The sequence below is a fragment of the Ensifer sp. R1-3 genome, from assembly GCF_056739175.1.
The window spans coordinates 911,997-969,131 of record NZ_CP096516.1 but is presented as its reverse complement, the minus strand read 5'-3'; the positions used below and the strand labels follow the sequence as shown (position 1 = coordinate 969,131).

The window sequence follows — 57,135 nt, the reverse complement described above, 5'->3', positions numbered from 1 at the left end:
GCCGCCGGCGAACGTCACGGCTTGTCTCTGAAGCCAGCCCCGCGAGCCCGTAACGCCCAGGACGGCGGCAAGCAACGTCAGGCCAAAAACAATCCATGCGACGCGCTCTACTTTCCAGAAAGACTCCTGAAAAGCGCGATGCTCTTCGATCTGCAATCCGTCCGGTCGAACTGGTGGTTGATCCAAAGCTTAGACCTCGCCCTTGAGCTTTGTAGAATGGCTGAACGGGCGGAAATGTTCCGTGGAACCACCCTAGACGACAGCCCGCTTCCTCGCCTCGGCGCATTCCGCCGCCAGGAAATCAAGCAGTGTCCGCACTGAAGGCAGCAGCCCGCGGCGCGAAGGGAAAACGGCATGGACGATGCCGGCGGGCGGACGCCAGTCCGGCAGGACGTGAACGAGTTGGCCCGCTTCGACCTGACGCCAAACCATCATCGTCGGCAGCGACACTACCCCCACCCCGGCAAGCGCCGCGTCGCAGAGCGCGGCCATGTCGTCACTGACCAGCCGCGGGACATGCGGGACAGTCGCAGTCTGGCCGTCGGCATGTTCGAGCTGCCATTGATAATCCCGTCGCGGCGGCCCGCGGGTCACGCTGGGTAGATCGTGCAGATCGGCGGGCGAAGTTATGGATCGACCTGCAACGAAGGCGGGGCTGGCGACAAGGCATTGGGTGCTGGAGTCGAGCCTGCGCATGACCAGATCGGTCGGCTCGAGCGGCGGGAAGCGGACGCGGATGGCGATGTCGAAACCTTCGGCGATCACGTCGACGCGCCGGTTGGTGCTTTCCAGATGGATTTCCACAGCGGGATAGGCAGTAAGAAAACGTGCGAACAGCTCCCCGAACTGGAAGTTGATCAGCGCCACCGGGCAACTCACGCGGACGATGCCGCGCGGCTCGGAGCGGACTTGCGCGATCACCTGGTCGGCCGCCTCGGCCTCGACCAGCATGGCGACACAGCGATCATAATATTCGCGTCCGATCTCGGTCACGGAAAAGCGGCGGAAGACCGGTTCAACAGTCGCACACCCAGGCGTTCCTCCAATTGCTGGAGGCGTCGGCTGAGCTTCGACTTCTGAATGTCGTTGGCGCGCGCGGCAGCGGCGTAGCCGCCGTGGTCGACCACCTGGACGAAGTAATAGAGATCGTTCAAGTCTTTCATCGTTCTATTGTTAGGACGCTACGTTGGAGATCGCAAAGCTTTTGCGGGCAATGTTGCGATGATACCTTCAATGGCATGGCATGGCCCTTTTCGGAGCCGGGACGGTTTACACGCCCGCACCGTCTCTACCTCGCGGAGAGGGGAACTTCCGCACCGGACGGGGCGACCGCAAACAGAAAGGATGAACTCATGGTCAGCGAAACCATTCGCGATCCCAAATCGGATCAGCTGCTGACACCGCGGAATGCAGCTTTCGTCATCATCGACTACCAGCCGGTTCAGGTGAACTCGATCGCTTCGATGGACCGCCAAGTTGCTGCTGAACAACATTATCGGCTGAGCCAAGGCGGCCGTCGCCTACGGCTTGCCGATCGTTCATTCCACGGTCAACGTGCAGACCGGGCTCAACAAGCCGCCCGTTCCGCATATTCGCAAAGCGCTGGACGGCTACCCGACTTATGATCGCACCAGCATCAACAGCTGGGAGGATGTCGAATTCCGCAAGGCGGTCGAGGACACCGGCCGCAAGAAGCTGATCATGACGGCGCTCTGGACCGAGGCATGCCTGACCTTCCCGGCGCTCGATGCGCTGGCGGAAGGCTATGAAGTCTATGTGCCGGTGGATGCGGTCGGCGGCACGTCGGTTGCCGCGCACGAGGCCGCGTTGCGTCGCGTCGAGCAGGCCGGCGCCAAGCTGATTTCGACCGTCCAGCTCTTTTGCGAGCTGCAGAGGGATTGGAAGCGCAGTGAAACCGTTCCCGCTTTCATGAGCCTGTTCATCGAAACGGGCGGCACGCCTGGGATCCAGTTCTCCTACGACCGCAGCGAATAAGAATGATACAGGCGGCAACCGCAAATCGGCTGGTTGCCGCCTGGACGACAGGGCCTCTTAGATGTGCTTCGTCCTGTGCCTCGTCACGGACGGCGTGGTAGCGCCGTCCTCAGCCTCGGGGTCCATGCCGACCCGATGATGATAGACGAGCTCCCCGCCTTTCCAGCCGGTGTAGAGAAGCAGCAGGACGGTGACGAGAGACAGCAGAAAGCCCCAGGGCCAGACGGCCTCAACGGAACCGTTCTCGTAACGCAGCCAGAAACCGGCGATCGCGAAGAGTACGACGACAATGTTTCCGATCATGTGCTTCCAGGCATCGTTGATCGCTCGAATACGGGCATTCCCGAGGAAATCCGTCAGTCCGGCGAGAGCAGCGAGGGCTGCCATCACGATGGCTGCACCCAGCGACCACATAGATACGTCTGCCCAGAATGAATTTCCGTTCGCGAGATAAACGATGTCACATATGAACGTTGCGACAAGAAGCGCGATCGGAAAGGGAACGAGCATCGGATGGATCGGATGCCCGCCGATCTTCGCGCTGGCCGCCAGACCCAAGAGGTCACGATCTGCCATGGCATAATCCTCCAGCACCGCAAGTCCCGGTCTTCCTGAAATGCGTAAGAAGCGGCGATTGTTCCTTGGCGATGCGAACCGGCGCATGCTGTGGCTGATCAGTCGGCCGCCTTGCCGATGGTGTCGGCGACGTGAGCACCGCGCTCGCCCAACGGGAGCGGCTTGCCCGTCGTCGAATCGACCGCCGTCTGGTGTTCGAGTTCGGCATTGATGAGTGCGCCGATGATGAGAATCATCACCGAGATCCACACCCATGTCATGAGACCGGCGAGCGCGCCGAGAGCGCCGTATGTCGCGTTGTAGTTGGCGAAATGTTCTAGATAATAGGAAAAGAGCCATGAGGCGGCCAACCAAAACAAGGTGCTGAACACCGCGCCCCAGTTCAGCCACCGCAGTTTCGCCCGCTCGCGGCTCGGCCCGAAACGATAGATGAGGATGGTGCCGAAGGTGACGAGGAGCAGTACCGCGGGCCATCTCGCCGCTCGGGTCACGAGCTCGACCCAACGGTCGACCCACACATAGGCCAGTACGGCCGGCACGACGCCGATCGCCGCGATCAGCGCGACCGCGAAGAGGAGTGCCGCGAAGGTGAACGCGAGGCACAGGAGGGTTCTCGACAGAAAGCCTCTCTTTTCCCTTTCTCCATAGGCCACGTTCATCGCATCGAAGAGGGCGGCGATGCCGTTGGCTGCCAACCACAGGGAGATCGACAGGCTCACGAAGAAACCGATGCCGAGAGTGGACGGCTTCTGCGTCGTCAGGGTTTCCAACTGGTCCATGATCAGCCCGTAGGAGTCTGCCGGCAGAAGCGCCTGCAGGATACCGACATGGGTGCCGATTTCGGATGGGTCCGCGACGAGCCCGTAGATCGAGACGAGGGCACCCAGCGCAGGAAAGAGCGACAGCAGAAGATAGAAGCTTACACCCGCGGCTATCAGCATGACCCGCTCTTCGCCTATTTCGGAAAACACCCGCCAGAAGACGTCCCGCATCCCCTTGGCGGGGATATCAGCGGGCGTATCGGCTGCACGCCCCCTGCCCGGCTCCGCGGCCTCCAGCTTCTCGGCAAGTTCGATTTCGTTCGCACCCATGAATCAACGCCCGCCCGGTGACGGAAACCGGCCTCCGCCTCGCTGCATGCATATCCAACGCCGCGGAAAATAGCTTGTTCCGGGACACGACGGCTCAGACGCGGTGCGCCTGCCCGCTTTCCGAAGCGCCGAGAATCGCATCAATGAGCCGGTGGACCTTCAGTGCCTCGCGCCCGTTGACGCGCGGTTCGCCGTTACTTTCGACGGCATCGAGAAAGTCGGCAAGGACCGCACGGTGATGGTGATGCGGGAATGCCATCGGATCGGCGCCGGCACCACCCGCGGCCTCGTCCTCGACTGAGAGTTCCGTTCCGTCGTGGAAGGAAACGGCAAGAAGCCGGCCGCCCAGACGCGCCATGCCGCGTGTTCCGATTATGTCTATCTCGTCCGGATAGCCGGGATAAGCGCAGGTGGTCGCGCTCACGGTCCCGATCGCGCCGCCGGAGAAGCGGATCGCTGCCATCGCGAGGTCTTCGGTTTCCATGCGGTGGATCCCGCTCGTCGCCGCATAGGCCCTGGCCTCTTCCGGCAGGCCAGCGAGCCAAACGAGAAGGTCGAGCGTGTGTATGGCCTGGGTGAGAAGCACGCCGCCGCCGTCGCGAGCCCGTGTACCCCGGCCCGGTTGATCGTAATAGCTTTGCGGCCGCCAGTTGTGCAGCCGGGCCGAAGCACTGACGATTTGGCCGAGGCGGCCTTCATCGATGAGCCTCGCAAGTTCCTGGCTGACCGTGCGAAAGCGATGCTGAAGCACGATGCCGAGTTTTATCCCGGCGCGCTCTGCCACCGTCACCAGGGCTTCCGATCGCTCCGGCGTGATCTCCAGCGGCTTTTCGAGAAGCACATGCTTGCCCGCTTCGGCAGCCTGCCGCACCAGATCGAGATGGGTGCTCGGCGGCGTCAATATCATGACGGCCGTGATCGACGGATCATGGAAGATCGTCTCGGCGAAGTCGCAAGTCGTGAAACCATAGGACTCGGAAAAGGCATTCCGCCTCGCGGCCGTGGGACTGAAGGCGGCAGCGACCTCAACTCTCTCCTTGAGGTCCAGCAGGCTTTTGGCATGCGGCGCAGCCGCCATGCCGAGCCCGATCACGCCGATGCGCGTCTTTTTCATTCCATCACCCCCTCAGCCAAAGTTCCCCCGGATCTCGATCTACACCCTGCATCGATGCGCGGCAAGAAAGTCATCATACAACTTCATGAAGTTTGTATGTTGACAATATATTTTACAAGCCGTAGCCATAGAGTACCTGTTGGAGGAGCGGGAGAGTAATGAGGGGACTGATCGATCCAGATCTGTTGTTTCCGGCCGAAGAGCGCACGCGTGCGCTGGCGCGGAGGCTATATGCCGAAGTAAGCGGTCTGCCGATCGTCAGCCCGCATGGGCATACGGAGCCGCGCTGGTATGCGCTGGACGAAGCTTTCCCAGACCCCGCCCAACTTCTCATCGTGCCCGACCATTATGTGTTCCGCATGCTGTTCAGCCAGGGCATCAGGCTGGAAGAGCTCGGCGTTCCGGCGCTCGACGGTTCGCCGGTCGAGACGGATGGCCGCGCGATCTGGCGGCGTTTCTGCGAGAACTACCATCTCTTTCGCGGCACGCCGACGCGGCTTTGGTTCGACTATACGCTGTCCGAGCTGTTCGGCATCGACGAACTGCCCTCCGCAGCCAGTTCGGACCGACTTTACGACCACGTCGCCGAATGCCTGACGCGCCCGGATTATCGCCCGCGCGCGCTCTACGAGCGGTTCAATATCGAGGTGATCTCCACGACCGACAGCGCCCTGGACGATCTGGGATGGCACGCGAAGATCCTGGAAAGCGGCTGGAAAGGACGGGTCGTCCCCGCCTACCGTCCCGACGCGGTGGTCGATCCGGATTTCCAGGGTTTCCCGACCAATCTCGATAAGCTCGGCGATATCACCGGCGCCGACACCGGAACGTGGTCGGGCTATCTGGACGCCCACCGCACACGCCGCGCCTATTTCAAGGATTTCGGCGCGACCTCGACGGATCACGGCCATGCGACCGCAGACACGGCCAACCTTCCGCAAGCCGAGGCCGCGGCACTCTTCGACAAGGTGCGGCTGGGCAAGGCGAATGCCGACGAGCGGCGCCTGTTCCGGGCGCAGATGCTGACCGAGATGGCGAAGATGAGTCTGGACGATGGGCTCGTAATGCAGATTCATCCGGGCTCGTTCCGCAACCACTCGCCCGCGATTCTGGCAAAGTTCGGCCGCGACAAGGGCTTCGATATTCCGACCCGCACGGACTATGTGACCGCGCTCAAACCGTTGCTCGACGCGGTCGGGCTCGAGCGCGATCTGACTGTCATTCTCTTCACGCTGGACGAGACGAGCTATGCGCGCGAGCTTGCGCCGCTTGCCGGGGTGTATCCGGCGCTGAAGCTCGGACCCGCATGGTGGTTCCACGACAGTGCGGAGGGTATGCGACGCTTCCGTGAGATGACCACCGAGACGGCGGGCTTCTACAACACCGTCGGTTTCAACGACGACACAAGGGCGTTTCCGTCCATTCCCGCGCGCCACGACATCGCGCGCCGGGTCGACTGCGCATTTCTCGCGCGTCTGGTCGCGGAACATCGCCTGCGGGAGGATGAGGCGTACGAGCTTGCGCGGGACCTTGCCTATGGTCTCGCGAAGGAGGCGTACCGGCTCTGAGAATTCACATCATGCAACGGGAGGAAAAGCATGAAAATCCTGGTCAAACTGGCGGCGGGTCTATTGGTCGCCGCGTCATTCATGGGCAATGCAGCCAATGCTCAGACGGTGCTGCGCTCGTCCGACACGCATCCGGACGGCTATCCGACGGTCGAAGGTGTCAAGTATTTCGGCGAACTGGTCAAGGAGCGCACGGCCGGCCGCTACTCCGTCGAGGTCTATCACTCCGCGCAGCTCGGAGAGGAAAAGGACACGATCGAGCAGGTGCGCTCCGGTGTTATCGAACTGAACCGCGTATCGATGGCGCCCTTCAACGGAACGGTGAAGGAATCGATCGTTCCGGCGTTGCCCTACCTCTTCCGTTCGGAAGAGCACATGCACAAGGTGATGGACGGCGCGATTGGCGACCAGATCAAGAAGGCCTTCGAAGGCGCCGGAGTGGTGGTGCTTGCCTTCTATGACGCGGGCGCGCGTTCCTTCTACAACAAGCAGAAGCCGATCAATACGGTTGAGGACATGAAGGGCCTGAAGTTCCGCGTCATCCAGTCGGACATCTTCGTCGACATGGTGGCAGCACTCGGGGCGAACGCTACCCCGATGCCCTACGGCGAAGTCTATTCGGGAATCGAAACGGGCGTCATCGACGGCGCGGAAAACAATTTTCCAAGCTACGACACCGCCAAGCATTTCGAAGTAGCCAAGAACTATTCGCTCGACGAACACACCATCCTTCCGGAGGTATTCGTCATGAACAAGGCCGCCTTCGACAAGCTCACGCCGGAAGACCAGGAGATCTTCAAACAGGCTGCGAAGGACAGTGTTGCCAAGCAGCGTGAGCTCTGGGCCGCCAAGGTGAAGGAGTCGCGTGCGAAGGTCGAAGCGGCCGGCGCGAAGATCACCACGCCCGAAAAGCAGGGTTTCATCGATGCGATGAAGCCGGTCTACGAGAAGCACGTCACCGATGAGGTCCTGAAGAAGATGGTCGAGGACGTACGCGCAGTACAGTGACGAGTCAGACGGGCAGGCCCGCTGTGGCCATGCGCCTTAGCGCACAGGCCGCTGCAGCAGCCTGCCCGTCCCTTTCGATAGGAATGAAACCTTGTCTAACGGATTGGCAAAATTGGGCCGGGGCCTCTCCTGGCTGGGAACTCTCTCGCTCTGGATGGCGGGTGTGGGCCTCGTCGCGATGACGCTCATCGTAGCGTGGCAGGTGTTCTGCCGCTACGTGTTGAACGACTCGCCGAGCTGGACCGAACCCGGCGCCGTCATGCTGATGAGCTGGTTCATCTTTCTCGGTGCCGCCGTCGGCGTGCGCGAAAACTATCATCTCGGCTTCGACGTGCTGCTCTATGTGGTGCCGAAGGGCGGCAAGATCTGGCTGCGCATGATCTCCGATATCGTCGCGCTCGCCTTCGGCATCGGCATGATCTGGTATGGCGGGCAGCTCGTCGCTCTCACCTGGAACACCATCCTGCCTTCGCTGCAGATTTCCGGCGGCTGGAGCTACGTGCCGCTCGTCGCGGGCGGCGTCCTCATTTGCCTGTTCGCGCTGGAGCGCATCGTCCTCCGCCTTGCCGGGGAACCGATCGACGACCTTCTCGACGAAATGCCGCCGGCGGAGGTTGCTGCCGAACTCGAAACTGCTGAAGTAAGGGCCTGACGCGATGGACATGATGATCCTCTTCGGCGTGTTCACGCTGCTGATGTTGATCGGCACGCCGATCGCCTTCTGCCTCGGCGTCGCGTCCTTCGCGACGGTTCTTTATCTGGGGCTGCCGCCGCTGGTGATCTTTCAGCGGCTCAATTCCGGCATGAGCGTGTTTTCGCTGCTTGCCATTCCCTTCTTCATCTATGCCGGCGATCTGATGGTGCGTGGCGGGATCGCCCAGAAGATCGTCGCCTTCGCGGCTTCACTGGTCGGGCACATCCGGGGCGGGCTCGGTCAGGTCAACATCGTCACCGCAACGCTGTTCGGCGGCATTTCCGGCTCGGCCGTGGCGGAAGCGGCCGCTGTAGGCGGGCTCATGATCCCGCAGATGAAACAGCGCGGTTACGGCGCGGACTACGCCGTCAACGTTACCTCGATGGCGGCCTTGATCGCGCTGATGCTGCCGCCTTCGCACAACATGATCATCTACTCGATCTCGGCAGGCGGAAAGATCTCGATCGCAGATCTCTTCACCGCCGGCATCCTTCCCGGCCTCCTTTACGCTGCCGCACTGATGGCCACCGCCTATTTCGTTGCGCGCCGGCGCGGCTATCCGACCGAGGTCTTCCCCGGGTTCGCCAGGGTCGGGCGCTACCTGCTGATTTCGACGCCCGGCCTCCTGCTCATCGGCATCATCTTCGGGGGCGTACGTTCGGGTGTGTTCACCGCGACCGAGAGTTCCTGCATCGCCGTTCTCTATGCGCTTGCGGTGACCGTCTTCGTCTATCGGCAGATGACCTGGCAGGACTTCGTCCAGGCAACCTTCGCGGCCGTGCGCACGACGGCCATGGTCCTGCTCATCATCGGCATGGCGGCCGCCTTCTCCTGGTTGATGGCGTTCCTGAGAGTGCCCGCAGCGCTGATCGACTGGATGAACACGATCTCGGAAAATCCGATCATCATACTCCTATTGCTCAACGTTCTGATGTTGTTCCTCGGCACCTTCATGGACATGGGCCCGACCATCATCATCTGCACCCCGATCTTCCTGCCGGTCGCCATGGCCTACGGCGTCGACCCGGTCCATTTCGGCGTCATCATGATCCTAAACTTCGGCATCGGACTCAACACGCCGCCTGTGGGCGCCGTGCAGTTCGTCGCCTGTGCAGTCGGGAAGATCTCCGTCTGGGAGGCGATGCGCAGCATATGGCCGTTCTACCTGGCCGGGTTGATCGTTCTCGGGCTCGTCACCTATGTTCCGGCCCTTTCTCTATGGCTGCCGGCCGTCTTCAAAGGGTGACACACCGCATGGATCTTCTGACCGAACGCAAACCGAAGCTTTCCGAGCGCGTCGCGAACGCAATCAGGGAGCAGGTTCTGAAGGGCGAAATACAACCCGGCCAGAAGCTGCCGACGGAGAGCCGGATGAGCGAGTTCTTCGGCGTCAGCCGCACCGTGGTGCGCGAGGCGATTGCAACCCTTGCCGCGGACGGCCTCGTGGAGCCGCGGCAGGGTGCCGGCGTCTTCGTCATGGACCACCCGACGCTTGCCTTCGGCTCGATCAGCCTCGACGTCGGCAACAAGATCTCCCATGCGCTCAACGTCATCGAGGTGCGCATGGGGCTCGAGATCGAGAGCGCGGGTCTTGCTGCGCTTCGGCGCAATAGCGCCCAGGAGGCCCAGATCCAGGAGGCCTTCTTCGAATTCGATCGCCTGCTCGAGCGCGGCGAGGCAACCGGAAAGAGCGACTTTGCCTTCCACCGGGCGATCGCGGCTGCGACCAACAATCCCTATTACGTCGAGGTTCTCGATGCACTGGGCCTGCGGGCTATCCCTTGCGACGTGGCCTCACCCTGGGGCACCGAAAGCGTGCTTTCTCGGGAATATCAGGAAAGCCTCCAGCGCGAGCATCTGGCCATCCTGAAGGCGATTTCCGAAAGTGATCCGGAAGCGGCGCGCGCCGCCATGCGCGCCCATCTGGCCGCGAGCCAGGAACGCTACCGTGTCCGGCTGAGCGGACAGCAGGCTGCCTGGGGCGCCGCCAAGCGCAGCGTCTGATTGCCCACCCCTAGAGCGTTTTCGCTGCCTATCGAAGCAGCGGAACGTTCCAACACTTGAAACTACGCACTCCTGGACGGAAACCGTTACATACTTTTCCTGGAAGTGCCCTAATCCAAGGACCGTGAGCCGATGACCGCAAGCCATATCGACTACACCATTCGTTACGCCGTCGACCCGGCAGCAGCAGCCCGCATGGACACCGATGCCTTGCGTGCGAATTTTCACATTGGCGATCTGTTCCGGCAGGGGCGGATCTCGCTCACCTATAGCCACTACGACCGCATGATCGTCGGCGGTGCGATGCCGGTCGACAAGCCCTTGGCTCTCGAGACCATCCGTCCGACGGGTACGGCGCGCTTTCTCGAGCGGCGCGAGCTCATCGCCGTCAACATCGGCGGCCCCGGCCGTATCGAGATGAATCGCGAAAGCTTCCGCCTCGAGCCGCGCGACATGGCCTATGCCGGCATGGGCGAGGACGTCACCTTCTCGTCCGAGGACCCGGCCGTGCCCGCCAAATTCTACCTGCTCAGTGCGCCTGCTCACCAGGCGCTGCCAAGGCGCCATATCCGCATCGGGGACGCCAAACGGCTCGACCTCGGCAGTGCGGCCACATCGAACGAACGTTCGATCTTCCAGTTCATCCACCCCGAAGGCGTGAAGACCTGCCAGTTGGTCGTCGGCATGACTCAGCTTGCCCCGGGGTCGGTTTGGAACACCATGCCGTGCCACGTGCACGACCGGCGAATGGAGGCCTATCTCTATTTCGACCTCGATGACAGCGCCCGCGTCCTGCACCTCATGGGCGAACCGAGCGAAACCCGGCACATCGTAATGGCCAGGGAGGAGGCCGTGCTTTCTCCGCCCTGGTCGATCCATTCGGGCTGCGGAACCGCAAACTACGCTTTCATCTGGGCGATGGCCGGCGACAATATCGACTATACCGATGTGGAGATGGTGCCGATGGAGACGCTGCGATGAGCGTACCGTCGCGCTTCAGCCTTGCGGGCCGCCGTGTCGTCGTCACCGGTGCCAATACAGGGATCGGACAGGGTATCGCGGTGTCGATCGCCAGGGCGGGCGGCACGGTCATCGGTGTAGGCCGTTCCGCCATGGACGAGACCGAAAAGAAGGTCACCGACGCCGGTGGAACTTTCATCCCGGCCCATGCCGATCTTGCCGATCGCGAAGCCACACGTTCCCTCATCGACGGGTTGTGGAACGCGCATGGCCCGCTGCAGGGCCTGGTCAACAATGCGGGAATCATCCGTCGCGCCGACGCGGTGGATTTCACCGAAGCCGACTGGGATGATGTCATCGACGTCAATCTGCGTTCGCTGTTCTTCCTCAGTCAGGCTTTCGGGCGCCGGATCATTGCCGAGGAAAGCCGCGGCAAGATCGTCAACATCGCTTCGCTGCTGTCATTTCAGGGCGGCATCCGCGTCGCTTCCTATACCGCATCCAAACACGGAGCTCTCGGCATCACCCGATTGCTGGCATGCGAATGGGCTGCCAAGGGCATCAATGTGAATGCTGTGGCCCCCGGCTACGTCGTCACCAACAACACGGAAGCACTGCGCGCCGACGAAAAACGCAGCGCCTCCATTCTGGAACGTATCCCCGCCGGGCGCTGGGGCACGCCGGACGACATCGGCGATGCGGCGGTCTTCCTGCTCGCACCGGCCTCCGACTACATGCATGGCGCCGTCGTTCCGGTCGACGGCGGCTGGCTCGCCAGATAGGAGAAGAAGATGATGGACACGAAACTTTTTGCCCGTGGCGATGAAGGCGAATGGGTAGACCTTGGACAGGGCAATCGGCGTCGGGTGATCCTGCATACCGACGAGTTGATGCTGGTCGAATTCGCCTTCGAGAAAGGCGGAATCGGCGCACTCCACTCACACCCTCATGTGCAGGGGAGCTATATCGCAGAGGGCAAGTTCGAAGTCACCGTCGGCGAGCGCACGCAGGTTCTTTCCACCGGCGACAGTTTCATTGCTCCATCGGGCGTGGTCCATGGCGTAAAGGCGCTGGAGGCCGGCCGGCTGATCGACAGCTTCACGCCGCACCGCGCCGATTTCCTGAAATAGACCACTTCCAGGAAAAGCGTTTAGCGGCTTTCCGTCCGAAAGTGCGTAGCCTCAACCCACTTCGACGCCGCCTCACCCCTCGCGCAAGGCAAGAGCACGTCCAGCCATCCTCTCGGGGATGGCTGCCGTCGTTCCCCGTTCTACCAGAGGGCCATCCACCTTGATCGTCATCGGGCGCGGGTTCTTTCCGTGTATCGCCATGTCGATCAGCATTTCCGCCGCCTTCTGGCCCATTTCGTAGTTCGGCAGCACCAGCGTCGAAAGCGGCGGATGCGTGTAGCGGGCGAGTTCCTGGTCGTCGTAACCCATTACCGAAAGGTCATGCGGCACGCGAAGCCCGCGCTCCGAAGCTGCTTCGAGCGCCCCGATCGCCATCAGGTCGTTGCCGCAGAAGATGGCGGTCGGCGGATTGTCGATGGCAAGCAGCTCGAGCGCAGCCTCGTAGCCGCGCAAGGGAAGCCAGTCGCCATTGCGCACCAGCGATTCGTCATAGGCGATATCGGCGGTGGCCAGCGCCTGCTTGTAGCCTTTGAGCCGATCGATTGCCGCATCCATCCAAGGTTCGCCGTTGATGAAGCCGATGCGCCGGTGTCCGAGGGAAGTCAGATGCGCCGTCGCCGCGAAGCCTCCGGCGACCTCTCCGGGTACGATCGCCATGTGCTGGCGCGGCTCGGCATAGCAGTTCAGCAGGATGGTGGGGACGCTTGCCAGTTCGCGCGGCACGCTCACCTTTCGTGTGAAGATCGTCGCATAAATCACTCCAGCGATTGCCGGATCGCGCAATACGGCGCGCAGCACGGCGCTCTCCAGGTCGGGGTTGGAACGGGTCGCGTGAGCGGAAACGAGCAGGCCCTGTTCGAAGGCGTAGTCGCGAATTCCGTCGAGGCTGACCACCGGGTGCGGACTGGTCGATATCTCGTCTACGATGAAGGCTATCGTATCCTTTTCGATCGCCGGAGCGCGGGCGAGATCCTGACGGGTATTCGGCAGCCTGTACCCGATCTTGCGCGCCGCTTCGCGCACGCGCGCCCTTGTTTCGGCCGAAATGCGGGCTCCGGACATTTCATTGAGCACGAGGGAAACGCTCGATTGCGAGACACCGGCGATGCGCGCCACGTCGGTCATGGTCGGCCGGCCGCCGCCCGCTTCCTTAGGCGACGCATCGCCCCCATTGCCCTTTGCCATTTCGTTCCCCTGTCCGGCGCTGCAACGCCGCATTCAATTTGTGCATGTGCTAATAACTTTAGCCTTGACTGCTAATAATATTAGCGCAAGGTTTTCCCGTGTGAAGCATAAAGTTGCTCGCAGCCGGTGGAGGAGTACCGGCAAACCGGGAGGAGAGAACACGATGAACAGGATTTCACGTCGCGCGTTCATGCTTGCGGCCACGGCGGCCGGCGCAATCGCCATCGCCGGCACCGTCGCTTTCGCGGAACTGCCAAAACTGGCGCAGAAGGAGACCTATAAGGTCGGTTTCGCGCAAACGGAATCCAACAATCCCTGGCGCATCGCCCAGACAAACAGCATGAAAGCCGAGGCTGAGAAGCTCGGCCATCAACTCGTCTATACGGACGCCGCCGGGTCCGCGGCCAAGCAGGTGGCCGACGTCAACTCCATGATCGCCCAGGGCGTGGACCTGATCTTCCTGGCGCCGCGCGAAGAAAAGCCGTTGATCCCCGCCGTCATGGCCGCCAAGAAGGCCGGCATTCCCGTCATCCTGCTCGACCGCAGCGTCGATCCGTCGCTTGCCAAGGCTGGCGAGGACTACGTGACCTTCATCGGCTCGGATTTCATAGAAGAGGGCAAGCGCATCGCCGAGTGGCTGGTCAAGAATGCCAACGGCAAATCGAAGATCATCGAGCTCGAGGGAACGACCGGCTCGTCGCCGGCCAACGACCGCAAGAAAGGTTTCGACGAGACGATCAAGGCGGCAGGCGGCTTCGAGATCGTCGCTTCTCAGTCGGGCGATTTCGCACGCGACAAGGGCCGGCAGGTCGCCGAGGCCCTGTTGCAGGCGCACCCGGATGCCGACATCGTCTATGCCCACAATGATGAGATGGCGATCGGTGCCATTGCGGCAATAGAGGCGGCGGGCAAGGTCCCGGGCAAGGATGTGCTGGTCTTGTCGATCGACGGCGGCAAGGAGGCGGTTCAGGCGGTCATCGACGGAAAGATCGCTGCGGTGGTCGAGTGCAACCCACGCTTCGGACCCAAGGCCTTCGAGACGATGCTGCGTTACGCCAAGGGCGAGAAGATCGATCCCATGGTCATAAACGAGGACAAGTTCTACGACTCGTCAAACGCGGCTGCCGAACTCGCCAACGCCTACTGACATTCTTCGCCAACCGGCGGGATCGTTCGGTCGGTTGGCGAAGTCCGCAATCGCTGCGAAATCGGCCGCGATAAAGACAGATGGGCATCGGGAGGACTTATGCTTCTGTCCATGCAGGGCATCTGCAAATCGTTCAACGGCATTCCGGCGCTTCGTGCGGCTTCTCTCGAAGTCGGGGAAGCCGAGGTGATGGCACTCGTCGGTCAGAACGGCGCGGGCAAGTCGACCCTCATCAAGATATTGACCGGCGCGTACCGGCGCGACGAGGGTGCGGTCGTCTTTGCGGGAGAGGGCGTATCCTTCAGCATGCCGGCGGAGAGCCAGGCCCGCGGCATCGCGACGATCTACCAGGAGATCAACCTCGCCCCCCAGCGCTCCGTCGCCGAGAACATCTATCTGTCGCGCGAACCCCGCCGCTTCGGCTTGATCGACCGGCGCGCGATGCGCGATGGCGCCGCCGCCGTCCTGCGGGCCTTCAATCTGGAAATCGACGTCGATCAACCTGTCGCCGGCTTCAGCGCCGCTACCCGGCAGATGGTCGCTATCGCGCGCGCCGTGACGCAGAAGGCACGCCTCGTCATCATGGACGAACCGACCTCTTCCCTCGACGAGCGGGAAGTCGGCATTCTTTTCGACACCATAAGGACGCTCAAGCGCGGCGGCGTTTCCGTCGTCTTCATCGGCCATCGTCTCGAGGAGCTCTACCGGATTTGCGACAGGGTCACCATCATGCGTGACGGCAAGACCGTGGCGACCGCCGCAATGGCGGACATGCCGAAGCTCGCATTGGTGCGCCATATGCTGGGCAAAGAACTCGCGGCCTTCGAAGCGATCGCCAAGGACGCGGACGAGGGCGCGCAGCGACCGGTCCGGCTATCGGTCCGGAATGCGGGCGCTGGCGTTCGCGTGCGGGATGTGAGCCTTACGGTGCGCGAAGGCGAGATCTCCGGGCTTGCCGGCCTGCTCGGCTCCGGGCGAACCGAAACGGCCAACCTGATTTTTGGCGCGGACCGGCTGCAGCGCGGCGAAATTCGCTACAATGGCGAAGCCCGCGCCTATCGCCAGCCCGCGGACGCCATTGCCGACGGTATCGGGCTCGTCGCCGAGGACCGGAAGGTCGACGGTATCATTCCCGATATGAGTATCCGCGAAAACATGACGCTCGCGCTTCTGCCGAAGCTCGCCCGCGCCGGCATCGTCGATCGCGCCCGCCAGGATGAAATCGTCGAGCGCTACATCACGGCGCTCGCCATCAAATGCACCTCGCCCGACCAGCCTATCAAGGAACTTTCCGGCGGCAATCAGCAGAAAGTCCTGCTCGGGCGTTGGCTCTGTACCGATCCCAAGCTCCTGATTGTCGACGAGCCGACCCGCGGTATCGATATCGGCGCCAAATCCGAAATCCTGCGCCTCCTGCGCCGGCTCGCAGACGAAGGCCTCGGCGTGCTGATGATTTCGTCCGAACTGGAGGAATTGCTGGCGGCGGCCGACCGGGTGACCGTGCTCAGCGACGGAACCTCGGTCGCCGTGCTGCCGCGCAAGGAATTGAGCGAGGCCGCCCTCTTTGCCGCCATGGCACATCAGGTGGAATAGCATGACGACGATCGAGACACAGGCGACCGCAGGCACCGTCCCCTCCGGCAAACGTTTCTTCACGCTCGCCGGACGTTACGGCACAGTCGCCGCCTTCCTGGCCCTGATCCTGTTCAACGTCGTCTTCACTCCGAACTTCCTGTCGCTGCAGACGCTCAACGTCAATCTCACCCAGGTCGCCACGATCGTGATCGTTGCCATCGGAATGACGCTCGTGATCGCCACCGGCGGCATCGATCTTTCGGTCGGCTCACTGATGGCGATCGGCGGCGCGCTTGCGCCGATGATCTTCATGGGGACGCTGTTTCCGGTCTCCTCCATGCCCGTCGCCGTGGCGCTGGCCTTCGTTCTGCCGGTCGTCGCCACGGGGCTGCTCGGTCTTTTCAACGGTCTGCTCGTGACCCGTTTCGCCATCCAGCCGATCATCGCGACCCTCGTGCTGTTCATCGCAGGCCGCGGCATCGCCCAGGTGATGACCAACGGCAACCTGCAGGTCTTCCGGAACGAAGGGTTCCAGTTCATCGCCCTGGGGCGTGTCGCCGGCATTCCCGCCCAGGTGATCCTGATGATTGCGATCGCCGCGATCGCCTGGGCGGCAATCCGCTACACGGTGCTCGGGCGGCAGGTCATAGCGGTCGGAGGCAACGAGAAGGCGGCCCGTCTGACCGGGATACCCGTCCACCGCGTCAAACTGCTCGTCTACATGATCAGCGGCGCGCTTGCCGGGGTGGCGGGCCTCATCGTCGTCGCGCGCAATTCCGCAAGCGACGCGAACCTCGTCGGCCTCGGCATGGAGCTCGACGCGATCGCCGCAGTCGCGGTCGGCGGCACGCTTCTGACCGGCGGACGGGCAAACATCGTCGGCACCGTGATCGGCGCCCTTGTCATCCAGCTGGTGCGCTACACCCTGCTCGCCAATGGCGTGCCGGACGCGGCTGCCTTGATCGTCAAGGCTGCACTGATCTTACTTGCGGTGTTCATCCAGCAGCGCGCCGGAAAGTCGTGAGGGAGAATGCCGATGAATTCAGTCCTCAAGGCTCTTGCCCTCAAGTCCCCCGGCGATATGGCCCGCCTCGGCGTCATTCTGGCGCTCTTCGGCCTCATCCTGTTCGGAGCGCTGCGTTACGAGAACTTCCTGTCGCAATACAACATCCTGAGCTTCCTGCGTTACAACTCCATGTTCGCGCTAATCGCGCTGGGCATGGCCTTCGTCATCATGACCGGGGGAATCGATCTCTCCGTCGGCGGTACCGCGGCCATGGCGAGCGTCGTCGCCGCGCTTCTGTCGCCCTATCATTGGGCCGCAGGTCTCTTCGGCGGCATTGCGGCGGGTTTTGCCGTCGGAGCATTGAACGGTTTCACCGTTACTGTCATGCGCATCCAGCCCTTTATCGCGACCCTCGCGACCATGCTTGCGGCCTATGGCACCGGCTTGCTGCTTGCGGGAAACCAGTCGGTCTCCGTTTCCTATGACAGCGGCTTCACTTCGATCGGCCAGGACGACTTCCTTGGCTTTCCGATTCCCGCCTGGATCGCCCTTCTCGTCTATGTCGCAGGCTGGCTGGTGCTCGAACGTCTGCCCGTCGGCCGCCATGTGCTGGCGATCGGCGACGGCGAAGCCACAGCCGCATTGATGGGCCTGAAGGTGAGGCGGACGCTCGCCGCCGTCTATGTCGGTTCCGGCGCGCTGGCGGGGCTCGCAGGCGTCATCCTCGCCTCGCAATTCGGAGCCGGCCAACCCACCGAAGGGGTCGGCTGGGAACTCTTCGCGATCGCCTCCGTAGTCGTCGGGGGTACGCTTCTGACAGGCGGTTCGGGCTCGGTGGGGGCGACGCTTGCGGGCGCCCTTCTGCTCGCGATGGTGTTCAACATCCTGAATTTCGAGAACGGCCTTGGGTGGATTTCCCTTTCGGCCTACTGGCAGTCCGTCATCCGCGGCGGCTTCCTGCTGATCGTCGTCGTTCTTCAGGCGCGATTGATGTCACGCCGAATAGGCGAGGAACACGTCTGAGATGCGGCCAGGTTGGTGAAGCCCGCGACAATACGAAAGCGAGAGGAGATGTGATGACTACGACAGCAACACAGGAAACCCGGTCGGGCTACGATTTCAGCGCGTCCGTCGAAGCCTTGCAACGGGAGGGCATCACCGGACTGAAGAGCGCCTTCTCGCGCGAATGGGCAGAAGCGATGCGTGAGGACATGATGACGGCTTTCTGGTCGGCGATTCAGCGGCCGGGTGGCGCCGTCGGCCGTGGGCCGCGCCGCTGGTACGTCGAGATCCATCCGCAGGATTTTTCCGGCTTCGTCGACCTCGTCACCCATCCGTGGGTGGCCGGCATGTGCGAGGCAGTGCTCGGTCCCGACTACCAGATCGTCGAGATCGGCTTCGACGTGCCGTTTCAGGGGGCGAAGTACCAGCCCTGGCATCGCGACTTCCCCTCGCCGCCCGAAACCTACGTCGAGCGCCGCATCACCTCGCTTGCCTTCAACCTCACCGGCGTGGACGTGACGGAGGATATGGGGCCGTTCGAGATCGCGCCCGGCACCCAGTGGTTCGACGGCAGGGAGTGGAAGCATGAAATGTTCCCGCCCAAGGAGAGGTGGCCCGCGTTTCAGGAGCTCGCGACGCGCAAGTATCCGAAGCTGGGCGATGTTTCATGCCGCTCGGCGCTCACGATCCACCGGGGTACGGAACATGCGTCGCCGATCGCCCGCCCGGTCATGGTCCTCGGCGTCGACGCGCCCGGCGCGGGCCACGCCGAACTGCACGACATGATGGTGACTCAGGATTACTTTGATGCCCTGCCCGTTCTGGTGAAGCAGCACCTCGTCTGCAGGGTTGTCGATGAGCTGATCCCCGTCACGCAGAAACACGATATCGAAGGTCTGGTGATGGGCTCGACACCGACCTGAAAGGGTCCGCAGCCCGCTTTCGCCGGAATTCAAAGCGCAACCGTCGCCAAGCCCGGCAGGACTTTGTCCAGGGTCAGCGGGAACTCGCGAACCCTTACCCCGGTGGCGTTATAGACCGCGTTGGCGATCGCCGCGCCGGCACCGCAAACGCCGAGCTCTCCGAGACCCTTCGCGCCGAAAGGGTTGGCCTTGTCATCGTTCTCCTCGATGAACACCACATCGAGGTCTGGAACGTCGCTATTGACTGGAACGTGGTACTCGGCAAGGTCATGATTGACGAAACATCCGTAGCGGCGGTCAAGGACGGATTCCTCCATCAATGCTGCGCCGAGACCCCAGGTCATACCTCCGAGAATCTGTGAACGCGCCGTTTTCGCATTGAGAATACGGCCTGCGCCGATCACGGCGAGCAAGCGCCTCGCACGGATCTCTCCCGTGTCGCAGTCGACGCTGACCTCGGCGAAATGCGCGCCATAGGAATGCTGCGAGAATGCGCGGTAGCTCTCGGTGCTCGCACCGGCCTCGACCGAACCCGTAGCGTCGAGCCCTTGGGGTGCGACACGCCGCATAAATTCCGCCAACGCTTCCGTCCGTTCGCCGAAGCGGACCGCTCCAGCGGCTATCGTGACGTCGTCAGTCCCGGAATTCTGGGCCGGTGTACCCGGTTGCGTGCGCACCGCGTTCACGATCTTCCGTTTCAGCGCTTCGCACGCACGCAAGAGGGCCGTCCCGGCACTTGCCGCTCCCCAGGAACCGCCGGAGCCTGCCGTCAAGGGATAGCGGCTATCCCCAAGCTCGATCGTGATTGCCGCAAGCGGAACGCCCAGGGCATCGGCGGCAATCTGCGTCAGGATGGTGTAGGTCCCCGTACCGATATCGGTCATGTCGAGGCGAGCGGTCACTCGTCCCTCCGCGTCGATCCGAACCGAGGCCGCCGCCGCTCCGATGTAGTTTGGCCGGATCGCAGCGGCCATGCCGAAGCCAACCAGCTTACGGCCTTCGCGCAGGCTGCCCGGTTCCGACCTGCGCCGCTCCCAACTGAAGCGCCGCGCCCCCTCCTGCATGCATGTCACGATGTTACGCGTCGAAAACGGCACCCCGCGCTCGGGATCGAGATCGGGCTCGTTGCGGATCCTGAGCTCGATCGGGTCAAGACCCAGCCGCTCGGCCAACTCGTCCATGGCGCATTCCAGCGCGAGCATGCCCGGCGCCTCGCCCGGAGACCGCATCCACTCGCCTCTGTTGAGGTCGACTGGAACGAGCCGGTGGCGGGTCAGGCGACTGGGTGCGGCATAGAGCGAACGGGCGAAGACCGCCGTCTGCTCGCAGAATTCCTCAACTCGAGAGGTTGCCGACCAGACATCGTGTCCGAGAGCCAGCAGTTTTCCGTCGGCGCTCGCGCCCAATCGAACGTTCTGGAGCATTTCCGCACGGTGCCCGGCATTGGCGAACATTTGCTGGCGCGTTAGGGCGACCTTGACGGGTCTTCCGAGAATGCGCGCGGCCAGAGCTGCGAGCACCGAATCGGCATGCACGATGAGTTTGGAGCCGAAACCACCACCGATGTAACGGCTGATCACGCGCACGCGCTCGAGCGGAATGCCGAGCGTAGCAGCGAGGCCGGCTCGAAAGTTCGAGAGGGTCTGCGCCGAAGTATGGATGGTCACGTCGTCACCCTGCCAGATCGCCAATGTCGCATGCGGCTCCATCGGATTGTGGTGCTGGTAGGGCGTACGGTAGGTCATGTCGATCCGTACCGCCGCCTCGGCAAAGGCCGCATCGAAATCGCCCACTGCGCTATCCGTATCGAAGCCTGCATTGGTCCGCTGCGGTGCGTAGGCCGCTCCGCGGCGCTCTTCGAGGCCGAAGTCGCCGGCTGCTTCTTCGTAGCGAACCTGGATGAGGGCCGCGGCGGCGCGTGCGGCCTCGAAGGTCTCGCCGACCACAAGTGCGATCGGCTCGTCATAGTGGCGAATGCGGCCGTCGCGAAGCACGGGCCGCGCACGGGTGAAAACCTCGCGCACGGCCGGCGTAACGGCCGGACCGAATTCCGGTTGGGGCGGTGCATTCAGATGCGTCATCACGTGAAGGACGCCCGGCGTTCGTTCGGCTAGGCCGGTTTCGATTTCCAGAATGCGGCCTTTGGCGATGCCCGCACCCAGCACAAAACCGAAAGCCGAAGGCGGGCCCTCCGCGACTTCGTAGGCATAGGTAGCGGTACCGGTAACCTTGACCGGTCCATCGACGCGGTCGACGGGTCTGCCTATGAGGCTGCCGCCGCTTGTGGTATCTCGCTGCGCCTTATCTGTCATTGTTTCCACCAGTCTGCTCGGGTCACGCTTGTTCGGCCGCGGAAGAGAGCGTGTAACGCACCGTCCGCTTGCCCAAGGGAATCTTGAAGTCGTTGCCGCCATGTCCGACGGCTCCCGCCAGGGCGGCCTCCGCCGCGTCCGTCAGCACATTGTCCGATAGTGCCGCGCCCGCGAGCCTGCTCTCGGTTTCCAGTGCCCGCCAGGGTTTCGGCGCGACGCCGCCCAAGGCGACACGAGCGGTTCGCACCCGATTGCCGGAAACCTCGATGATTGCTGCAACGGAAACGAGGGCGAACGCGTAGGAGGCACGGTCGCGCACCTTGCGATATGCCTGCCGGCCCGCGGGTGGTGGCGGCAGAGTAACGCCCGTGATCATTTCCCCGTGGGCAAGCACGGTCTCCTGGTGGGGCGTCGTGCCGGGCAGCCGGTAGAGATCTCCGATCGGGATCGAACGCGTTTCACCTCCCGGAGAGACCGTCTCGACGTTCGCGTCGAGCACCGCCATCGCGACCGCCATGTCTGAGGGATGCACGGCAATGCACGCCTGGCTCGTTCCGATGACCGCATGCATCCGGTTGAAGCCCCTGAGCGCGGCGCAACCGGCGCCCGGTTCTCGCTTGTTGCAAGGCATGTTGCGGTTGTAGAAGTAGGGGCATCGCGTGCGTTGGAGAAGGTTGCCGCCTGTCGAAGCCTTGTTTCGTATCTGGCCGGAGGCGCCCGCCAGCAGCGCCTGAGACAGAGCCGGGTAGCGGGACCTGACTATCGGATCGGCGGCGAGATCGCTATTGCGGACCTGAGCGCCGATATGCAATCCGCCCTCCTCGGTCGGCTCGATGCGGTCAAGTCCCAAACGGCCGATGTCGACGAGATGCTCCGGCCGCTCGATGCCCAGCTTCATCAGGTCCAGGAGATTGGTGCCTCCTGCGATGAAACGTGCCGCCGGCCTGCCCGCCACAGCCGCAACGGCCGTTTCCACTGTGTCTGCCCGCTGATAGGAGAAGGGTTGCATGCTTCATGGCCTCTCTGCCGCATCGCGAATGGCGGCTACGATGTTGGGGTAAGCGGCGCAACGGCAGATATTGCCGCTCATGCGCTCGCGGATTTCGGCCTCGGTGAGATTGGTCGGAGCGGCCGCAACATCCGCGCTTGCGTGGCTTGGCCAACCTTCCCTGACCTCCCGCAGCATTCCGACTGCGGAGCAAATCTGTCCGGGTGTGCAATAGCCGCACTGAAAGCCGTCGTGTTCGATAAATGCCGCTTGCATCGGGTGAAGTTCGTCCTCACCTGCAAGCCCCTCGATCGTGGTGATCTCATCCCCTTCATGCATCGCGGCGAGCGTCAGACAGGCATTGATCCGGCGTCCGTTCACCAGAACGGTGCAGGCTCCGCATTGACCATGGTCGCAACCCTTTTTCGAACCGGTGAGAACGAGATGGTTGCGCAAGGTGTCGAGCAGCGTGGTCCGCGGATCCAGTTCCACGGCGATGTTATTGGAATTGATGTTGAGCAGCACCGGCAGCGTGGGCGTCGGGGTTTCCGGCGGTGCGGCAACGGCAGCACCGGTTGCAGCGGCACGCCCGACAGGCAGGCCGGCGATGAGGAGCAGCGTCGTGGCTGCACCGCCCTCGAGCACCGCTCTTCGCGTCGGTCCAATGTCCTTTTGCGTTTCGTCCATGAGTCATCTCCGGATTCGACTGCGAGGTGGCTGCACGCCGCCTGGAACACACCGAGCAGCGCGCATCGACACGACGCAACATGGCCGCCCGCGCCTGCCGTTTCTTCCAGGAAATCGGCGGGATTATCAGGATTCCGGAATAACTTTTGACCGATAAGCGTGCGGGGTGACGCCTCGCAGGCGCTTGAATGTCGTGGTGAAGTGGCTCTGGCTCGAGAAGCCGCAGGCCAATGCGATCGCGCTCAGCGTAGTGTCGGTCTCGCACAGGAGCGCCTCCGAGCGCCGGATGCGTTCCTCGAGCACATAGGCGTAAGGCGCGAAGCCAGTCGTGACTTTGAAGCGACGCGCAAAAGAATCCGAGGCAACACCGGCGACATCGGCCAAATCGCCGAGGGAAATGTCGCCATCCAAATGTGCGTCGACATAATCACGGACCCGTTTGACGACGCGGCTGCCAAGGGAGCCATGGCGGGGAGCCGGGACGGGCTCATCAGCGAAGCCACGTATCCGCAAAGTGACGAGTGCAATCAGATGATCCACATAGGCCGAATCGGGGATATGGCCGTTGGATATCTCGCTACTCAGCGATTTCAACAGCGCGCTGATCACAGTGTCGCTCTTGTTTATCAGCACCGGTAAATCCTTCAGGTGTTCACTGGCGGGAGAGATAGACCGGGGATCGATCCACAGGGCGGAATAGGTAAGATCGACGTCGCGATAGGCACCGAGGCGTTCCACCCCCGCGGGCACGAACGTTATCGCACCGGATCGGTCCCGCCCCTCATAAACCATCTTCCCATCGGATCGGATGGAGGTCTGCGATGTGGCGCCTTCCTCCGTCAGAACGAGTACGTGATGCGGCGCCGTCCAGCGAAGTTCGGCTTCCCGGCATGTCCACCGCCGACGATCAAAAACGACCGAGGAACCGGGCCAAGAAGCTGTCGTGGGCTGCGCCGGCTGCTCTCCGGCAGTCCGAATTCGCCCACTACCGAAAAGCGGCCTGAAAGACATATCTATCTTCCTGTGTTCCACCGAACCAAAAACGCGCCGGCGCCCATGCGCCATCGCCATGCCCCAAGGGTCCCACTTTCTCGCCCGCACGAACTGTCCAGCATCCACGCCGATTGCGCTATCAAACCATGTTCAAAGTGTCGTGTAGTGGCTCCCACCAGCCAAGACCAACGGGCACTGCCGGGGCAATTCCTCGCATGATGCGACCGTTTACATCAGGCTGTCGCAACGTCTTTCGGTTGAGATGCGTTATCTTTTGACAAGTCCGTCCCACTGGACCCAAACTGCCGCAAACGGGCGAAGAAAACGCGATGACGAAGAGTGTTTCCGTAGGTGAGGAAAAGCATGCTCCAGACCGCCTACTGACGCCGCGGCGTTCGCGAACATTGGCAATCCTTGTCGCTCTCGTCGTGGGATTGGTCGTCTGCTATTTCCTCGCCGTGCCCTTCCTCCCCGCGCTCACATGGGCGCTCGTGCTCACTGTGATGTTCCGGCCGCTGCATCGTCGGATCGAAAAACGGCTCCGCTACCCGGAAGCCGCGGCCGCGGCGACCGTGGCGATCGCCGCCTTCGTCGTGGCTGTTCCGCTCACCTTCATGGCGGAACGATTGGTGAACGAAGCTGCCAAAGGGGCACAGATCGTCGAGGAAGCGGTGAGGTCGGGCACCTGGCGCGATGCGCTCGCCAATTATCCACGCCTTGCGCCGGTCGTCGTCTGGATCGAAACGCAGCTTGATCTTGCCGGAATCGCTGGTAGTGCGACCAGTTGGCTGACCAACTTCAGCGCCTCATTCGTACGTGGTTCCGTTGCCCAGATCGTCGACGCCATCCTGACATTCTATTTTCTGTTCTATTTCCTGCGCGACGGCCAGCAAGCACTGGGCGCGCTGAAGGAATATTCCCCTCTCAGCTCGCAGGAGATGAACCGGCTGTTCACGCGGGTAAACGAAACGGTGCAGGCCGTCGTCTTCGGCACGGTGGCCGTTGCTGCCGTACAGGGCGCGATGGGCGGCCTGATTTTCTGGTTGCTCGGTCTGCCGGCGCCTGTGGTCTGGGGTCTCGCCATGGGCTTGCTCGCCGTGGTGCCGGTGCTCGGCGCCTTTATCGTCTGGCTTCCGGCCGCGCTGTCGCTGGCCTTGGGGGGCGAGTGGGGAAAGGCGCTCATACTCGTCGCCTGGGGTGCCGGAGTGGTTGCGACCATCGACAATCTTCTCTACCCCATTTTCGTGGGAGACCGCCTGAAGCTCCACACGCTGACGGCCTTCATGAGCATGATCGGAGGGATAATCGTATTCGGGTCGGCGGGGCTGGTGATCGGTCCGGTAGCCTTCACGGTAACGCTGCTGCTCCTGGATATCTGGCGCCGGCATAATTCGAATCCCGAGGCCTGAGCGCTGCGGATAAATCGAAGCCCACAGCACACGACCGCCGGACAAAAAAAGGTCCGCCTGGAGAACCAGGCGGCCCCTTTCATGAGGCAAGCAGTCAGGCGAGGATCACCACGATCTCCAGCGACGACGGTTCCACGATGACGATCCTGCCATCGGCGAGGACGAAGAACAGGTAGCCTTCGTATCTTGGGACGATCTTCACGATGCGGGTCGGCAGCGGCCTCAGCTTGACCTTGACGGTCTCCGGCACTGCCACTCCGACGGATACATCGAAGTCGACGTCGATTGGCTCGACGTTTTCTTCCTTGATGACCTGCGTGATTTCGGTTTTCTGCTCTACCGTCACGTCGACATTTCCGGAAGAACCGGAGGTCTGACCCTGCTCGGTCGACTGGGACTCGCCTTCAGCGGGCTGCTCGGTTTCGCCCTGCGCGGGCTGCTGCTCGGAGTCCTGCTGCTCGGTCCCCTTCTCCTGGGTTTGCGAGCCGCCTTGATCCTGCTGCGTCCCGGTTTCGCCTTGCTGGTCCTGCTGCTGGTCAGGCTGCTTCTCTTGATCTTGCTGATCCTGCTGCTGGCCGGTACCTTGATCCGCCGGTTGCTGCTGATCGGAGGGCTGTTGCTGATCTGCCGGCTGCTGCTGGTCCTGGCCCGTCTGCCCCTGCTGTGTCGCACCCCCTTGAGCATCAGGCTGCTGATCCTGTTGCGCGCCGCCTTGCGGACATTCCGTGCCCGCCGGGCATTCGGTGGACTGGCCCTGTGCCGGCTGTTCCGTCTGCGCAAAGACCGGGGTGGACGCAACCCCGAGACTTAAAGCGAGCGCACTCTTGATAAGGATACCCTTCATCGGATGTTCTCCATTCGAACGTCCCTTCAGGTAGCCAACTGCGGATTGACAGGATTGTTCCCTGGCAACCCGCCTGTGCAGAGTAGAGCGTTTCAGTTTTCACTGAAACGCTCTAGGACGGAAAACCGCTACACAGTTGGAAGTAATCTAAACCTGGATGCCGCCCGCCCCGGCCCCACCGGAACGGACCGGTCCTTCGAACAGTCCCAAATCGTCGCGGCTGAATGCGGCAAGCGTCCATGCGGCAGGATCGGCTGCGCCTCGCGGGTGATAAACCAGCCTGTCCGGACCTTCGATCCGGCGCATCGCCTCATGGTCGATCACGCCGGATCGTGCCGCTTCAGCCGCACGTTCACGGTCACCTTCGAACGCGTCGTCGACGAGTTCGTGCGTGAGCATAATCCCTTTGCGGGGGAGACCACGGCTGTCCTCCCGGGTCAACATGACCACGGCGACGCCGAGTTCTTCGGCCACTTCCTGCTCGACCAATACCTCGAACACTGACATTGGACCCTCCATCGATGTCCCGGCGGCGGCGCCGCAACCGCAAAGGCGTCCTCGCTACCCGTCGTCGGGGATGTGCGAATCGACGCCAAGGGTTTGAAGATTGTTGCGAACCTCCAGGACCCCGGGCACTGCCTCCACAGCTGCCGCGAGCCGGCGCGCCATCGCCAAGGTTTCGACAGCACCCTCCAGGGTCACGACGCCTCTATCGGCGCGCACGTCGATGCTGTTTGCCTCGGCTTCATCGCTTTGGCCAAGCAGATCCGTGATCACCGCTTCGAGTTCGTCGCTGTCGATGCGGTCCGGCGGCAGAGGACGACCATTGTCCGCGGGATTTTCCTCAAGACCGTCCGCGCCGGCCTCATCCACGATGAAGCCCTTTCCGCGGTCCTCATCGAAATTCGCGCCGGTAGCGCCATAGCTTCTGTTTTCGGGGCTGCGCGAGGTACTGCCGCTACCGTCCGAGTAGGGCCATCCTTCGCGAAGATCGCGCTCCTCATAGTCGCGATAGTCCTCGTCGCGCGAGAGCGCCTTTTCCTTACGGGGCACTTTCATTGCGATCTCCTTTCATTCTGCAGAGGTCAAACAAAACCGGCTGGCTTTTGTTCAATCCGGTTTGCGGTAATAGGACCCAAGGGCGGGTGCGATCACTGGGTAACCAAACCCGGTTCCGGTTGTTCCGCCCCGGCCAAAGGTCAGACGCCACGGCAGGGTCGACCATGATGGCACGGTCGACCTGGACAACCATTGCGAAGGAGAGCTGAAACTCGATCTGATTGGGTTACGTGGCAGCAGGCGCCGATGCAGGGCCGTCCGGGGCAGACAGGCTTAGGGCCCGGCCTCATTCCCCGGATGCGCCGAAGCCTGCTCTTCTCTATAGCTTCTTCGCCGTACCCCGCCGCGGGCCTGCGCCGCGGGGCGGAGCCTTGGCCTTCTCGGGCCCTTCGTTTCCGATGCTCCCGACGCCCCTGGCGGGTCCGCCCCCGGGCTGCGTCCCACCGGGCTGCAGGTCCGAGGCAAGACCGGAATGACCCCCCGCGTCGATTTGCCGAGCGGCTTCGTGCCAGTACCGCTCATGGTCTCCGTCACGTCTTCCGTCATTTTCCCACAGCTCATAGGCGCGTGTACGAATGCGGTTGTCCCGTTCATTCTCGGTGGTCATGGGCTGGGCCTCCTGAGCGAAACGCAGGTTAGTGCCGGCCTACCGGCTTCGGACTCCAGTCGCGAGCATAGGCGCATAGCTCCGGCGGCGGAAGCCAAGATCGACTATCCGCTGTTTGTCGGGCAAATATCTTCGCCTTCCATCAAGGGGAGCAATCGCTGGGCGGAAAATCGATCGATCGAGGCCCGCGAGGCGGGTCTCGATCGGCGTTTCGCTGATCACCAATTCCAGGTCTGGCGGCCGTACCAATCGTCTATGTCGCGCCTTACACGGTCCTTCTCGATTCCGTAACGCTCCTGGATCTTTCCTTCGAGCTGCTCGCGGCTGCCGGAGATCTGGTCCAGGTCATCGTCGGTGAGCTTGCCCCACTGCTCCTTGACCTTCCCTTTGACCTGCTTCCAGTTACCTTCCACGCGATTCCAGTCCATGAGTAGTCCTCCTGGTTCAATTGCATTGAAGTTGGAACTCATGAGAACGCATTTGGTTCATCGAGCCGGCGGCGATCGTGCTTTTCCGGGAAGCCGGCCGTCGGACGTGACGTTACAGACACAAAGTTGTGTTACCCAGGGAACTCGACCTTGAGGGGCTTCTCTGCTTCTATCGCACGAGGGCTGTTTCCAATCTATCCAGGGCGGGGCGGAAGATGGTTTACGATCAGGATAAGAAGCGCATGCGTCGCCGTCACGTGCTTCGGTTTTTCGCAGCGCTCGCTCTGCCCGCCCTCCTGCTCGGCTCCGCCATCGCGGCCGTGGAATGGGCTGCGCCCGATCCGCCCGCCCGTGCCGACGCCCAGAAGGCGGCAGCCAGACAGTAAAGGCGCAGAAGGGAACATCTACCCGCCTCGTGTGTTGAGCGCTCCGAACAGGAGCGACCATGAAGAAACACACCAAGGAGATCGTTTCGGCGCTGGAGCGCCGGCACGCGGTCCTGTTTGTCGGGGCTGGCGTGTCGATGAGCGTCGGATTGCCGTCGTGGAAAACGCTGGTCGATCACATTCTGAGCGAGCTGCGCCTGGACGATTCCGTCATGCACGATCCCGACATCTCCTATCAGACGATCGCCGAATGCTATCGCCTGCAACACGGGGACATCACCTCGCTGTGCGAATGGATGCGGCAAAACTGGCGCGTCTCGCCGGAGCGCATCGAACGTTCGGAACTGCATCGGTTGATCGTCGAGCTCGACTTTCCGGTGATCTACACGACCAACTACGACAGCAATCTGGAAATCGCCTACGAGGTCTACGGCAAGCGCTATGCAAAGATCAGCCACGTGCGCGACATCGCCTCCGCGCCCGCAGGCGTCACGCGAATCATCAAGTATCACGGCGACTTCGACGATGAAGACACGCTCATCCTGACCGAAACCGACTATTTCAACCGGCTGTCCTTCGACTCTCCGCTGGACGTCCGCTTTCGCAGCGACGCACTCGAGGCGACCGTGCTGTTCATCGGCTACAGCATGTCGGACCTGAACATCCGCCTGCTTCTCCACCGCATCTGGAGCACCTGGCGGAGATCCGGACACGAAAAGGACCGGCCTCCTTCCTACGTCTTCATGTACCGGCCGAATCCCGTGCAGGAAGCGGTGCTCAGAAACTGGGGCGTAACCGTTCTCGCCGGCGAAGGCGCGGATCCGCAGCAGGCGCTTCTCGCTTTCATCCAAGGTCTTCGCGCCGAACTCGCCGGCTAGGGCGGGATGAGGAAAGTGCGCGCGGCTTTCCGTCCGCGTCCCGCTCTAACTGGTTTCACTCGAAATGCTCTCGACAAGCCGCCTCACGGTTCGCTCCACGGAACCCTGCCAGGCAGGCATGGCCTGGCCGAAGGTCGCGTTGAATTTGGCGCTCGACAGCGACGAGTTTGCAGGGCGGCTTGCAGGTGTCGGAAACCCACCCGTCGCGATGTCCCGAACATGCGCCCAGGGACCGCCTGCGGCACGGCTCGCCGCAAGAGCATGCCGCGCGAAATCGGCCCGGCTTACGACGCCCGAGCCAGCGAGGTGGTAGAGGCCAAAAGCGGCGTCCTGACGGGATTTCGTGAGCCGCGCGGAAATATCGAGGATCGCGTCCGCAAGGTCGATCGCCGATGACGGATTTCCCCGTTGATCCGCAACGACGGCGATATCTTCGCGCTCCTCTGCGAGCCGCAGGACGGTCTTGACGAAATTCTTCCCGAAGGGGCTGTAGACCCAGCCCGTGCGCAGGATGAGATGGCGGGGAGTTGCCTCGGCAACCGCGCTTTCTCCGGCAAGCTTGGAAGCGCCGTAGACGCTAAGCGGAGCCGGTGTGTCGCCCTCTGCATAGCTCCCCGGTTTGCTCCCGTCGAAGACATAATCCGTCGAAATATGGACGATGGGCACTTCGAGGCAGGCGGCCGCCTCAGCGACCGCGCCAGCCCCGAACGCGTTGACCGCGAAAGCCGCCTCCGGCTCGCTTTCGGCCTGGTCGACGGCCGTGTAAGCTGCCGCCGAGACGACGAGGTCCGGCCGGCATCGCTCGATCGCCGGCAGGATCGTTGCCGGCTCTGTGAGATCGAGGTGCGGCCGCCCGATCGTAACGACCTCCATTCCCGACCGCCTATGAGACCGTTCCACGAGGCCGAGGGCCAATTGGCCCTCGCAGCCGGTCACGGCAATTCTCACGCAACGCTCCGATGCTGCCCGCCGATGCGGGCGCCGGAATAGCGCTCGCGCCGGATCGGCTCCCACCACCACCTGTTTGCGAGAAACCAGTCGACAGTCTCGCTCAACCCGCCCTCGAAGCTCCGCTTCGGCCTCCAGCCAAGCTCACGCTCGGCCTTCGAGGGATCGATCGCATAGCGGCGGTCGTGGCCGGGCCGGTCGGGGACAAGAGTGATGAGGTCCCGATAGCTGTCACCGCCCTTTCGCGGCAACCGGACGTCGAGCAGATCGCAGATGCATTCCATGACCGACAGATTGTTGCGCTCGGCACGGGCGCCGATATTGTAGCTCTCCCCTGGCCTGCCCCGGCTGACGACCAGTTCCAGCGCAGTCGCATGATCGGCGACATGGAGCCAATCGCGGACATTCGCTCCCGAGCCGTAGAGCGGCAACGGCTTCTCCTCTATGGCATTGATGATCGTCAGGGGGATCAGCTTCTCGGGAAAATGGAACGGGCCGTAATTGTTGGAGCAGTTCGAGACCACCACCGGAAGACCATAGGTGTGGTACCACGCACGAGCGAAGTGATCCGCCGCTGCTTTAGAAGCCGCGTAAGGGGACGAGGGTGCGTAGCGAGTCTCCTCGGAAAAAATCCCGCGGTTGAACGGAAGGTCGCCGAAAACTTCGTCGGTCGAGACATGGTGAAACCGGAAGCGCCCCCGCTCCTCGGTGCCGAGCCCCGACCAGTAGGCCAGTGCGGCGTTAAGCAACCGCACCGTGCCGAGGACATTGGTCTCCATAAATGGGTCGGGGCTCTCGATCGAGCGGTCGACATGGCTCTCGGCAGCAAGATGCATGATCGCATCGATCCGCTCCCGGCGCATGATCTGGAGCAGAACCTGTTCGTCGCGGATATCGGCCCGGTAGAAAGCATAGTGCGGATCGCTTTCCACCGCACGTAACGACGCAAGGCTGCCGGCATAGGTCAGCTTGTCGACATTGACGACGCGCTCGGCCCCGTTTCGGATCAGGTGCCGGCAAACCGCCGATCCAATGAAACCCGCGCCACCCGTTACCAAAACTCGCATGGTTTCTCCCCTCACGCGGTGAACTCGAAAAGAATGGATTCGTGGAGCAGTGGTGCGTTCCTGTCCTTCGCGGACAGTTGCAGACGGTCGGTAGCGGCAGGCCAGCCTATGCCGATCTCAGGATCGTCGTAGCGGATGGACCGCTCATGCTCAGCGCTGTAATGCTCGCTTACCTTGTAGAGAACTTCCGTTTCCGGCTCGAGCGTCACGAGGCCGTGGGCGAAGCCGACGGGCACCAGAATCTGGTTCCATTTCTCCGCCGAGAGTTCGAGAGCGACCCATTTCGCGAAGGTCGGCGAACCCTTGCGAATGTCGACCACGACATCGAACACCCTGCCTCGAACAACGCGAACGAGCTTCGCCTGCGCCTTGGGCGGAAGCTGATAGTGCAGGCCGCGCAGCGTGCCCGCAGCCGCGGAATAGGAATGGTTGTCCTGTACGAAGATCGCCGCGACGCCGTGGGCGGCGAGAGTCTCCGCATTGTAGGTCTCCGAAAAGAAGCCGCGCTCGTCGCCGAGTCTGCGCGGAACGATTTCCAGAACCCCGTCGAGGCCCAGGGACCTGACTTCAAGCATCCGAGAGCTCCCTGACCCGTCGCCGAAGATAGATCGCATAGTCGTTTTTACCGAGCAGGTCGGCACGCTGAAGCACCTGATCCGCCGAAACGTAGCCGAGCTCTAAGGCGATCTCTTCCGGGCACATGATCTTGACACCCTGCCGGTGCTCGATCGTGCGCACGAAGGAAGCGGCATCGTGCAGGCTGTCGTGCGTGCCCGTATCGAGCCAGGCATACCCCCGCCCGAGGCGGCAGACGTGAAGGTCGCCGCGCTCCAGATAGGCCCGGTTGACATCGGTGATTTCCAGTTCGCCCCGTGCTGAAGGTTTTATTGAAGAAGCGATCTCAAGCACGCTGTTTTCATAGAAATAAAGACCGGTCACCGCCCAGCTCGATCTCGCCAGCTCAGGTTTCTCCTCGATCGTCTCGGCCCGCCCGGTCTCTCCATCGAAACTGACGACGCCGTAGCGCTCGGGATCGTCCACACGATAGGCGAAGATCGTGGCACCGCTCGGCCGGGCCGCTGCATCGCTGCAAAGCTCGGGCAGGCCGGCGCCGTAGAAAATATTGTCTCCGAGGATAAGCGCCACGGAGCTGTTGCCGATGAAATCCCGGCCGATGATGAAGGCCTCGGCGAGCCCGTTCGGCTCCGGCTGCTCGGCATAGGAGATCGCGAGGCCGAACTGGCTGCCGTCCCCAAGCAACTCCTCGAACAGCGGCCGGTCCCGGGGCATGGTGATCACCAGTATCTCGCGAATACCGGCCAGCATCAGCATGCCGAGTGGGTAATAGATCATCGGCTTGTCATGGACGGGGAGCAGTTGCTTCGAAACCGAGATTGTAACCGGGTAGAGCCTGGTTCCCCGGCCGCCCGCAAGGATGATGCCCTTCATGCGCCCACTCCGGTCGAGGTCATCATCGTGCTTGCGCTCCTGCACCGTCGCCCGGTCCGATCGCCGCGGCGCCGGCGGGACTGAGCTTGCCGCAGCGCCAGAGGCTATAGGAAGGCTCTGTGTCCCAGTCGTAATAGTAGGCAGCGGTCAATCGGCCCGCGTCGATCAGTTCGCCGAAGGTCGCGCGCATGACGCGGATCGCCTCTCCTCGCGATCGATCGTCCACCGGGCAGGAGCGCGCCTTGTTTGCGATCCCCCATTCCGTGACCCAGCAGGACTTGCCGGTTGCCGCGGTCCGGCAGAAGTCGAGAAGGCTTCTGACCCGCGCTGAAATGGCGGGCGCGGCTTTCCTTCCGGGGTAAATGTGGATGCCATAGGCATCGACCAGACTGTCGATGCCGCGTTGACGAAGGAGGGCGACGAATTCGCCGGGATCGAGCCGTTCCATCCCGCGCCTGTCGGCTTCTGCCGCGCTCATATCCGAGAGACCGGCGGAAATGATGGCTGCGTCGCGGCTGTGCACGGTGTTGCGCAGCTCCGATCGGCTGATCTCCAGCGCCTTGACGTAGTTGTCGAGGCCGCGTTCAAACCTTGCCCGCTCCCGTAGCTCGGCGATGCTGCGCGGTGTCCGGGCGCCCGGCTTACGATAGACGGCAAGATCGCCGTTGTAGCCGGCATAGTTGATTTCGTTTCCCGGCTCGACCGCTACAAGACGAATGCCGAGGGCATCGATGCGCTGAAGCGCTTGCTGCAATTCCTTGCGATACCGGGCGAGATCCAAGTCCGACAGTCGATAGACATCCCAGATGCGGCCATGGCCCGTTCTCGGTCCTACGCTCTGGGGATAGTAACTTTTGTTTCCCAGCTGGATCTCGAGAAGGATCCGCAGACCCAGCCGGTGGGCGATTGCCAGCGCCTCTATACTCTTGTCCACCGGACGCGAAAGCGAAAGGCGGACATCCGTCGCGCCGCTGGCGGCGATGTCCGTCAGAATTCTCTCCTGGTCGCCCCGGGACAGCCAGGCGAGATTCATCCGATTGACCCCAATGCGAGCCGCCGAAGCTTCATCGGCATGCGCGGGTGCGGAAAGCGTCAGCAAAGCGCCAAGGAGCAATGCTCCCGCTCTTCGTTTCGCCGAAGTTCCGGGCCGCAAACCGCTTCGAACTTTCCCCGGAATTGCTCTAGAGCCCGACATGCGCCAGAGCATTGCGGAAGTTGGTCTCACAGGCCGAGTACCGGTCGATGACAGCCTGCGAATCGATCTTGGAGAGGAAGCTGGCAAGATAGGCCTTCCTGTCCTGCTCCCGGTTCCAGACTGCCGCCTCCATGTAGGGGAAGCCGATGAATTCCAGCATTTCCCGCATGCGATCGTCGACCGCGATCATGAGCGACGGCACGCCCGCCTGCATGCCGATGATGCAGCCGTGAAAACGGCGGCCGAAGCAGAGATCGCGCGCGGAGACCCAGCTTCGCCATTGATTGGTGTCGAAGAACACCAGGAGCTCGTGTTTGCGCTGCCATTTCTCCGAATGCTTGTAGGCGGTCTGGCCGGTGATGCGCCCGCTAGCGCGGTCGTAGACGGGCAAGTCGTCGTCCACGGGAAGGGAGAGATTGTAGGCGACTACCTCATCCTGGATGACGTAGCTCGCGACGCTGTCCGGTTTCAGCAGCGCGTGGGCGTCGACGATCGTGTCGGCCACGCTTCCGAGATAGCCTCCGAAGGCGATCTTCTGAGAGGAAGCGAGCTCCGGATTGGCGAGCGCGGCAAGCGAACGCTTCATCTCGGCCGGCGCGAAGAAGAGCGAGGGGCAACCCGTCGGCTTCACGAACTTCATGCCCTGTTCCCTCAGGAACTCGGCCGTGAAATAACCGCGCGTGAGGAAGAAGCTCTCTTTGTTCCTAAGCACCTCCAGGAACTTGAGCGTGCCGGCAGGCAGGTTTTCCTTGAGCCCTTCCCTCCGCTGGATACCGATCCCCATGATCACCACCGGCATCTTCAGTTTCTCGAAGACTTCCGCCTCGAGATCCGCCGAGTAGCCCGGGCGCAGGAGGTTGGCCGAAGCGAAGACGCAGATGTCGAATTCCTCGTTGAGGCTTTCATAAGCCTCGTCGGAGTTCCTGCTGTTGACGAGATGCCAGAAGGGCAAATAGGTGACGTCATGCCCGCGAAGAGCATGGGCCGCGCCCTCGCCGATCAGATAATTGCCGGTATTGGCGATCTTCTTGACCTGCTCGATCAGTTCCTTCTTGGTTCTGACCTCGTCGAAATAGGGCCTGTGCCGAACCTCCGCGCCGGACACGCCCGAGACGGTTCGCTGCAGATAGGACGGGATTCCCGTAAGCAAGATACGCATCGATTACACCTGAGATTAGAGCCTGCAAACGCTCGCGGAGATTTATTGCCCGATCCCGATCTCCAGGAGCGCCGAGCGGAACGTGCGCTCGCGATCGGAATACCTGTCGACCAGTTCGGACGCATTGAGCCCGGCCAGGTGGTCGGCGACGAATTCGGCGCGGTTTTCCGCCTTGTCGACCTCGACTGCGTCGATCGCCGGCAGGCCCGTGTAACCGAGCATCTCGCGCATCCGGTCGTCCACTGCCACCATCAGGCTCGGCACGGCCGCCTGCATCGCGATGATCGAGCCGTGAAAACGCCGGCCGAAATTGAAATCCATGGAAGACGCCCACGCACGCCACTGGTTCGTATCGAAGAAGGTCCGCACGTCGAAGGGCGTTTTCAGTCTTTCGGTGCCCGGATAGCTCAGTTCGCCGAGCATCGTGCCGGAGGCGGAGTCGTAGACGCGGCCGTCGCCGTTCGCTTCGACGTTCATGTCGAAATGGAGGAACTCGTCCTGGATGACGTATTGGGGACGCGAACCCTCGGGCGCCAGCGCCGCGGCGTCGACGATGCAATCGTGGTTGGCACCCAGATAGCCGGAGAAGATGGTCCGCGCCTTGCCGACCGGTACATTGGGCAGCTTCTTCAGCGAGGTGCGCATGTTGTGCGGCATCAGATAGATCGAAGGGCAGCCCGTCGGCTGCACATAGGAGAAGCCTTGGTCCTTGAGGAAGCCGGCGGTCTCGAACCCGCGCGTCAGGAAATAGTGCTCACGCTCCTTGAGAACGTCCAGAAGCCGCTTCGTGCCCTCCGGCAGGCTGTTTTCAAGGTCTCGGCGGTTCTGCAGGCCGATGCCGAGCATGACGATCGGCATCTTGAGCTTGCCCAGCACTTCCGCTTCGGCATCCGCAGACAGGCCCTTGCGCAGAAGGTTCGCGCAGGTGAAGACGCAGATGTCGAAATTGGCGTTGAACTCGTCGAGCCCGACGCCGTTCTGGCTGCAATTATAGAGGTGCCAGAACGGGACCTGCTTCGCATGGGGGGCAATCGCGCGCAGCGCCCCCTCGCCGATCAGGTAATTTCCCGTATTGCTGATATTGCGAAGCTCCTGGAGAAACTCCTCCTTCGTCTCGGGCTGTTTCTGTCGCTCCGAATAGGAGACGGATAATCCCTGGGCGCCGTTGGCGAGGCGCGTGTAATGACCAGGAATTCCCGTCACGAGGATCCGTGGACGCATGCAATCGACCCTTCTTCTTGAAACCGGCGGGGCCTCAGCCCACGGCCGCAACTCCGGGATTGGATGCTTCGCGCCCACGGATGACCGTTGCGCGCGAAAGCGATGAATTGTTCACGGAACGGTCGCACCAGCCGAGGAACTCGGAAAAGGAGGACGTCCATGAGCGGCGTGCCGCCGTTCTCAGGCACCCCTCCATGAGGGGCGCGAGCATCTGGCGGTTGTTGGCCACCTCCTCGATGGCCTTTGCCATGTCCCGGACCACCTGGGGATCGGCGGCGGCCTCGATGAGGATGCCGTCCTCGCCGTCGGTTATGAGTTCGTCGACGGCACCGACTGCCGTCGCGATCGGGACGCAGCCGAGCTGCTGCGCCTCGGCGATCATCAAGGGAGCGCCCTCCCAGCGCGACGGCATCAGAAGGACATCCGCCCAACCGAGGGCCTTGATCAGGTCCTTGCTTGCGAACACCGGCGGGCGCACCTCGACGCCGAGGTCCTTCAGGCGATCCGTCCACGACAAGGTGGCATCCGCGAGGATTTCCCCGCCGATCGCCCGGGCATCGAATGGCACGCGCGAAGCCCGCAATTCGGCGAACGCCGCAGCGAGACGGTCGATCCCCTTCTGCTGATCGAGCCGACCCATATAGAGGACCCGAAGCCGATCGTCCTTGCGTTCGATGCGCCTGACCGACAGCACCTCCGCGAGAACCTTGGGCGGCAAGGAGAAGCTCGCGCCGTTGGGGACGGCGAAGATCTTTTCATAGGGAACGCCGAAGCTGTGCAGATAGATCTTGAGCTGCTCCGAGCAGGTCAGGAAGGCATCGTAGCAATGCTCGTGGGCAATCGCCGCGAAGGGCTGACCGGCGGGCCTTTTGAAGGAGGTATTGTCGACCACGTGAAGGTAGCAGGCGGTGCGCGTTCCCTCCGAGCGTAACCGCGCGATAAGCGGATGCACCGCCATGACGTGATTGTTGATCACGAGGTCGAAGCCGGAAAGCTGACCCTTGAGCGCAGCCCAATCGACGTCGTGGCCCTCGGCGATGAAGTCCTGCCCCAGGAACGAGCCGGAGCCGCCCCAGGCGGGAATGCCTTGGTCCCAGAAGTGAATATAGTCGAAGCTCTGATCGAACTCGTCGATCACATCCATCCTGGATGTGCCGAGCACGAAGAGATGGGTCTCGTAGCCGGCGGCCTTCAGCTCGCGCGAGGCCGCATATACGACCTTCTCGGCACCGCCGAAGGATGCATTCGGAACAAGCAGGGCTGCGGTCTTCCTGCTTCCCTCGCTATGACCGAGCGGCAACACGGGCGAGCCACCGATCTCGTGGCGAAGCGCCTTGTGGAGGTCGGAATAGGGAACGAGCCGTGCCGGACGCCAGGTCCAGCGTTTGCCGGCGGTCCGCCGCAGCGGACTGGTCGCGATGGCATTGACGCAATTGATCATCACCTGCTGGGGCGTGATGAGCGAGCGGCGCGGCAGGCTTCTCGGGAAAGGGAAGCGGACTTTCAGAATTGCCGATGTCGGCCAGACCTGCTGGTTGCCGATGGAGGCAAACCAGTCCAGCGCCTTGTTATGAATGACGTCGCGCACGAGCGAAGTGGACAGGAAGATGAGGTCGGCCGGTGCGTTGTGCTGGGCGCCGGCCTCCAGGAAGACCGGCTCGATCTTGCGCTGAGCCGCATCGTTGCCGAGCTGGACGAAGACCACGTTGGCCTTCTCGCTCAGGCGCTCCAGATGGGAGAGCACGTTCGGCAGCATCCGGGAGCGCAGCAGCAGATCGAGCGTGGCACCGCTTCCGGCGATCAGGAAGGGCGGGAAGTGAACGTTGTCAGGCTCGCCGATGCTCGCCCAGAAGGCTGGAATGATATCGTCGAGGCGAAGACGCCTGGGCGTCTTGGTCGGATCCGTAAAGAACGAAATGGCGGCATCTTCCGTCCGTGCGAAAAGATAGCGCGGGCATTCCTCGTGCTCGAAATCGACCAGCATTGGCCGCTGGAACAGCGCCCGGTGGCGCTTTCTGAGGAAGCTCACCGAGGCGGCGCGATCGCGGTTCGCCTCCTTGAAGCGGCTTTCCGCCCTCAGCCGGTATTCGAAGGTCGTGTCGTGGCACGGCGCCCCCACGAAGCCGTGCTCGATGCAGGACAGCCAGAACTCCCAATCCTCGAAACCGTTCTGCCTGTCGTCGTCGAAGCGGACCCCCGCCCGGAAAACGTCGATCGAGATCATCGAACCGGTGTCGCAGATATTGTCCGTGATGCAGTGCAGAAGCCGCGAGTAGCGATTGCCGTAATGGGCGCGCCAGCTCACCGAAAACGTGTCGATATTGGTATAGATCCAGCCGCAGCCGCTGGCGCGCAGTTGCCGGTAGAGAGTCTCGATGGTCCCGGGCAGCACGCGATTGTCGGCATCGAGAAAATAGACGGCCTCTGCTTCCGGCAGATTCGCGAGCACGTAGTCGATCGCGCGATTGCGCGCCCCGCCCGGCCCGGCATTGGCCCCGAAAAGCACATGAACCGCAGGATGGGCCGCCGCATAGAGCAGCAACTGATCGAATGTCTCCTGTCGCGGATCACCATCGACGGACACCACCACTGCCACCCGGCACCCGGCAAGCTTCGAAGCGAGCACGGACTCGATCGCCTCCAGGACGAGGGCTGCGTGGCCATAAAGCGGCATTGCCACCACGATCAGGTCCGAGTTTTCCTTATTTCCGGACATTGGACGCCCCTGCGGACTGCTTTACCAATCGGAAGCCGGAGACCTTGAGCCAGGAGAAATCGACCGTATCCGTCACCGCGCGGCTGAGAATCATGAGGTCCATCGGCTCGCGCACGGGCTTGTCCAGTTGAAAGTTCACGTTGACCGCCTGCTCGGAGGTGACCTCGCGCCAGCCGCTGAAGAAGGCCGAGGGCTTGGCAGCACCCTTGCGCGCGAGTTCCGCCACTTCCGAGCGCGCATTGGAGTTCGCCGGAGCGAGCAGGAAGCTCACGGCCGCGGGTGCGCCCTTCGGGTGATCGATGATCGCGCTTGCGGAGAAGGAGATGGTGCCGGGTTCCACTGCGCGGCCGATCGTGCCGGCGGAGATTCCACTCGGCAGCGGGTGGCAAACGACCGCGTTCTCATGCTCGAGGAAGCGGACGGTCTGGAATTCGGGAACGACCGGCGTGACCGAAACGTCGACGATCTGACTAAGCAATTCGACCGCCAGACGATAATCCTCGATGAAGTGGCCTTCGAGCAAGGCGGTCGGAGCGATCATGTTCGGCATGCGCGTCGGTTTGACGCCGGGCAGTCCCGTAAAGACGCGGAACGCCAGGGGCCGGAGATCGAGATCGGGATGCGGGGTTTCCGAGCGGGCTGTGTACCGCTCGCTCGCGATCGGATAGCCGAGTGAAAGCCCTACAGTCTCCGTGCCGGTCGTTGAGATTCTAAGCCGCAGCGTTCTCGCGGCGCCGCCGCAAGCGCGCGGCAGGGCGAGGAAATTCCAGTTTGCCGCGAGCTGCGCATAGGGCACGGTCCATTCGGCCACGCCCTCGCCATTCTCGACATAACCCAGCATGACGACCAGTTCGCCGCCGTCCCTGGGCACGGAATGAAGGTGCAGCGCGACCCCCGCAACGCCAAGACTAGAGACCGGAAGAAGCTGCTCGACGCAGCCGGTCGCAAGGAGCTGCCCGATGCCCTCGTCCTTCGGGTCGGCATAAGGGTCGTGGGCGAATATCTCCGCGACCGGTTCCCAATTGCGGGCCTGAAAGGCATCCTCCAGCGCGCGGTAATTTTCGAGCAGCGTTTCTCGCTCACGCCGGAGAATGGCGAGCTCGGCGGTTACCGACGACGTGAAACGGGAGAGCCGACCCACTCCTCCCTCCACCAGCGACCGCACGAGCGCAAGGCTTTCCGCTTTACCGTCCGCGTCGATCCGCTGAAGCGGTATCTCGGGGATGGTACCAAGAGCATTGATGGACGCGAGCCCTTCCCGCAGATCGGCTTCACCCTCATCCGAGAAGGCAAGCGCGATCAGAGGAAAGGCGTTCTGCAGGGGAAATCGCGAAGCTGCGGCCGGTTCGAGAAAATGAACCAGATGCTCGATTTCGCTCCCTTCGAAATTTTCCCGGTCCAGACCGGATGCTACAACCAGCCTTCGCTTCGCCGGCGACTGCCTCACGTTAGAAGACATCAACTCTTGCACGCAGCGACCCCAGAATAAATCGATTTATCCAGAAGATGAAAATTGATGGCCCGGAAATACTCGCGCTCCAGAACCTCATGAAGCAAACCATATCCGTGGATTCCGCAGTGCACAACAATAGATTCTTGGGGTTTTGCCCGGTATTTATACTTCAAAAATTGAAGCAATATTCAGACAAACTGCGTTTCTTTCGCTTGCGCAGCATTTCGACCGGTGAGATTGCCGATCAGCGTCAACTGGCGCGCGAGGCAGTCGTCCAACCGGAACCTCTGCTCGACCGTTCTGCGCGCGGCGCCGCGCAGTTCGCGGAAGTTGTCCGGGCGGTTCAATGCCCCGACGATCGTCTCGGCGAGCGCATCGGTATCGAAGAACGGGACGAGAAGACCGTTGCGGCCGGAGCGGATGACTTCCTGAACCGGCGCGGTATCGGAGCCGATGACAAGAGCGCCGCAGGCCATTGCCTCAAGCACCGACCAGGAAAGCACGAAAGGATAGGTGAGGTAGAGATGCGCCGCCGATATCTGAAAAAGCTGACGTAGCACGGAATGCGGCACGACGCCGGGGAAGATGAGCCTTTCACGCGGGACATCCAGAGACGCAAGCAGATGATCCTTCCACGATCCCCCGCCAGGGGGCGGCGCGCCGTAACTCACCCCATCGCCGCCGACGAAGACGAACAGCGCGTCCGGATGCCGCCGGACGACCTTCGCCGCCGCCTCCAGCGCCTGGGGAAAGCCCCGGTAGGGCTCGAGGTCCCGTGCCGCGAAAGTGACGACGGGATCGCCGGCCTTGAGTACGCGCCCGTCCGGCAGCTTCAGCGAAGCCGCCGGGTCGGGGCGGAAACGGCGCGTGTCCACTCCCTCATGGCAAACGGCGATTCGTTGCCGCGCGTCGGCTGGATAGAGGCTCTTCTGCCAATTGGTCGGGCTGATACCGCCATCCATCGCCTCCAGCGACAGCAGCTGCGCGATGTTGCGGAGGCGCAAGCGTTTGCGCGTCTCGGAGTCGGGACGGTCGTCCGGCGCGAAGCCGACATCCGCCCCTTCCGACCGATAGAAAAACTCGCAATAGCCGAGTGCCGGCACGCGCGGCAGGACATCCTTCACGAACATCATGCTGCCCCAGCCTATATGACCAAGAACGATGTCGGGGCTCTGTCCAAGGCGGCCCATCGCGTCGAAGGTTTCCGCTACCCTGTGTCCGATCCGGACATGATGGTCGGGAACGCCAAGATGGCGCGCAATGTGGGGATTCGGTTGCGGACCGGGTTCCGCCCGATGCCGGACGACCCGGACGGAAGGTATCCGCTGGTCCACGGTCTCCGTCACCAGCGTCACCTCGTTCCCCGCCTCAGCCAGATGTCTTGCCAGGGCGGCGAACTGGCCGAACCCACGGCGGTGTACGAATGCTACATGCATCTTCATAAGCCACTTGTCAGTGATCGATCACACCTGCAGCGCCGCGCGTCCGAAGGGACGCGCAAAGCTCGTTGCAATATTTGGATTTCCTGCATGTTACCGCCCTTGCTCGGTTACGCTTTGAGGAACATGCAGATGGAGCATCAGATGCCGTAGCGTGCGGCATTCCCCCAGACGAGTTCGAGGCGGTGTAGTGTCTGGAAGGCGGTCTCCAGATTCCGCCGGTCCTGATCGCCATGGCTGAGGGCGCGTTCGTAGCCCTTAGCCGCCTGTCGCAGGCCGGCGCAAAGCTGCCTGCCTTTCTCTGAAAGCCGGATGCGGGCCGAACGCTTGTCACGCTGCGAAGCGATCCGGTCGATGTAGTCGCCGTCGGCAAGCTGCTTCAGATAATAGGAGATGTTCGAACCCACATAGTGGCCCCTGTCCAGAAGCTCTCCCACCGAGAGCTCCGCCTCGCCGATGGCCAGAAGAACCATCGCCTGCGCGGGACCGATATCTTCGACCCCGAGCTTTGTCAGTTCCGCACGCAATAGGCCGGAAAAGCGGCGGCTTGCACGCTCCATGACCCGGGCCAGCTCGAAATAGGTGACGAGCGAATCATCTCCGTCACGATCGTCTACAGGGGTATCGAGGCCTTTCCGCTGCGTTTCATTCGCGGGAAGGATTGCAACAGTGTCTCCAAAGTCTGCGAACGGATAGAGTATCCTGTGGTTCATCCCTCTCTCCATTGGGAACGTACTTCCAATTCCGGAAAATTACTTCAAAACTTGAAGTAATTTCATAACACCCCTGCCCCGAAATTGCGTGCTCTTGAGCTGGCGATGTTTATTGTGTCACACTTATCGCAACAATACTGTGATTTGAGTGAATCTGGACCAGATCGCCCCATGAAACCCGCGAATGCGCTAATTAGAAGATCGCCCCATGCGTGATACTGTTCGAAATCCTTTGATTAGCAAGGGGCCCAACCGGGCAACACCGGCGCAAAACGGAACAATCGCGCCGAAGCTGCTGGTTCTGCGGGCCCGGCGAGTGTTCGTCGTGACGCTTCTTTATGCAGCCCTGCTCAGCGCCTGCATCAACCTCCTGCAGCTCACCATGCCCCTCTATATGATGCAGGTGCATGACAGGGTGTTGAACAGCCAGAGCATGGATACGCTCGTCATGCTGACGATTCTCGCCCTGGGCGCGCTGATCGTTCTGGGCGTGCTCGACTACATTCGCGCCCTCACCTTTCAGGCCATGGGCAGCGCCGTGGTCCGCTGGCTGAACCTGCCGGTCCTGACCGCCGCCGTCCAGGCATCGGCCGATCAGGGACTTGCGCGCGCGACGCAGTCGCTGCGCGACCTCACCGAGCTGCGCGGCTTCCTCACCTCTTCGGCGGTGAGCGCCCCCCTCGACGCCGCCTGGTCGCCCATCTTTCTGGGTGTTCTGTTCCTGCTGCACCCCCTCTTCGGACTGATCGGTGCGATCTCCGTCGTGGTACTCGTCTGCTGCGGCCTTCTCAACGACCTCCTGACGCGCCAGCTCATGAAAGAGGCAAGCCAGGCTAATATTGAGGCAGTGTCGAAAATAGGTGCGACATTACGTCACGCCGAAGCCATCGAAGCCATGGGAATGCTGCCGGCGCTCGCCCAGAAATGGCGCGCAGCGCAACTGCACGCGCTCAGCGTGCTGGAGGCCAGCGGGATCAGAAGCAGGGCGATGGCCTCGATCACCCGTTCGCTGCGCTTCGCCATCCAGGTGGTGTCGCTGGGCACCGGTGCCCTGCTGGTGATGAGACAGGAGATCTCGCCGGGCGCGATGATGGCGACCACCATTCTCGTGGGCCGCCTTCTGCTGCCGTTCGATTCCGTCATCGAGAACTGGCGCCAATGGGTGTTGGCGATCGCAAGCTGGCGTCGCGTCGAAACGGCACTGAAGGAAGACCTTGCCGTTCGCCAGACCATGCCGACGCCGCGCTCCGAAGGCGACCTGGTCGTCGACAAGCTGGTCTACGCGGCACCGGGCATCGACGTGCCGATCATCAAGGGCATCAACTTCTCGCTCTCACCCGGCGAGGTGCTTGGTATCGTCGGCCCTTCCGCGGCGGGCAAATCCACGCTGGCGCGGCTTCTGGTCGGCATTCTGAAGCCCACTGCCGGCGGCGTCTTCCTCGACGGCAACAACGTCTACCTCTGGGAACGGAGCTCTTTCGGACAGATCGCGGGCTATCTGCCGCAATCGGTTTCCCTTCTCGAAGGAACCATCCGTGAAAACATCGCCCGAATGGCGGAGAGCGATCCCTACAAGGTGCTCGAGGCGGCGCGGCTCGCCGACGTCCACGACATGATCGGACGACTGCCGCTCGGCTATGATACGCCGGTGGGCGATGGGCATCTGACGCTTTCCGGCGGGCAGCGGCAGCGCATCGCGCTGGCGCGCTGCCTTTACGGCCGGCCACGCCTGCTCGTCCTCGACGAGCCCAACGCCAATCTCGATGCCCTCGGCGAGCGCGCTCTCATACGCGCGATCGACGAGGCGCGCAGCGACGGCGCCATCGTCATCCTGATTGCCCACCGGCCGGCCATCATGCAGGTGGCCGATAAGCTGCTCGTGCTGGAAGGCGGCCGCATCAGCCAGTTCGGCCCGCGAACGGATGTGGTGGCGACCATGATGCCGGGCGAAACAAGACGCGAAGGTACCGCATCATGAACAAGGAAAAGATCCTGCCGGTTCGCCTCGACCTGCAGCCGCCCGTGAAGACTGAAAGCCCGGAACGCCGCCTGCCGATGGCCGCGCCGGCTCGTCTCTCCGCGGCAATGCCAGAGCCGGACCTTTCGGAGGACAACACGCATTCGCCCATCCGGCGCCTCGTCATCGCCGGGTTGACGACGATCCTCGTTGCTTTCGGCGGTTTCTTCGGCTGGGCCTTCTCGACGGAGCTCAGCAGTGCTTCCGTCACCAGCGGCACGATCGTCGTCGATTCTAAGCGCAAGACGATCAGCCACTTCGAGGGCGGCGTGCTCGGCCGGATCCTCGTTCAGGAGGGGGACCATGTCGCTCCCGGCCAGCCGCTAATGAAGCTCGAGGATACGCGCGCCCGCTCCGACCTGCAGGCGCTGCAGAGCCGCCGTGTCGGCCTGATCGCAAAACTGGCACGGCTGCGGGCCGAGCGGGCTGGCTTGCATGCGGTGAGCTTCCCGGCCGATCTTATCTCCGAAGGCGAGGCTGCCGCGGATGCGGTGACGGCGGAGAAAGCGTTTTTCGAGAAGCGGAGCGAGGCCAAGGAGAGCCGGCTGGCAATCCAGCGCAAGACGATCGAGGAATACTCGGAGAAGGCGAAGTCTCTCACAGCCCAGCTTCAGGCGACCGACAGGCAGATCGAGCTGATGAACGAACAGCGGACGGCTATAGCGACCCTTGTCGAAAAAGCCTTCGCCCAGCGCTCGAAACTCATCGAGATCGACGCACGGCTCAGCGAGCTCGCCGCAACCCGCGGCGAGCTCGCGGGCGACAAGGCGCAGGCGGAGAAGGCGATGGCGGGGGCCGAGCTTGCGCTCATCGGCATCGAATCCGATTTCCAGTCGGAGATCGCCGGAGAGATCACCACGGCGCGCCTGGAGCTTGCGGAAGTCGAGCAGCGCATCGCCGCCGCCGAGGACGTGCTTCGCCGCCTGGAAATCCGTGCCCCCCAGGCCGGCATCGTCGCCAACATTCAGCTGCGGACGCCGGGCAGTGCCGTCACCCCCGGTCAGCCGCTTCTCGACATCGTCCCCGAGGACGAACCGCTGCTTGTCGAGATGCATGTCAGCACGCGTGACATCGACAGCATAACGATCGGCTCCAGCACGCAAATCCGTCTGACGGCCTATAACCAGCGCTCGCACCTGCCTCTGGAAGGCAAGGTAACCTATATCGCGGCAGACCAATCCGTGGATGAGAAGTCCAACGTTGCCTATTTCGTCGCACGGGCGGAGGTGGCGCCTGAATCGCTCGCCGCCAACCCGGACATCCGCCTCTATCCCGGCATGCCCGCGGAAGTGCTGATCGTGCACAAATCGCGTTCGGCAATCGACTACCTCGTCGCCCCAGTCTCCGACAGTTTCAACCGGGCTTTTCGGGAGGACTGACCTGTCTAACTCTTGATATCTCTTCTCGTCGTAAATTACTTTAAAATTTGAAGCGCTTTGCCTGCATTTCCGTCAGAATTACTCCTAAAATTATATTGTACCAATATTGGCACAGCATGGAGATATGTTTCGGGCACCCTCTTTCTATCAAAATATCGCCGTTTTATTTTATGCATCTGTGTTGCGTTCGTAATTATTGCAGTGCACACTCCGGCACGCAATCCTCGGCTCCGTGCCGATGACGCATGCATCAAACCACGAAGAGGAGAAGCAGATGGCCACTTTGGAAGGCGGCGCATACGACGACGCCCTGTTTGGCTCCCGCTTTGACGATTTCATCCGCGCCCATGGGGGTGATGATTTCGTCAACGGAGGCAATGGGGACGACATCATCTTCGGCGACGATGGTGACGACTTGCTGTTCGGCGGCAACGGAAACGACACCGTGTTCGGCGGCGAAGGCACCGACGTTCTCTATGGCGAAAATGGCAACGATATCCTGGTCGGCGGATCGGGTGACGACCTGATCTATGGCGATAACGGCAACGACATTCTCCTTGGGGGCGCCGGCAGCGACTTCCTCCTCGGAGGCAGAGGCAACGACGTGCTGCTCGGCGGCGCCGGCAACGACGTCATCGACGGCGGCGCCGGGTCCGACCTGCTTGCCGGCGGTCAGGGCAGCGATATCTTCGTTTTCGACGGTGGCGGCGGCAACGACGTCATCCTCGACTTTACCCCCGGCGAAGACGTCCTGCAGATATCCAAGGGTATCAACGGCCTCGACGTCACCGCGCCCGAGGATCTCGCTTCGCGTATCACTCAGGTCGGCGGCAATGTCGTCATCGACCTCGGCCACGGCGACACGCTGACGCTGGTCAATGCCGACGCCGAAGACATTCAGGCCCACCCCGAAAACTACTTCACTGTCCACTGATAGTTTGAGATGCGGGATGCGGGTGGAAAACCGCAGGCGGCTTTTCATCATCCCGCATTGGCTTCGAACGGTGCGCCCTGCCCTCCTCCCGTGGGGCGCACCATCCCAGAATTAGTCAGAGGAGTGGCGTGTGACGTTTGACGACCGTACGCGGAGCGCCAGCGGCATTTTCGAGGACGCGAGGGCCTTTCGGATCGGTTCCGAAGTGGCAGTATTGATCTCGGACGTTCGCGCCAAGTTGCCGGTGGCAGCCAAACACACGCTCGTCATGCCGGAGCAACCCGTCCCGCTCGTCAGCACGATCCTTTCTCTTGCGGAGGGTGGCCAGCGCGTGCTTTGGGCCATGCGCCCGGGCGCCGAAGCGAGCCGCGGGCAGATTTACATCGAAAGCGACTTCGTTCAGACGATTCTGCTCCGGCCCGTCGGTGAACTTCCGCCCCTCGACATGGAGGACCTGTTTGCCGCACTTACGCCGGAGGGCTGCGTAAAGTTCCTGAACAATCTGCTGACCGTTTGGCGGAGCGCGTTCCGTCTGTCCAGGGACCCGTTCTTCATCGGCCTCGTCGAGGACGCGCTTCAGGCGCTGACATCGCGGCCGGCGCCCGCCAAGATTGCATGCCCGATCGCCCAGGGCCGATACCTGATCGAGACCGCGATCAGCCCCGACTTCGGCGAGATCAGCGCCATCTATGCCCTCGGGGCCAACGCCATCCTGCCACTGGCGTCGCCAGCGCTGATCGGCGCCCAACGCGAGCACAATCTTCGTCCTTGCCATTTCATCGTCGAGTCCCCCCGATACCCCCAGTCTTTCGTGCTTGTCGGCAAAAGGGGCGTTGCCGTGCGCGAACTCTCCTCCGGCAATCCTCATTGCGCCAACCTCCAGGCCTGGTGGGCGGAACGGGGCGGTACGCCGGAGCTTCGCGAATTCGTCGTCCGCTGGCTCTCGACGACACCCGAGGGTGGACTTGCGACAGCCGTCGACCTCCAGCTACGGACACCGCTCCCGGAAAGGCGGATCGGCAGGTCCGCAATGTATCCTTCAGCGGAGGTGGACCTCGCATTGACGCTTTCCGGCGGTCTGCTTGCCGGGGGGTGGACCCATGATCCGACGGCCACTCTCGCCGGCATCGACTACCTCACGGAGGACGGCACGGCGATACCGCTCGACGGCAACTGGTACGAGTTTCCCGCCTGGGCACGCGGAGCGGACGAGAAATCGCGAGCCGACGTGACCGGCTTTGTCGCCTGGCTGCCGTCGAACGACACGCCGGGCGCCCTGCTCCAGCCGCGGTTCCAGATGCGGCTGGCTTCCGGTGCTGTGAAACCGCTCGTGCCGAAGCCGCAACCCTTCGAGGCTTCGGCGCAGCGCAACCGAATACTGCGCGCAGTCCCGCCGCAGCACGCGATCGACCAGGCTTTCCGGACGATCCTTGCCCCCGCCCTGCAGGACGTGGAGCAGAGGTTGGGAAGAGCGGCCAAGGTCGACTACACCAAGGATTACGACCTGCCCGAAAAGGCGCCCTTGGTCTCGATCGTCGTGCCGCTTTACCGTGTCCTCGACTTCCTGCGGTTCCAGCTATCCGGCATGGCGACTGATCGCTGGCTCGCAAGCAATGCGGAGATCATCTACGTTCTGGATTCGCCGGAGATTCAGGACGAGACGGAGCATCTGCTTGGCGGACTGCATCTCCTCCACGGCTTGCCGATGAAGCTTGTGGTGATGAACCGCAACAGCGGCTACGCGCGGGCGTGCAATGCCGGCGCGCGCTTCGCCCGCGGCTCGGTCGTCGTCATGCTGAACTCGGACGTCGTTCCGTCAGCGCCCGGCTGGCTGCAGAAGCTCATCCGGCCGCTGATGGAGCAGAGGAGCCTCGGCGCGATCGGCCCGAAGCTGATCTTCGAGGACGGATCGCTCCAGCACGCGGGACTCTACTTCGCTCGCGACCAGCGCGGCATATGGCTCAACCATCATTTCCACAAGGGCATGCCTGGCGACTACGCACCGGCTCAACTTGCCCGCAGCGTTCCCGGCATCACCGGTGCGTGCCTGGTGACGCGTCGGGAGATCTACGAGCTCGTGGACGGATACACGGAGGATTATGTGATCGGCGATTATGAGGACAGCGATTTGTGCCTGAAAATCCGCCGGTGCGGCTATGATATCGCCTACGAGCCGTCGGCGTGTCTCTATCATTTCGAGCGCCGCTCGATCCGCCGCAGCGAAGACTATATGCGCGGGGTCGCCAGCCAGTACAATTCGTGGCTGCACACCGAACGCTGGAATGACGACATCACCGAATTGATGAAAACCGATCTCGGCGGCCGCGACCAAATGCCGGCTCTGTTCGGGATCGGCGCAGCAACGAGGACCGCCGCATGAGCGAGACTGCGCTGCGCCAGGAAAACACAGCTGCAACGGAACTGCCCGCCCGCGACGAACGCGTGGAGGCACTGCTGGGGAGCATTCTTCGAAACCGCTTCCTTCCGGAACCTAATCCCGACAGTGTCTTCGTCGGCGACGGCTCCTTCAGGGCGGTGGGCGTCGAATTCCTCGGCCACTTCATTCGGCTGGGGGGGGTGCGTCCGGAAAGCCGCGTTCTCGATATCGGCTGCGGCATCGGCCGCATGGCTGTTCCGCTCACCCAGTATCTGGATTTCGAGAAGGGACACTACAGCGGGATAGATCCGGTCGAGGGCGGCATCGGCTGGTGCCGCCGCTTCATCACCTCGGTCTATCCGAATTTCGCGTTCCAGCGTGTCGATATTGCCCATGAACTCTATAATCCGAGCGGCAAGATCAGCGGCAATGCGCTGAAACTGCCCTATGCCGACGGTCACTTCGATTTTGTGATCATGACGTCGATCGTGACGCATCTGCCGCCGGACGAAGTCCTCGTCTATCTGCGAGAGGTCGGAAGGCTTCTGAAACCCGGCGGCCGCCTCTTCATGACCGCCTTCGTGGTCGATCACGTCGCGGCGGCCAACGAGAGCGGCCGGCGCGACGCGCGCCTTTCCTTCGCCCGCGATGGCGACGGGCCGTGCTGGTACGTCCCGGACATGCCCCGCCTTGCCGCCGTCGGCTTCGACGACGGCTTTCTTGACGGGGCCCTCGACCGGGCCGGTCTCGCAATCACCCTGAAAGCGCTCGGCGCCTGGCGCGGGAAGGAAGCGGAGCACTATCAGGACATTTTCGTCGCCGAACGCCGAGGAGGCGGAGCGTGAGCATGCGCGTGCTCGTTGCGGCTCATAACCATCCGGCCCTCCACCCGGGAGGCACGGAGATCTTCGCCCACGACCTGTTCGGCGCCTACAAGCGTGCCGGCTGCGAAGCGCTCTTTCTCGGAGCCACGAACCAGATCCACCGCCAGGCGCGGCCTGGCACCAGCTTTCAAGGCATCGGGCCCGCAGGGGACGAGTTGCTGTTGTGGTCCGGACATTTCGACCGCTTCTTCATGAGCCAGATCGATCTCTATGGAGTCGTTCCGGATATTGCGGAGCTGCTGCGCGACTTCAGGCCGGAGGTCGTCCATATCCACCATCTGCTCCTGCTCGGCGCGGAGTTTCCGCATATCGTCCGGCGAACCCTGCCACAGTGCCGGATCGTCATGACGCTGCACGACTATTATCCCATCTGTCACCATGACGGGCTGATGGTGAGAACGAGCGGCAAGGAACTTTGCCACGGGGCGAGCCCGGACAGGTGCCATGCCTGCTTCAAGGACATCGCGCTCGACCGTTTCACATTGCGCGAACGTCATCTGAAGGCCCTCTTGAGCGAGGTGGACCGGTTCGTATCACCGAGCCGGTTCCTCAAGCAGCGCTTCGTCGAGTGGGGGCTCTCGGAAGACAGGATCAGCGTCATTCCCAACGGGCTACCGCCTCGCAACGCGCCGGCAGCGGCCCGCCGGATCGGCTCGGACCACCCGGTCTTCGGTTATTTCGGCAATCTCAACCCCTGGAAAGGCGTGGCGGTACTACTCGAGGCGGCACGGCAGCTCATTGCCGAGGGGCTGGAGTTCGAGTTGCGCGTTCACGGCGGCGCACCCTTCCAGAGCGAGAGTTTCATCGACGAGATCACACGCCTGTTCGAGGAAACGGCACCGACCGTGCAGCAGCGCGGGCCCTACCGGCGTGAGGACGTTGCTGACCTCGTCGCAGCGGTGGATTGCACGATCGTACCCTCGATCTGGTGGGAAAATGCCCCGCTGGTCATCCAGGAGGCGCAGGCCCTCGGACGGCCGGTCTTAGCCAGCAATATCGGCGGCATGGCCGAGATGATCGAGGATGGCGCAAACGGTCTCACCGTTGCGCCCAACGATCCGCGGGCGCTCGCCTCTGCCATGCGCCGCCTCGCGCAAGACGGTGCCTTGGCGCGCCGGCTTTCCGCGCACGCGCGGGAACCGGAGAACATCGACACCACCGCACGACGCTATCTCGATTTGATCGAAGCGATCGAACCGTCACGTATCGAAGCGGCATAAAGGGGAAATCGATGGCTGTTGCCGAGAAATCAAATGCCGCACCGGATCAGGATAATACGAAGCCGATGAGCGGCCGGGTCGACGCGATCGACCAGGGGCGCATCTTCGGCTGGGCGTTCGATCCGGCAGCACCCGACAAGCGCCTCACCATCCGCGTCTATCTGGACGGCAGCGTCATCGCCCAGGCGGTCGCCGACCGCAATCGCCCCGATCTCAAGCGCAACGGCATCGGCGACGGCGGCTATGCCTTCGAAATCGCGCTTCCCGAGGCGGCAGCCTCGCGCACCGCCGATCTCAAGGTGACGGCCCTGGATGCACGCGGCACCGAACAGCAGCTGCGCGTTCCGCGCCCGGACGAGCAGGCGGCCGAAGCCCTCATCGCCGCGCCGCTTGCCAAGGTTCTCGACAAGCTCGACGTCCTCATGGCGGCCCAGCGGCAGTTGCAGGTCTCGCAGCGATCTCTTCAGCGAACGCATAATGACGAGGGCGGCGAAGGCGCGACCTTGGGGCCTGCCGCCGCCGCCGAGATCGGGCAGCGCCTGAACGACCTCGATGTCCACTTGATGCGGCTCGATGGCGTGGTTGCAGCGATGGAGAAGAACCTCGGAGCCTTGCAGAAGCGGTCGAATGGAGAGTTGAAACCGCTGCTGCTCCTGCTTTTCGTTCTCGCGGGCTTTGCCGCCGGCGCCGCCCTCTCGCTTTTCGCCGGAGCATGAGGAGTACCATGGCCGGAGCAGAACAGGCGCTTCCTCAAACGTCGCAAACAGCCGCGAGGATCATGCGGGGTGGGAGGGTTGTCGCCTGCCTGATCGACGATACGCTGCTGCTCGTCATAGGCGCGGGCGCGCCTGTCGCCGGCCAGGTGCCGGCGCAGGTCAATGACGACCCCGCCACCGCGACGAGTGCCTCCATCATCGGTTGGCGCCTGGCCCCGCAGCCGCCAACGGCCACGCACGGGTTCGCGGCGCTGCTGCCCATCAATGACGCCGATCGTCCGCTCACCACCCTCCGCCTGGGTCAGGAGAGTAGCCCCAGGCGCTATATCTTCGGCCCCCGCACGCTTGCGGTTCGCGAGGGCGTGACGGTCCTCGCGGAGCTTGCCGGCGCCCAACTGACCGACGTGCTGGACTCGCTCGTGGATGCGATGATGCAGATGCCGACCGGCCGGCGAAGGCTTGCGGCAATTGTTGCCCTGACGCAGGCCCGAAAGGGTAGCGACGGCTTCCTCGAGTTCGTTGGCGAGACCCACGAGGGAGCGATCTTCCTCAGAGGGTGGGCCCGCGCCGCCGACCCCGGCAACGCTCGCGTGATTGTGTGCGGCGAAAATCCGGTCGTTGCCGACTGTGGGATCGCGACCTTCTCCCGGCAGGACACTCCGCAAGGTGGCGCAGGCTTCATCGGTCTGTTGGCGGCCAGCGAACCGCTTCGCGCACGAGACGTCGAGGGGCTCGTCTATCGCGGGCGCGGGGGCTGGCGCTACGCTTCGGTTCATGAGCACCGGCTGATCGCCGGTCCTACGGACACGCCCGGGCATATCCGCTCCGTGCTGCTTCAGACGCACAGCACGCCCGCCGTTCTGCTCCGGCTGCGTTCGGCCGCCAACAGCTTCGAGGGGCGCGAGACGATCTCGACCCTTCCCGTTCCGGTGCGACTGGGCGTCGACAATATCTTTCAGGCGAACAGCAGCGCCTTTCTGATCTCCGGCTGGCTGCTCGACCCTGATGAGCATGTCCAGAGCGTCCGGTTGCGCCGTGGACAGAGCGAGATGCGGCTCGACGATCGCTGGACGCGGCTCGAGCGCTCGGATGTGACGGATGCCTTTACCGATGAGCCGCTGTTCAAAAGCATGCTCGACCGAGAAACCCACCCGCATGGTTTCATCGTGTTTGCCGGAGGACTGGGGGCAGATGGTGCGGCCCCGCTACACCTGGAGTTGACGCTCAAGGATTCCCGGCGGGCCTTTCTCCCGCTGACACCCGCGCGGCTTCCGCCGCGTCAGGCGGCGCTCCGCCAGATCAAGTCCATCGATCCCGAAAACTGGGGGCTGACGGAAATCGTCGATCGGCAGATCGTGCCCTTCCTGTGCGCGTCGGAGAGCCCCTCGCCCGGCGTCGGGGCCATCCTCGATGCGGGTGCGTTCGACGAGGCTTCGGGGCCGCCGATCATCGTCGCTGCCGGCCAAGCAGAAGAAAAGGAGCTTGCCCCTTTCCTCGGCCTTCTGGCGCTCGATCCCGAAACACGGCACGCGCCGATCGCGCTCGTGCTGCACTCCGAATGCTTTCGACGCCAGGCCGGCCGTATCAGGCAGCTCGCGCAATTCTATCGGCTGCCGCTCAGGTTGATGTCGGCGGAAACGGACGATGTCTACGATCTCCTGGAAGCCGGCATTCGCGCGCTTTCGAGCGAGACGGTCGTTCTGCTCGCCGGCTCGCTTTTGCCCCGCAGGAGCGGCTGGTACGGCAGGCTGGTTTCCGCCTACGAGGAAAGTGGCGGGATCATCTCGCCCACGCTCGCCTATGAGGACCATTCCGTTCGATGGGCTGGCTCCTGGGCGGACGCGCAGTCCGAAAATTCGCTTTCGGGCCGTTATGCCGGTTATCCGTTGAGTGCAGTGACGGGGCTCAAGCTCACCCGGATCGCGGCGGCCTCTTTCGAATGCTGCATCATGCCGCGCGAGGCTTTCCTCGTCGCCGGAGGCTTTGCCGGCAGCTATCTCGGATACCGGCAAAAGGGGCAGGATCTCGGCTTGAGGCTCAGCCGTTCGGGGATCAATTCCTGGTGGCTGCCTTCGGTGCAGATGCTGGGCTCGGACGAGCCATTCTCCACCGGCAGCGCCTCCGCGGCTCCTCTCGTCGAGCGGATCGACGAAAGACTGTTTTCGGCCCGATGGGCTCCGCAGCCGCAGGGCGAAGGCAATCGCATCAAGGAGGCTTCCGCATGAGCGAGCGGCTCCGTGTTCTCGTCGTCTCGCATGGACATCCGGCGATGTCGCTGGGCGGGGCGGAGATAGCGTCCCACAGCCTGCATAAGGGCCTGAACACGCTGCCGGGCGTCGAGTCGATATATCTCGCCCGCGTCGGCCATCCGGTCCCGCGCCACGGCGCGTCAGCACTCATGAGTCTGCGTCTTGCCGTGGACGAAGTGCTCTTCCATGCGGATGATTACGATCACTTCTTCCTGTCCAACGGCGATACGGAGGCGATCCGCCGCGACCTCCTGCGCTTCGTCGGCGATCTGTCGCCTCACGTCATTCACTTTCATCATCTGATCGGCATGGGGATGGAGGCGCTTTACGCTCTCCGGGAAGCGCTGCCGGAAGCGGTTATCGTCGTCACCTTCCACGAATACCTGTCGCTGTGTCACAATCACGGGCAAATGGTGAAGCGACCATCGGCCCAGCTCTGCAACAGTTCTTCGCCGATCAGTTGCCATGGCTGCTTTCCCGATATCCCGGTTTCCCGTTTCCTGAGGCGCGAGGAATTTCTGCGCGGCATGCTCGGCCTTGCCGATGCCTTCATCTCCCCGAGCATGTTCCTCGCAAACCGCTATGTCGAATGGGGTATCGATGCGGAAAAGCTCTCCGTGATCGACAACGGCATCGTCATGGGCGAGGCCGCACCGGTACGCGATCTGCCGGTCCCGTCCGCCCGGCGGAACCGTTTCGCCTATTTCGGGCAGATGACACCCTTCAAGGGCATCGACGTGCTGGTCGATGCGGTCTCGCGCGTGCCGGAAGAAATCTGGGGCGAGGACTCCTGCCTGATGATCTTCGGCGGTAATCTCGAGCGCCAGCCGGCCGAGTTCCAGGAGCGCCTGAAGAAGCTCATCGACGATGCCGGGCGCCGGGTGCGTTTCTATGGCGCCTATCAGAATGCCGACATGCCGAGGCTGATGCGCTCGGTCGACTGGGTCGTGCTGCCCTCGATCTGGTGGGAAAACTCGCCCGTCGTCATTCAGGAGGCCCTGCATCATCGCAGGCCCATCATCTGTTCCGACATCGGCGGCATGGCCGAGAAAGTGCAGGACGGAAGGGACGGACTCCATTTCCGTGCCGGCAGCGCCCAGGATCTCGCCGACCGGCTGTCGGACGTGCTGGTCAAGCCCGAGGCATGGGACCGGCTGCATGCGACGCTGCGGCCTCCGACCGGCCACGCCGAATCCGCGCGCGCGCATGCCGATCTCTATCGTCGGTTGCTGAAGGACAGGCGGAGCCCTCTTGGCGCGGCGCAATATGAAGCGGCGGCACAGGCCGTAGTCTAGACGCGTGCGGCTCCACTCAAAATGACAGCTGCTCGGGAATTCACATGCTCGTTTACGCCGACGAAAACCTGGAAGTGATACATCGGCGAGGATCGTCGCCCTATCTTCTCGTCACCTTCAACGAGATGGAGATGCAGGCGAACGGCAGCCGCTTCTGGGGACAGCGGTTCTGCGAAAAGGCCGGCATCGCCGCACTCGGCTTCATCAGCCGGCGGCCGAACTGGTTTCCGGCGGCAAGCGTGGTCGCGGCGGTCGAAGCTGCGGCTCCGATCCTTGCGGAAGCGCCGGAACGCATCCTCTACGGCCATTCGCAAGGCGGCTATGCGGCTCTGCGTTATCGCCGGCGTCTTGGCGCAAGCGTCGCCGTTGCTTTTTGCCCGCAGATCTCGATCGATCCGAAGACCGTACCATTCGACAACCGCTTCGTCCGCCACTTCGCTCCGGGCCTCCACACGAACATGGCAATCGCCCCCGACCAAGCGGCCGGGCGCGCCTATCTGTTCTACGACCCCTTCCATGCCGTCGATCGCTGGCACGCGGAGCGGATCGCGGCGATACAGAGCGAGACGCATCTCATCCCCGTGCATATGACCGGTCACGGCACCGTTCGGGCCTTCACCGGAACGGCGCGCGCGCTTTCGCTCATCGAGGCTTGCCGCGCGGACGACCGCGCCGGTTTGCGCGCGCTTGCCCGTTCGGCGCGGATCGGCGCCCCGATGCGCCCCTATCAGATCGCCATCGCGGCGATTGCTCGCCACCCCGCCTGGGCCGACCGGTTCCTTCAACGCTTCGGAGAAGGGTTTTCACCTGTGGAGCGGGTAAACTTTCTTTACCATCGGGCCAACCGCCACATCCGCGACGGCGCACTTGAAATCGCCCGCGACATGCTCGCCGAGGCCGTGGCGCTCCAGCCGGGCAATCTCGGCTTCGCCCGCCGCCTCGAGGAACTCGAAGGCCGCATCGCCCGCACGCGCGCCTCGGACCGGGATAAAACTGTGCACGACTTTTCTCCCGCACAGTGACATAGCCAGGCCTTGTCTCTCCTCGTTGCGACATTCTTCGCCGCCAACGGACAGCCTTCGCAATGGAGATCCGTTGCAGCCTGAGCGCGTTGCCGGCCAACTGGAGCGCACGT

General features: G+C 62.7%; 51 protein-coding genes and 2 pseudogenes (1 of these 53 cut by a window edge). 27 read left to right on the top strand and 26 right to left on the bottom strand.

What is annotated here, in order from left to right; translation table 11 throughout:
* Positions 1-186, bottom strand: the beginning of a protein-coding gene (locus M1D43_RS21785; protein ID WP_010975783.1) for a hypothetical protein. Its footprint begins 315 nt before the window's first position; only the first 186 of its 501 coding nucleotides appear in the window; its start codon is at positions 184-186; its stop codon lies beyond the left edge, outside the window.
* A 66-nt stretch (positions 187-252) separates the two neighbouring features.
* Positions 253-1,163 (bottom strand): annotated as a pseudogene (locus tag M1D43_RS21780) (LysR substrate-binding domain-containing protein).
* A gap of 189 nt (positions 1,164-1,352) precedes the next feature.
* Here M1D43_RS21780 and M1D43_RS21775 point away from each other — a divergent pair.
* Positions 1,353-1,995, top strand: a pseudogene (locus M1D43_RS21775) (hydrolase).
* Between the two features lie 57 nt (positions 1,996-2,052).
* Here M1D43_RS21775 and M1D43_RS21770 read toward each other — a convergent pair.
* The 3 genes from M1D43_RS21770 to M1D43_RS21760 all read right to left on the bottom strand — a co-directional run bounded on the left by M1D43_RS21770 (position 2,053) and on the right by M1D43_RS21760 (position 4,776).
* Positions 2,053-2,571 (bottom strand): DUF2231 domain-containing protein, encoded by a 519-nt coding sequence (locus M1D43_RS21770; protein WP_017276291.1) that lies wholly within the window; start codon positions 2,569-2,571, stop codon positions 2,053-2,055.
* Positions 2,572-2,669: 98 nt separating this feature from the next.
* Complete coding sequence (locus tag M1D43_RS21765; RefSeq protein ID WP_010975778.1) at positions 2,670-3,662, bottom strand: YihY/virulence factor BrkB family protein; 993 nt, start codon at positions 3,660-3,662, stop codon at positions 2,670-2,672.
* A gap of 94 nt (positions 3,663-3,756) precedes the next feature.
* A complete protein-coding gene (locus M1D43_RS21760) occupies positions 3,757-4,776 on the bottom strand; it encodes a Gfo/Idh/MocA family protein (protein ID WP_017276289.1) in 1,020 nt (339 codons plus the stop codon).
* A gap of 158 nt (positions 4,777-4,934) precedes the next feature.
* Between M1D43_RS21760 and uxaC the strand changes: the two genes are divergently transcribed.
* The 8 genes from uxaC to M1D43_RS21720 all read left to right on the top strand — a co-directional run bounded on the left by uxaC (position 4,935) and on the right by M1D43_RS21720 (position 12,140).
* A complete protein-coding gene (gene uxaC, locus M1D43_RS21755; RefSeq protein ID WP_015243043.1) occupies positions 4,935-6,344 on the top strand; it encodes a glucuronate isomerase in 1,410 nt (469 codons plus the stop codon).
* 30 nt (positions 6,345-6,374) lie between these two features.
* On the top strand, positions 6,375-7,352 hold the full coding sequence (locus M1D43_RS21750; protein WP_003532439.1) for a TRAP transporter substrate-binding protein: 978 nt from the start codon (positions 6,375-6,377) through the stop codon (positions 7,350-7,352).
* 91 nt (positions 7,353-7,443) lie between these two features.
* Complete coding sequence (locus M1D43_RS21745) at positions 7,444-8,004, top strand: TRAP transporter small permease (protein ID WP_127603622.1); 561 nt, start codon at positions 7,444-7,446, stop codon at positions 8,002-8,004.
* Between the two features lie 4 nt (positions 8,005-8,008).
* Complete coding sequence (locus tag M1D43_RS21740) at positions 8,009-9,292, top strand: TRAP transporter large permease (RefSeq protein WP_010975774.1); 1,284 nt, start codon at positions 8,009-8,011, stop codon at positions 9,290-9,292.
* Between the two features lie 8 nt (positions 9,293-9,300).
* Complete coding sequence (locus M1D43_RS21735) at positions 9,301-10,050, top strand: FadR/GntR family transcriptional regulator (RefSeq protein WP_003532444.1); 750 nt, start codon at positions 9,301-9,303, stop codon at positions 10,048-10,050.
* Positions 10,051-10,182: 132 nt separating this feature from the next.
* Positions 10,183-11,031, top strand: coding sequence for a 5-dehydro-4-deoxy-D-glucuronate isomerase (gene kduI / locus M1D43_RS21730; RefSeq protein WP_014527171.1), 849 nt, complete (start codon positions 10,183-10,185; stop codon positions 11,029-11,031).
* Positions 11,028-11,792: a 2-dehydro-3-deoxy-D-gluconate 5-dehydrogenase KduD gene (gene kduD / locus M1D43_RS21725; protein WP_010975772.1), complete on the top strand. Its 765-nt coding sequence runs from the start codon at positions 11,028-11,030 to the stop codon at positions 11,790-11,792. Before kduI ends, kduD begins: the two co-directional genes overlap by 4 nt.
* A 9-nt stretch (positions 11,793-11,801) precedes the next feature.
* On the top strand, positions 11,802-12,140 hold the full coding sequence (locus M1D43_RS21720) for a cupin domain-containing protein (protein ID WP_010975771.1): 339 nt from the start codon (positions 11,802-11,804) through the stop codon (positions 12,138-12,140).
* 72 nt (positions 12,141-12,212) lie between these two features.
* On the opposite strand, the gene M1D43_RS21715 is transcribed toward M1D43_RS21720, so the two are convergent.
* On the bottom strand, positions 12,213-13,325 hold the full coding sequence (locus tag M1D43_RS21715) for a LacI family DNA-binding transcriptional regulator (protein WP_014527172.1): 1,113 nt from the start codon (positions 13,323-13,325) through the stop codon (positions 12,213-12,215).
* Between the two features lie 163 nt (positions 13,326-13,488).
* On the opposite strand from M1D43_RS21715, the gene M1D43_RS21710 reads away from it, so the two are divergent.
* The 5 genes from M1D43_RS21710 (at position 13,489) to M1D43_RS21690 (ending at position 18,978) form a co-directional block, all read left to right on the top strand.
* Entirely contained in the window at positions 13,489-14,472 is a 984-nt protein-coding gene (locus M1D43_RS21710; protein ID WP_010975769.1) for an ABC transporter substrate-binding protein, read from the top strand.
* Positions 14,473-14,571: 99 nt separating this feature from the next.
* Complete coding sequence (locus M1D43_RS21705; RefSeq protein ID WP_010975768.1) at positions 14,572-16,065, top strand: sugar ABC transporter ATP-binding protein; 1,494 nt, start codon at positions 14,572-14,574, stop codon at positions 16,063-16,065.
* A 1-nt stretch (position 16,066) separates the two neighbouring features.
* Entirely contained in the window at positions 16,067-17,071 is a 1,005-nt protein-coding gene (locus M1D43_RS21700) for an ABC transporter permease (protein WP_014527173.1), read from the top strand.
* Between the two features lie 12 nt (positions 17,072-17,083).
* Complete coding sequence (locus tag M1D43_RS21695) at positions 17,084-18,076, top strand: ABC transporter permease (protein WP_498814226.1); 993 nt, start codon at positions 17,084-17,086, stop codon at positions 18,074-18,076.
* 53 nt (positions 18,077-18,129) lie between these two features.
* The gene (locus M1D43_RS21690; RefSeq protein ID WP_014527175.1) at positions 18,130-18,978 is read left to right on the top strand and encodes a phytanoyl-CoA dioxygenase family protein; all 849 of its coding nucleotides are present in this window, start codon (positions 18,130-18,132) and stop codon (positions 18,976-18,978) included.
* A 29-nt stretch (positions 18,979-19,007) separates the two neighbouring features.
* On the opposite strand, the gene M1D43_RS21685 is transcribed toward M1D43_RS21690, so the two are convergent.
* The 4 genes from M1D43_RS21685 to M1D43_RS21670 form a co-directional block, all read right to left on the bottom strand.
* Entirely contained in the window at positions 19,008-21,290 is a 2,283-nt protein-coding gene (locus M1D43_RS21685; RefSeq protein ID WP_014527176.1) for a xanthine dehydrogenase family protein molybdopterin-binding subunit, read from the bottom strand.
* Between the two features lie 22 nt (positions 21,291-21,312).
* The gene (locus tag M1D43_RS21680) at positions 21,313-22,299 is read right to left on the bottom strand and encodes an FAD binding domain-containing protein (RefSeq protein WP_014527177.1); all 987 of its coding nucleotides are present in this window, start codon (positions 22,297-22,299) and stop codon (positions 21,313-21,315) included.
* A gap of 3 nt (positions 22,300-22,302) precedes the next feature.
* The gene (locus tag M1D43_RS21675; protein WP_127603624.1) at positions 22,303-22,965 is read right to left on the bottom strand and encodes a 2Fe-2S iron-sulfur cluster-binding protein; all 663 of its coding nucleotides are present in this window, start codon (positions 22,963-22,965) and stop codon (positions 22,303-22,305) included.
* Between the two features lie 126 nt (positions 22,966-23,091).
* Entirely contained in the window at positions 23,092-23,976 is an 885-nt protein-coding gene (locus M1D43_RS21670; protein ID WP_013850669.1) for a helix-turn-helix domain-containing protein, read from the bottom strand.
* Positions 23,977-24,287: 311 nt separating this feature from the next.
* Here M1D43_RS21670 and M1D43_RS21665 point away from each other — a divergent pair, with 311 nt between their 5' ends.
* A complete protein-coding gene (locus M1D43_RS21665; protein ID WP_014527179.1) occupies positions 24,288-25,367 on the top strand; it encodes an AI-2E family transporter in 1,080 nt (359 codons plus the stop codon).
* A 94-nt stretch (positions 25,368-25,461) separates the two neighbouring features.
* Here the strand turns inward: M1D43_RS21665 and M1D43_RS21660 are convergent, their stop codons facing one another.
* The 5 genes from M1D43_RS21660 to M1D43_RS21640 form a co-directional block, all read right to left on the bottom strand.
* A complete protein-coding gene (locus tag M1D43_RS21660; RefSeq protein ID WP_014527180.1) occupies positions 25,462-26,211 on the bottom strand; it encodes a DUF1236 domain-containing protein in 750 nt (249 codons plus the stop codon).
* Between the two features lie 147 nt (positions 26,212-26,358).
* Entirely contained in the window at positions 26,359-26,718 is a 360-nt protein-coding gene (locus tag M1D43_RS21655; RefSeq protein ID WP_013850672.1) for a hypothetical protein, read from the bottom strand.
* A gap of 54 nt (positions 26,719-26,772) precedes the next feature.
* On the bottom strand, positions 26,773-27,270 hold the full coding sequence (locus M1D43_RS21650; RefSeq protein WP_010975756.1) for a BON domain-containing protein: 498 nt from the start codon (positions 27,268-27,270) through the stop codon (positions 26,773-26,775).
* 319 nt (positions 27,271-27,589) lie between these two features.
* Positions 27,590-27,877 (bottom strand): DUF2934 domain-containing protein, encoded by a 288-nt coding sequence (locus M1D43_RS21645; RefSeq protein WP_014527181.1) that lies wholly within the window; start codon positions 27,875-27,877, stop codon positions 27,590-27,592.
* 218 nt (positions 27,878-28,095) lie between these two features.
* Complete coding sequence (locus M1D43_RS21640) at positions 28,096-28,305, bottom strand: CsbD family protein (protein ID WP_003528984.1); 210 nt, start codon at positions 28,303-28,305, stop codon at positions 28,096-28,098.
* A 242-nt stretch (positions 28,306-28,547) separates the two neighbouring features.
* Here M1D43_RS21640 and M1D43_RS21635 point away from each other — a divergent pair, with 242 nt between their 5' ends.
* The gene (locus M1D43_RS21635) at positions 28,548-28,691 is read left to right on the top strand and encodes a hypothetical protein (protein WP_127672122.1); all 144 of its coding nucleotides are present in this window, start codon (positions 28,548-28,550) and stop codon (positions 28,689-28,691) included.
* Positions 28,692-28,750: 59 nt separating this feature from the next.
* A complete protein-coding gene (locus M1D43_RS21630; protein WP_014527182.1) occupies positions 28,751-29,569 on the top strand; it encodes an SIR2 family NAD-dependent protein deacylase in 819 nt (272 codons plus the stop codon).
* A gap of 45 nt (positions 29,570-29,614) precedes the next feature.
* On the opposite strand, the gene rfbD is transcribed toward M1D43_RS21630, so the two are convergent.
* The 11 genes from rfbD to M1D43_RS21575 form a co-directional block, all read right to left on the bottom strand.
* On the bottom strand, positions 29,615-30,517 hold the full coding sequence (rfbD, locus tag M1D43_RS21625) for a dTDP-4-dehydrorhamnose reductase (protein ID WP_014527183.1): 903 nt from the start codon (positions 30,515-30,517) through the stop codon (positions 29,615-29,617).
* Complete coding sequence (gene rfbB, locus M1D43_RS21620) at positions 30,514-31,584, bottom strand: dTDP-glucose 4,6-dehydratase (RefSeq protein ID WP_010975751.1); 1,071 nt, start codon at positions 31,582-31,584, stop codon at positions 30,514-30,516. Before rfbB ends, rfbD begins: the two co-directional genes overlap by 4 nt.
* Positions 31,585-31,595: 11 nt before the next feature.
* Positions 31,596-32,159, bottom strand: coding sequence for a dTDP-4-dehydrorhamnose 3,5-epimerase (gene rfbC / locus M1D43_RS21615; protein WP_013850675.1), 564 nt, complete (start codon positions 32,157-32,159; stop codon positions 31,596-31,598).
* Positions 32,152-33,033 carry a glucose-1-phosphate thymidylyltransferase RfbA gene (rfbA, locus tag M1D43_RS21610; RefSeq protein ID WP_010975749.1) on the bottom strand — a complete coding sequence of 294 codons (882 nt, stop codon included), beginning with the start codon at positions 33,031-33,033 and terminating at the stop codon, positions 32,152-32,154. Before rfbA ends, rfbC begins: the two co-directional genes overlap by 8 nt.
* Positions 33,034-33,055: 22 nt before the next feature.
* Positions 33,056-34,147 carry a hypothetical protein gene (locus M1D43_RS21605; protein ID WP_014527186.1) on the bottom strand — a complete coding sequence of 364 codons (1,092 nt, stop codon included), beginning with the start codon at positions 34,145-34,147 and terminating at the stop codon, positions 33,056-33,058.
* Positions 34,148-34,214: 67 nt separating this feature from the next.
* The gene (locus tag M1D43_RS21600; protein WP_010975747.1) at positions 34,215-35,387 is read right to left on the bottom strand and encodes a polysaccharide pyruvyl transferase family protein; all 1,173 of its coding nucleotides are present in this window, start codon (positions 35,385-35,387) and stop codon (positions 34,215-34,217) included.
* A 42-nt stretch (positions 35,388-35,429) separates the two neighbouring features.
* Entirely contained in the window at positions 35,430-36,608 is a 1,179-nt protein-coding gene (locus M1D43_RS21595) for a polysaccharide pyruvyl transferase family protein (protein ID WP_498814223.1), read from the bottom strand.
* A 34-nt stretch (positions 36,609-36,642) separates the two neighbouring features.
* The gene (locus M1D43_RS21590) at positions 36,643-39,324 is read right to left on the bottom strand and encodes a glycosyltransferase (protein ID WP_014527187.1); all 2,682 of its coding nucleotides are present in this window, start codon (positions 39,322-39,324) and stop codon (positions 36,643-36,645) included.
* Positions 39,311-40,783 (bottom strand): DUF6212 domain-containing protein, encoded by a 1,473-nt coding sequence (locus tag M1D43_RS21585; protein WP_014527188.1) that lies wholly within the window; start codon positions 40,781-40,783, stop codon positions 39,311-39,313. The genes M1D43_RS21590 and M1D43_RS21585 overlap by 14 nt, the downstream gene beginning before the upstream one ends.
* Before the next feature lie 182 nt (positions 40,784-40,965).
* A complete protein-coding gene (locus tag M1D43_RS21580; protein ID WP_014527189.1) occupies positions 40,966-42,219 on the bottom strand; it encodes a glycosyltransferase family 4 protein in 1,254 nt (417 codons plus the stop codon).
* Between the two features lie 137 nt (positions 42,220-42,356).
* Entirely contained in the window at positions 42,357-42,929 is a 573-nt protein-coding gene (locus M1D43_RS21575; protein WP_003529010.1) for a MarR family transcriptional regulator, read from the bottom strand.
* Between the two features lie 208 nt (positions 42,930-43,137).
* Here M1D43_RS21575 and M1D43_RS21570 point away from each other — a divergent pair, with 208 nt between their 5' ends.
* The 10 genes from M1D43_RS21570 to M1D43_RS21525 all read left to right on the top strand — a co-directional run bounded on the left by M1D43_RS21570 (position 43,138) and on the right by M1D43_RS21525 (position 57,022).
* Entirely contained in the window at positions 43,138-44,907 is a 1,770-nt protein-coding gene (locus M1D43_RS21570; RefSeq protein WP_010975741.1) for a type I secretion system permease/ATPase, read from the top strand.
* Positions 44,904-46,325: an HlyD family type I secretion periplasmic adaptor subunit gene (locus M1D43_RS21565; protein WP_014527190.1), complete on the top strand. Its 1,422-nt coding sequence runs from the start codon at positions 44,904-44,906 to the stop codon at positions 46,323-46,325. Before M1D43_RS21570 ends, M1D43_RS21565 begins: the two co-directional genes overlap by 4 nt.
* Positions 46,326-46,599: 274 nt before the next feature.
* Positions 46,600-47,259: a calcium-binding protein gene (locus M1D43_RS21560; protein ID WP_003529018.1), complete on the top strand. Its 660-nt coding sequence runs from the start codon at positions 46,600-46,602 to the stop codon at positions 47,257-47,259.
* 130 nt (positions 47,260-47,389) lie between these two features.
* Positions 47,390-49,639, top strand: a complete 2,250-nt coding sequence (locus M1D43_RS21555; RefSeq protein ID WP_014527191.1) for a glycosyltransferase family 2 protein — start codon at positions 47,390-47,392, stop codon at positions 49,637-49,639.
* Positions 49,636-50,481, top strand: a complete 846-nt coding sequence (locus tag M1D43_RS21550) for a class I SAM-dependent methyltransferase (protein WP_013850683.1) — start codon at positions 49,636-49,638, stop codon at positions 50,479-50,481. Before M1D43_RS21555 ends, M1D43_RS21550 begins: the two co-directional genes overlap by 4 nt.
* The gene (locus M1D43_RS21545) at positions 50,478-51,740 is read left to right on the top strand and encodes a glycosyltransferase family 4 protein (RefSeq protein ID WP_017267862.1); all 1,263 of its coding nucleotides are present in this window, start codon (positions 50,478-50,480) and stop codon (positions 51,738-51,740) included. Before M1D43_RS21550 ends, M1D43_RS21545 begins: the two co-directional genes overlap by 4 nt.
* An 11-nt stretch (positions 51,741-51,751) precedes the next feature.
* Positions 51,752-52,456 (top strand): hypothetical protein, encoded by a 705-nt coding sequence (locus M1D43_RS21540; RefSeq protein WP_003529026.1) that lies wholly within the window; start codon positions 51,752-51,754, stop codon positions 52,454-52,456.
* Positions 52,457-52,464: 8 nt separating this feature from the next.
* Positions 52,465-54,681, top strand: a complete 2,217-nt coding sequence (locus tag M1D43_RS21535; RefSeq protein WP_013850685.1) for a hypothetical protein — start codon at positions 52,465-52,467, stop codon at positions 54,679-54,681.
* Positions 54,678-56,000 (top strand): glycosyltransferase family 4 protein, encoded by a 1,323-nt coding sequence (locus M1D43_RS21530; RefSeq protein ID WP_014527193.1) that lies wholly within the window; start codon positions 54,678-54,680, stop codon positions 55,998-56,000. The genes M1D43_RS21535 and M1D43_RS21530 overlap by 4 nt, the downstream gene beginning before the upstream one ends.
* Before the next feature lie 44 nt (positions 56,001-56,044).
* Positions 56,045-57,022, top strand: coding sequence for a hypothetical protein (locus M1D43_RS21525; RefSeq protein WP_010975733.1), 978 nt, complete (start codon positions 56,045-56,047; stop codon positions 57,020-57,022).
* Positions 57,023-57,135: the final 113 nt, after the last annotated feature.

Excerpts from the sequence above, each read along its gene's own strand:
- M1D43_RS21630 (WP_014527182.1), top strand. The coding sequence starts at position 28,751 with ATGAAGAAACACACCAAGGAGATCGTTTCGGCGCTGGAGCGCCGGCAC.
- M1D43_RS21700 (WP_014527173.1), top strand. The coding sequence starts at position 16,067 with ATGACGACGATCGAGACACAGGCGACCGCAGGCACCGTCCCCTCCGGC.
- M1D43_RS21640 (WP_003528984.1), bottom strand. The coding sequence starts at position 28,305 with ATGGACTGGAATCGCGTGGAAGGTAACTGGAAGCAGGTCAAAGGGAAG.
- M1D43_RS21705 (WP_010975768.1), top strand. The coding sequence starts at position 14,572 with ATGCTTCTGTCCATGCAGGGCATCTGCAAATCGTTCAACGGCATTCCG.
- M1D43_RS21565 (WP_014527190.1), top strand. The coding sequence starts at position 44,904 with ATGAACAAGGAAAAGATCCTGCCGGTTCGCCTCGACCTGCAGCCGCCC.
- M1D43_RS21535 (WP_013850685.1), top strand. The coding sequence starts at position 52,465 with ATGGCCGGAGCAGAACAGGCGCTTCCTCAAACGTCGCAAACAGCCGCG.
- M1D43_RS21560 (WP_003529018.1), top strand. The coding sequence starts at position 46,600 with ATGGCCACTTTGGAAGGCGGCGCATACGACGACGCCCTGTTTGGCTCC.
- M1D43_RS21570 (WP_010975741.1), top strand. The coding sequence starts at position 43,138 with ATGCGTGATACTGTTCGAAATCCTTTGATTAGCAAGGGGCCCAACCGG.
- M1D43_RS21575 (WP_003529010.1), bottom strand. The coding sequence starts at position 42,929 with ATGAACCACAGGATACTCTATCCGTTCGCAGACTTTGGAGACACTGTT.
- M1D43_RS21665 (WP_014527179.1), top strand. The coding sequence starts at position 24,288 with ATGACGAAGAGTGTTTCCGTAGGTGAGGAAAAGCATGCTCCAGACCGC.
- kduI (WP_014527171.1), top strand. The coding sequence starts at position 10,183 with ATGACCGCAAGCCATATCGACTACACCATTCGTTACGCCGTCGACCCG.
- M1D43_RS21585 (WP_014527188.1), bottom strand. The coding sequence starts at position 40,783 with ATGTCTTCTAACGTGAGGCAGTCGCCGGCGAAGCGAAGGCTGGTTGTA.
- M1D43_RS21750 (WP_003532439.1), top strand. The coding sequence starts at position 6,375 with ATGAAAATCCTGGTCAAACTGGCGGCGGGTCTATTGGTCGCCGCGTCA.
- M1D43_RS21740 (WP_010975774.1), top strand. The coding sequence starts at position 8,009 with ATGGACATGATGATCCTCTTCGGCGTGTTCACGCTGCTGATGTTGATC.
- uxaC (WP_015243043.1), top strand. The coding sequence starts at position 4,935 with ATGAGGGGACTGATCGATCCAGATCTGTTGTTTCCGGCCGAAGAGCGC.
- M1D43_RS21595 (WP_498814223.1), bottom strand. The coding sequence starts at position 36,608 with ATGCGTCCACGGATCCTCGTGACGGGAATTCCTGGTCATTACACGCGC.
- M1D43_RS21540 (WP_003529026.1), top strand. The coding sequence starts at position 51,752 with ATGGCTGTTGCCGAGAAATCAAATGCCGCACCGGATCAGGATAATACG.
- M1D43_RS21530 (WP_014527193.1), top strand. The coding sequence starts at position 54,678 with ATGAGCGAGCGGCTCCGTGTTCTCGTCGTCTCGCATGGACATCCGGCG.
- M1D43_RS21710 (WP_010975769.1), top strand. The coding sequence starts at position 13,489 with ATGAACAGGATTTCACGTCGCGCGTTCATGCTTGCGGCCACGGCGGCC.
- M1D43_RS21680 (WP_014527177.1), bottom strand. The coding sequence starts at position 22,299 with ATGCAACCCTTCTCCTATCAGCGGGCAGACACAGTGGAAACGGCCGTT.
- M1D43_RS21580 (WP_014527189.1), bottom strand. The coding sequence starts at position 42,219 with ATGAAGATGCATGTAGCATTCGTACACCGCCGTGGGTTCGGCCAGTTC.
- M1D43_RS21600 (WP_010975747.1), bottom strand. The coding sequence starts at position 35,387 with ATGCGTATCTTGCTTACGGGAATCCCGTCCTATCTGCAGCGAACCGTC.
- M1D43_RS21590 (WP_014527187.1), bottom strand. The coding sequence starts at position 39,324 with ATGTCCGGAAATAAGGAAAACTCGGACCTGATCGTGGTGGCAATGCCG.
- kduD (WP_010975772.1), top strand. The coding sequence starts at position 11,028 with ATGAGCGTACCGTCGCGCTTCAGCCTTGCGGGCCGCCGTGTCGTCGTC.
- M1D43_RS21660 (WP_014527180.1), bottom strand. The coding sequence starts at position 26,211 with ATGAAGGGTATCCTTATCAAGAGTGCGCTCGCTTTAAGTCTCGGGGTT.
- M1D43_RS21550 (WP_013850683.1), top strand. The coding sequence starts at position 49,636 with ATGAGCGAGACTGCGCTGCGCCAGGAAAACACAGCTGCAACGGAACTG.
- rfbC (WP_013850675.1), bottom strand. The coding sequence starts at position 32,159 with ATGCTTGAAGTCAGGTCCCTGGGCCTCGACGGGGTTCTGGAAATCGTT.
- M1D43_RS21650 (WP_010975756.1), bottom strand. The coding sequence starts at position 27,270 with ATGAAAGTGCCCCGTAAGGAAAAGGCGCTCTCGCGCGACGAGGACTAT.
- M1D43_RS21720 (WP_010975771.1), top strand. The coding sequence starts at position 11,802 with ATGATGGACACGAAACTTTTTGCCCGTGGCGATGAAGGCGAATGGGTA.
- rfbA (WP_010975749.1), bottom strand. The coding sequence starts at position 33,033 with ATGAAGGGCATCATCCTTGCGGGCGGCCGGGGAACCAGGCTCTACCCG.
- M1D43_RS21635 (WP_127672122.1), top strand. The coding sequence starts at position 28,548 with ATGCGTCGCCGTCACGTGCTTCGGTTTTTCGCAGCGCTCGCTCTGCCC.
- M1D43_RS21715 (WP_014527172.1), bottom strand. The coding sequence starts at position 13,325 with ATGGCAAAGGGCAATGGGGGCGATGCGTCGCCTAAGGAAGCGGGCGGC.
- M1D43_RS21770 (WP_017276291.1), bottom strand. The coding sequence starts at position 2,571 with ATGGCAGATCGTGACCTCTTGGGTCTGGCGGCCAGCGCGAAGATCGGC.
- rfbB (WP_010975751.1), bottom strand. The coding sequence starts at position 31,584 with ATGCGAGTTTTGGTAACGGGTGGCGCGGGTTTCATTGGATCGGCGGTT.
- M1D43_RS21655 (WP_013850672.1), bottom strand. The coding sequence starts at position 26,718 with ATGTCAGTGTTCGAGGTATTGGTCGAGCAGGAAGTGGCCGAAGAACTC.
- M1D43_RS21685 (WP_014527176.1), bottom strand. The coding sequence starts at position 21,290 with ATGACAGATAAGGCGCAGCGAGATACCACAAGCGGCGGCAGCCTCATA.
- M1D43_RS21695 (WP_498814226.1), top strand. The coding sequence starts at position 17,084 with ATGAATTCAGTCCTCAAGGCTCTTGCCCTCAAGTCCCCCGGCGATATG.
- M1D43_RS21645 (WP_014527181.1), bottom strand. The coding sequence starts at position 27,877 with ATGACCACCGAGAATGAACGGGACAACCGCATTCGTACACGCGCCTAT.
- M1D43_RS21760 (WP_017276289.1), bottom strand. The coding sequence starts at position 4,776 with ATGAAAAAGACGCGCATCGGCGTGATCGGGCTCGGCATGGCGGCTGCG.
- M1D43_RS21675 (WP_127603624.1), bottom strand. The coding sequence starts at position 22,965 with ATGGACGAAACGCAAAAGGACATTGGACCGACGCGAAGAGCGGTGCTC.
- M1D43_RS21525 (WP_010975733.1), top strand. The coding sequence starts at position 56,045 with ATGCTCGTTTACGCCGACGAAAACCTGGAAGTGATACATCGGCGAGGA.
- M1D43_RS21765 (WP_010975778.1), bottom strand. The coding sequence starts at position 3,662 with ATGGGTGCGAACGAAATCGAACTTGCCGAGAAGCTGGAGGCCGCGGAG.
- M1D43_RS21670 (WP_013850669.1), bottom strand. The coding sequence starts at position 23,976 with ATGTCTTTCAGGCCGCTTTTCGGTAGTGGGCGAATTCGGACTGCCGGA.
- M1D43_RS21735 (WP_003532444.1), top strand. The coding sequence starts at position 9,301 with ATGGATCTTCTGACCGAACGCAAACCGAAGCTTTCCGAGCGCGTCGCG.
- M1D43_RS21690 (WP_014527175.1), top strand. The coding sequence starts at position 18,130 with ATGACTACGACAGCAACACAGGAAACCCGGTCGGGCTACGATTTCAGC.